This window comes from Microbacterium sp. SORGH_AS_0969, from assembly GCF_030818255.1.
GTDB lineage: Bacteria > Actinomycetota > Actinomycetes > Actinomycetales > Microbacteriaceae > Microbacterium.
Map to the genome: position 1 here is coordinate 861,912 of NZ_JAUTAG010000001.1, position 57,017 is coordinate 918,928.

General features: G+C 69.8%; 48 protein-coding genes and 4 pseudogenes (1 of these 52 only partly in view). 18 read left to right on the forward strand and 34 right to left on the reverse strand.

From position 1 onward, the window contains the following. A protein-coding gene (locus QE388_RS03935) for a hypothetical protein (RefSeq protein WP_307383091.1) crosses the window boundary here: on the reverse strand, positions 1–571 show its 5' portion. 56 nt of this gene lie to the left of the window's left edge; 571 of the gene's 627 nt are visible here — the first part of the coding sequence; it begins with the start codon at positions 569–571; the stop codon falls past the left edge of the window. Between the two features lie 197 nt (positions 572–768). Here QE388_RS03935 and QE388_RS03940 point away from each other — a divergent pair, with 197 nt between their 5' ends. After that, positions 769–2,904 carry an intein-containing Rv2578c family radical SAM protein gene (locus tag QE388_RS03940; protein ID WP_307383093.1) on the forward strand — a complete coding sequence of 712 codons (2,136 nt, stop codon included), beginning with the start codon at positions 769–771 and terminating at the stop codon, positions 2,902–2,904. A 68-nt stretch (positions 2,905–2,972) separates the two neighbouring features. Here QE388_RS03940 and QE388_RS03945 read toward each other — a convergent pair whose 3' ends face one another. After that, positions 2,973–5,108: a DEAD/DEAH box helicase gene (locus QE388_RS03945; RefSeq protein WP_307383095.1), complete on the reverse strand. Its 2,136-nt coding sequence runs from the start codon at positions 5,106–5,108 to the stop codon at positions 2,973–2,975. 439 nt (positions 5,109–5,547) lie between these two features. On the opposite strand from QE388_RS03945, the gene QE388_RS03950 reads away from it, so the two are divergent. The 3 genes and pseudogenes from QE388_RS03950 to QE388_RS03960 form a co-directional block, all read left to right on the forward strand. Continuing rightward, on the forward strand, positions 5,548–6,171 hold the full coding sequence (locus tag QE388_RS03950) for an antibiotic biosynthesis monooxygenase (protein ID WP_275796307.1): 624 nt from the start codon (positions 5,548–5,550) through the stop codon (positions 6,169–6,171). Then, entirely contained in the window at positions 6,168–7,073 is a 906-nt protein-coding gene (locus tag QE388_RS03955; protein WP_307383097.1) for an aldose 1-epimerase family protein, read from the forward strand. The genes QE388_RS03950 and QE388_RS03955 overlap by 4 nt, the downstream gene beginning before the upstream one ends. Positions 7,074–7,419: 346 nt before the next feature. Next, a pseudogene (locus QE388_RS03960) lies at positions 7,420–7,956 on the forward strand (DUF998 domain-containing protein); the annotation flags it as partial. 367 nt (positions 7,957–8,323) lie between these two features. Here the strand turns inward: QE388_RS03960 and QE388_RS03965 are convergent. The 3 genes from QE388_RS03965 to QE388_RS03975 all read right to left on the reverse strand — a co-directional run bounded on the left by QE388_RS03965 (position 8,324) and on the right by QE388_RS03975 (position 12,398). Then, on the reverse strand, positions 8,324–11,494 hold the full coding sequence (locus tag QE388_RS03965; protein WP_307383099.1) for an efflux RND transporter permease subunit: 3,171 nt from the start codon (positions 11,492–11,494) through the stop codon (positions 8,324–8,326). A gap of 81 nt (positions 11,495–11,575) precedes the next feature. After that, entirely contained in the window at positions 11,576–11,941 is a 366-nt protein-coding gene (gene crcB, locus QE388_RS03970) for a fluoride efflux transporter CrcB (protein ID WP_275796301.1), read from the reverse strand. Positions 11,942–12,032: 91 nt separating this feature from the next. Then, complete coding sequence (locus QE388_RS03975) at positions 12,033–12,398, reverse strand: CrcB family protein (protein ID WP_275796327.1); 366 nt, start codon at positions 12,396–12,398, stop codon at positions 12,033–12,035. A 265-nt stretch (positions 12,399–12,663) separates the two neighbouring features. Between QE388_RS03975 and QE388_RS03980 the strand changes: the two genes are divergently transcribed. Beyond that, a complete protein-coding gene (locus tag QE388_RS03980; protein WP_307383102.1) occupies positions 12,664–13,155 on the forward strand; it encodes a transporter substrate-binding domain-containing protein in 492 nt (163 codons plus the stop codon). Further along, positions 13,155–14,158 (forward strand): annotated as a pseudogene (locus QE388_RS03985) (cation diffusion facilitator family transporter). Before QE388_RS03980 ends, QE388_RS03985 begins: the two are co-directional and overlap by 1 nt. On the opposite strand, the gene QE388_RS03990 reads toward QE388_RS03985, so the two are convergent. After that, the gene (locus tag QE388_RS03990) at positions 14,133–15,098 is read right to left on the reverse strand and encodes a DNA topoisomerase IB (RefSeq protein ID WP_307383103.1); all 966 of its coding nucleotides are present in this window, start codon (positions 15,096–15,098) and stop codon (positions 14,133–14,135) included. The pseudogene QE388_RS03985 and the gene QE388_RS03990 overlap by 26 nt on opposite strands. A 4-nt stretch (positions 15,099–15,102) precedes the next feature. Continuing rightward, on the reverse strand, positions 15,103–15,372 hold the full coding sequence (locus tag QE388_RS03995; RefSeq protein WP_058597506.1) for a Rho termination factor N-terminal domain-containing protein: 270 nt from the start codon (positions 15,370–15,372) through the stop codon (positions 15,103–15,105). Positions 15,373–15,603: 231 nt separating this feature from the next. Between QE388_RS03995 and QE388_RS04000 the strand changes: the two genes are divergently transcribed. The 3 genes from QE388_RS04000 to QE388_RS04010 all read left to right on the forward strand — a co-directional run bounded on the left by QE388_RS04000 (position 15,604) and on the right by QE388_RS04010 (position 17,633). Further along, positions 15,604–15,768, forward strand: coding sequence for a hypothetical protein (locus tag QE388_RS04000; protein ID WP_013584263.1), 165 nt, complete (start codon positions 15,604–15,606; stop codon positions 15,766–15,768). Between the two features lie 414 nt (positions 15,769–16,182). After that, positions 16,183–17,028, forward strand: coding sequence for a DUF4097 family beta strand repeat-containing protein (locus QE388_RS04005; RefSeq protein WP_307383111.1), 846 nt, complete (start codon positions 16,183–16,185; stop codon positions 17,026–17,028). Continuing rightward, entirely contained in the window at positions 17,028–17,633 is a 606-nt protein-coding gene (locus QE388_RS04010) for a PadR family transcriptional regulator (protein ID WP_275796290.1), read from the forward strand. Before QE388_RS04005 ends, QE388_RS04010 begins: the two co-directional genes overlap by 1 nt. 4 nt (positions 17,634–17,637) lie before the next feature. Here the strand turns inward: QE388_RS04010 and QE388_RS04015 are convergent, their stop codons facing one another. Further along, positions 17,638–18,153: a universal stress protein gene (locus tag QE388_RS04015; protein WP_307383114.1), complete on the reverse strand. Its 516-nt coding sequence runs from the start codon at positions 18,151–18,153 to the stop codon at positions 17,638–17,640. Between the two features lie 163 nt (positions 18,154–18,316). On the opposite strand from QE388_RS04015, the gene QE388_RS04020 reads away from it, so the two are divergent. Beyond that, positions 18,317–18,499 (forward strand): DUF3073 domain-containing protein, encoded by a 183-nt coding sequence (locus tag QE388_RS04020; protein ID WP_013584267.1) that lies wholly within the window; start codon positions 18,317–18,319, stop codon positions 18,497–18,499. A gap of 36 nt (positions 18,500–18,535) precedes the next feature. Here QE388_RS04020 and QE388_RS04025 read toward each other — a convergent pair whose 3' ends face one another. The 4 genes from QE388_RS04025 to QE388_RS04040 all read right to left on the reverse strand — a co-directional run bounded on the left by QE388_RS04025 (position 18,536) and on the right by QE388_RS04040 (position 23,592). Continuing rightward, positions 18,536–19,753, reverse strand: a complete 1,218-nt coding sequence (locus QE388_RS04025; RefSeq protein ID WP_307383116.1) for a CynX/NimT family MFS transporter — start codon at positions 19,751–19,753, stop codon at positions 18,536–18,538. Next, the gene (gene purF / locus QE388_RS04030) at positions 19,750–21,225 is read right to left on the reverse strand and encodes an amidophosphoribosyltransferase (RefSeq protein WP_307383118.1); all 1,476 of its coding nucleotides are present in this window, start codon (positions 21,223–21,225) and stop codon (positions 19,750–19,752) included. Before purF ends, QE388_RS04025 begins: the two co-directional genes overlap by 4 nt. 6 nt (positions 21,226–21,231) lie before the next feature. Beyond that, positions 21,232–22,374: a phosphoribosylformylglycinamidine cyclo-ligase gene (purM, locus tag QE388_RS04035; RefSeq protein WP_307383119.1), complete on the reverse strand. Its 1,143-nt coding sequence runs from the start codon at positions 22,372–22,374 to the stop codon at positions 21,232–21,234. A 363-nt stretch (positions 22,375–22,737) separates the two neighbouring features. After that, positions 22,738–23,592 carry an endonuclease domain-containing protein gene (locus QE388_RS04040; RefSeq protein WP_307383122.1) on the reverse strand — a complete coding sequence of 285 codons (855 nt, stop codon included), beginning with the start codon at positions 23,590–23,592 and terminating at the stop codon, positions 22,738–22,740. Between the two features lie 334 nt (positions 23,593–23,926). Here QE388_RS04040 and QE388_RS04045 point away from each other — a divergent pair, with 334 nt between their 5' ends. Further along, positions 23,927–24,538 (forward strand): zinc-binding alcohol dehydrogenase, encoded by a 612-nt coding sequence (locus QE388_RS04045; RefSeq protein WP_307383125.1) that lies wholly within the window; start codon positions 23,927–23,929, stop codon positions 24,536–24,538. Between the two features lie 3 nt (positions 24,539–24,541). On the opposite strand, the gene QE388_RS04050 is transcribed toward QE388_RS04045, so the two are convergent. From QE388_RS04050 to QE388_RS04065, 4 genes are all read right to left on the reverse strand, one after another. Continuing rightward, positions 24,542–24,877, reverse strand: coding sequence for a potassium transporter Trk (locus QE388_RS04050; protein WP_307383127.1), 336 nt, complete (start codon positions 24,875–24,877; stop codon positions 24,542–24,544). 130 nt (positions 24,878–25,007) lie between these two features. Then, a complete protein-coding gene (locus tag QE388_RS04055; RefSeq protein WP_307383128.1) occupies positions 25,008–27,269 on the reverse strand; it encodes an ABC transporter permease in 2,262 nt (753 codons plus the stop codon). Then, positions 27,266–27,964, reverse strand: a complete 699-nt coding sequence (locus QE388_RS04060) for an ABC transporter ATP-binding protein (protein ID WP_307383131.1) — start codon at positions 27,962–27,964, stop codon at positions 27,266–27,268. The genes QE388_RS04055 and QE388_RS04060 overlap by 4 nt, the downstream gene beginning before the upstream one ends. 151 nt (positions 27,965–28,115) lie before the next feature. Further along, positions 28,116–28,472, reverse strand: coding sequence for a sterol carrier family protein (locus QE388_RS04065; protein WP_307383133.1), 357 nt, complete (start codon positions 28,470–28,472; stop codon positions 28,116–28,118). Positions 28,473–28,625: 153 nt separating this feature from the next. Between QE388_RS04065 and purD the strand changes: the two genes are divergently transcribed. Then, on the forward strand, positions 28,626–29,897 hold the full coding sequence (purD, locus tag QE388_RS04070) for a phosphoribosylamine--glycine ligase (protein ID WP_307383135.1): 1,272 nt from the start codon (positions 28,626–28,628) through the stop codon (positions 29,895–29,897). A 118-nt stretch (positions 29,898–30,015) separates the two neighbouring features. Here the strand turns inward: purD and QE388_RS04075 are convergent, their stop codons facing one another. The 10 genes and pseudogenes from QE388_RS04075 to QE388_RS04120 form a co-directional block, all read right to left on the reverse strand. Continuing rightward, entirely contained in the window at positions 30,016–30,618 is a 603-nt protein-coding gene (locus tag QE388_RS04075) for an SDR family NAD(P)-dependent oxidoreductase (protein ID WP_307383138.1), read from the reverse strand. A 40-nt stretch (positions 30,619–30,658) separates the two neighbouring features. Then, positions 30,659–30,781: pseudogene (locus QE388_RS04080) on the reverse strand (SDR family NAD(P)-dependent oxidoreductase); the annotation flags it as partial. Between the two features lie 188 nt (positions 30,782–30,969). Continuing rightward, positions 30,970–32,256, reverse strand: a complete 1,287-nt coding sequence (locus QE388_RS04085; protein WP_307383140.1) for a glycosyltransferase — start codon at positions 32,254–32,256, stop codon at positions 30,970–30,972. A gap of 33 nt (positions 32,257–32,289) precedes the next feature. Then, positions 32,290–32,919 (reverse strand): TetR/AcrR family transcriptional regulator, encoded by a 630-nt coding sequence (locus QE388_RS04090; protein WP_307383143.1) that lies wholly within the window; start codon positions 32,917–32,919, stop codon positions 32,290–32,292. Positions 32,920–32,929: 10 nt separating this feature from the next. After that, the gene (locus tag QE388_RS04095; RefSeq protein ID WP_307383146.1) at positions 32,930–33,568 is read right to left on the reverse strand and encodes a hypothetical protein; all 639 of its coding nucleotides are present in this window, start codon (positions 33,566–33,568) and stop codon (positions 32,930–32,932) included. Between the two features lie 92 nt (positions 33,569–33,660). After that, positions 33,661–34,221, reverse strand: coding sequence for a signal peptidase I (locus tag QE388_RS04100; protein ID WP_275801464.1), 561 nt, complete (start codon positions 34,219–34,221; stop codon positions 33,661–33,663). Continuing rightward, positions 34,218–36,959, reverse strand: a complete 2,742-nt coding sequence (locus QE388_RS04105) for a hypothetical protein (protein WP_307383149.1) — start codon at positions 36,957–36,959, stop codon at positions 34,218–34,220. Before QE388_RS04105 ends, QE388_RS04100 begins: the two co-directional genes overlap by 4 nt. 87 nt (positions 36,960–37,046) lie before the next feature. After that, positions 37,047–39,776: an RCC1 domain-containing protein gene (locus QE388_RS04110; protein ID WP_307383152.1), complete on the reverse strand. Its 2,730-nt coding sequence runs from the start codon at positions 39,774–39,776 to the stop codon at positions 37,047–37,049. Between the two features lie 118 nt (positions 39,777–39,894). Beyond that, complete coding sequence (locus QE388_RS04115) at positions 39,895–40,497, reverse strand: hypothetical protein (protein WP_307383155.1); 603 nt, start codon at positions 40,495–40,497, stop codon at positions 39,895–39,897. An 80-nt stretch (positions 40,498–40,577) separates the two neighbouring features. After that, entirely contained in the window at positions 40,578–41,198 is a 621-nt protein-coding gene (locus QE388_RS04120) for a hypothetical protein (protein WP_307383158.1), read from the reverse strand. Between the two features lie 204 nt (positions 41,199–41,402). Here QE388_RS04120 and QE388_RS04125 point away from each other — a divergent pair, with 204 nt between their 5' ends. Next, positions 41,403–42,050 carry a helix-turn-helix domain-containing protein gene (locus QE388_RS04125; protein ID WP_275801820.1) on the forward strand — a complete coding sequence of 216 codons (648 nt, stop codon included), beginning with the start codon at positions 41,403–41,405 and terminating at the stop codon, positions 42,048–42,050. A gap of 13 nt (positions 42,051–42,063) precedes the next feature. Here the strand turns inward: QE388_RS04125 and QE388_RS04130 are convergent, their stop codons facing one another. Together QE388_RS04130 and QE388_RS04135 are read right to left on the reverse strand one after the other, a co-directional pair. Next, complete coding sequence (locus QE388_RS04130; RefSeq protein ID WP_307383161.1) at positions 42,064–42,507, reverse strand: cell wall metabolism sensor histidine kinase WalK; 444 nt, start codon at positions 42,505–42,507, stop codon at positions 42,064–42,066. A 145-nt stretch (positions 42,508–42,652) separates the two neighbouring features. Next, positions 42,653–43,321: pseudogene (locus QE388_RS04135) on the reverse strand (PAS domain-containing protein); the annotation flags it as partial. Between QE388_RS04135 and QE388_RS04140 the strand changes: the two are divergent. Then, entirely contained in the window at positions 43,254–43,622 is a 369-nt protein-coding gene (locus QE388_RS04140) for a hypothetical protein (RefSeq protein ID WP_307383164.1), read from the forward strand. The pseudogene QE388_RS04135 and the gene QE388_RS04140 overlap by 68 nt on opposite strands. 278 nt (positions 43,623–43,900) lie before the next feature. Here QE388_RS04140 and QE388_RS04145 read toward each other — a convergent pair whose 3' ends face one another. From QE388_RS04145 to QE388_RS04155, 3 genes are all read right to left on the reverse strand, one after another. Beyond that, the gene (locus QE388_RS04145) at positions 43,901–45,460 is read right to left on the reverse strand and encodes a DHA2 family efflux MFS transporter permease subunit (protein WP_275799613.1); all 1,560 of its coding nucleotides are present in this window, start codon (positions 45,458–45,460) and stop codon (positions 43,901–43,903) included. Continuing rightward, positions 45,457–46,080, reverse strand: a complete 624-nt coding sequence (locus QE388_RS04150) for a PadR family transcriptional regulator (protein WP_307383168.1) — start codon at positions 46,078–46,080, stop codon at positions 45,457–45,459. The genes QE388_RS04145 and QE388_RS04150 overlap by 4 nt, the downstream gene beginning before the upstream one ends. 169 nt (positions 46,081–46,249) lie before the next feature. Continuing rightward, positions 46,250–47,971: a BCCT family transporter gene (locus QE388_RS04155; RefSeq protein ID WP_307383171.1), complete on the reverse strand. Its 1,722-nt coding sequence runs from the start codon at positions 47,969–47,971 to the stop codon at positions 46,250–46,252. A gap of 111 nt (positions 47,972–48,082) precedes the next feature. Here QE388_RS04155 and QE388_RS04160 point away from each other — a divergent pair, with 111 nt between their 5' ends. The 4 genes from QE388_RS04160 to QE388_RS04175 all read left to right on the forward strand — a co-directional run bounded on the left by QE388_RS04160 (position 48,083) and on the right by QE388_RS04175 (position 51,912). Continuing rightward, positions 48,083–49,015 (forward strand): phosphoribosylaminoimidazolesuccinocarboxamide synthase, encoded by a 933-nt coding sequence (locus QE388_RS04160; protein WP_307383173.1) that lies wholly within the window; start codon positions 48,083–48,085, stop codon positions 49,013–49,015. A 146-nt stretch (positions 49,016–49,161) separates the two neighbouring features. Beyond that, complete coding sequence (locus tag QE388_RS04165) at positions 49,162–50,499, forward strand: uracil-xanthine permease family protein (RefSeq protein WP_307383176.1); 1,338 nt, start codon at positions 49,162–49,164, stop codon at positions 50,497–50,499. A gap of 37 nt (positions 50,500–50,536) precedes the next feature. Beyond that, the gene (locus tag QE388_RS04170; protein WP_307383179.1) at positions 50,537–50,731 is read left to right on the forward strand and encodes a hypothetical protein; all 195 of its coding nucleotides are present in this window, start codon (positions 50,537–50,539) and stop codon (positions 50,729–50,731) included. 254 nt (positions 50,732–50,985) lie between these two features. Continuing rightward, positions 50,986–51,912, forward strand: a complete 927-nt coding sequence (locus QE388_RS04175; protein ID WP_307383180.1) for a PfkB family carbohydrate kinase — start codon at positions 50,986–50,988, stop codon at positions 51,910–51,912. Here the strand turns inward: QE388_RS04175 and QE388_RS04180 are convergent. The 3 genes from QE388_RS04180 to QE388_RS04190 form a co-directional block, all read right to left on the reverse strand. Continuing rightward, positions 51,857–52,894, reverse strand: coding sequence for a class C sortase (locus tag QE388_RS04180; protein ID WP_307383182.1), 1,038 nt, complete (start codon positions 52,892–52,894; stop codon positions 51,857–51,859). The genes QE388_RS04175 and QE388_RS04180 overlap by 56 nt on opposite strands. A 19-nt stretch (positions 52,895–52,913) precedes the next feature. Then, positions 52,914–54,320 carry a SpaH/EbpB family LPXTG-anchored major pilin gene (locus tag QE388_RS04185; RefSeq protein ID WP_307383185.1) on the reverse strand — a complete coding sequence of 469 codons (1,407 nt, stop codon included), beginning with the start codon at positions 54,318–54,320 and terminating at the stop codon, positions 52,914–52,916. Between the two features lie 79 nt (positions 54,321–54,399). Further along, positions 54,400–56,778 carry a SpaA isopeptide-forming pilin-related protein gene (locus QE388_RS04190; RefSeq protein WP_307383187.1) on the reverse strand — a complete coding sequence of 793 codons (2,379 nt, stop codon included), beginning with the start codon at positions 56,776–56,778 and terminating at the stop codon, positions 54,400–54,402. Positions 56,779–57,017: the final 239 nt, after the last annotated feature.

Below are 57,017 nucleotides of genomic sequence, written 5' to 3' on the forward strand. Positions count from 1 at the left end.
TGAAGAGCCCGGAGACCAGCAGCAGACCCGGGTGGGCGAGACCGATGACGACGCGGCGCGTCCGCGGCACCTCGGCGAGCATGCGGTCGGGGATGCGGTGCGACGACGGGACCGCCGCCCACCCGCGCAGGCGCGCGAGGTAGCTTACGCATCGCAAAACGAGCGCGGCCCACAGGATCACGATCACGGTGGGGACGATCGTCGCGAAGATGCCCGCCGCCTCGTCCCACGCGACGTCGGGATCGGGTCCCGCGTCGGCGGTCAGCTGGACGGCGACGGCGGCACCGACCACGACCGACCCCATCCACAGCACGACCGCGCTCATCAGCCCGACGAATCGAGACGCGAAGTGTCCGAGGATCGACTCCTCGTATTCGAGGTGGGTGCGCGGCGTCTGCGAGAGCACGAGGAGGGTGGCGAGCAGCGACGGCAGGACGAGGCTCGCCGAGATCACCAGGCGGAGACCGTGGGGGAGGTCGAAGATGTTGCACACGACGATCAGCACAGCCATCGCGCCGACCCAGATCCACCCGGCCGCGGTGGGGTGCTCGCTGACGAATTGCGGATGCAAGGGCTCGAGCCGCCGCCCCGACCGAGCGAGCAGTCGCTCACCCCTGACACCTGAGCTCACAGGCCCGCCCTTCCGCCGGTCCGCCGCATGGGCGTGCTCTCACTCTAACCCTGCGAACGGCGGACGGGTCGTCGCATATGTTCGATACGCGACGCTTTCACCTTGCGCATCATTCGAATCTGTGTTCGACTGCTTTTATGAGGTGGCAGGGGCAGCAACTGGGCGTCGACGATACCGCCGCGCTGCCCGGCATGGAGCGGATGGACGGACTCGTCCGCTCGGTGACCACGCCGGAGTTCGCGGGGATGACCTTTCACGAGGTGCTCTGCAAAAGCGCACTGAACCGCGTGCCCGGCGTCTCGGCGATGCCGTTCGACTGGACGGTGAACCCGTATCGGGGCTGCACGCACGCATGCGCTTACTGTCTGTCCCCCGAAACGCTGATCCTCCGCGCCGACGGCCGCCACGTCCCGCTGTCCGAGCTTCGCGTCGGCGACGAGATCATCGGAACAGAACAAGGACCGACGTACCGTCACTACGTCCGCACGACCGTTCTGGCGAAGTGGTCGACGCGCAAGCGCGCGCACCGGGTGACCCTCGCGGACGGTACCGAGATCGTCGCGAGCGGCGACCACCGGTTCCTCAGCAATCGCGGATGGAAGCATGTGACGGGGGCGATGAGCGGACGCGACCAGCGTCCGCATCTCACCGCGATGAACCGACTCCAGGGGTTCGGCACGGGAGCCCGTGCGGGCGCTCCGACCGAGGGCGCGGACTGGAGGCGCGGCTATCTCACGGGCATGGTCCGTGGCGACGGAATGCTGTTTCACAAGAGTTATGACGACGGCCGTCGAGTGCGCCACATCCATCGATTCCGGCTCGCACTGGTCGACCGCGAGGCGCTCGAACTCACTCGCGTCCTCCTCGACGAGATCGAGGTGCCCACGTCGGTGCGACCGTTCGTCGTCCCCCACGGTCGACGACCCATGACGGCACTGCACACCGCCCGACGCGAAGCCATCGCACGCCTCGAAAATTTCATCGCGATCCCGCAGGACCGTTCGACGGAGTGGCTGGCCGGGTTTCTCGGCGGGATCTTCGACGCCGAGGGCTCGCACTCCCGAGGCATCCTCCGCATCTCGAACGCCGATGCGGAGGTTCTCGACCTCATCGACGAGGGGATGCGCGCATTCGATTTCGACGCGGTGAGGGAGCCGCTTCGTCCCAATGGCGTCACGAGCATCCGACTGAGAGGCGGTCACGCAGCGCGCGATCGGTTCTTCGGCATCGCCCGGCCCGCCATCACCCGCAAGCTCGATCTGATCGGCGGGGCCGTCAAGACCAGTTCAAACCTCCGGATCACCTCGATCGACGACCTCGGGCACGAGATCGACATGATCGACATCACGACCGGGACGGGCGACTTCATCGCGAACGGCGTCGTCAGCCACAACTGCTTCGCCCGCAAGACGCACGAGTACCTCGACCTCGATTACGGCAGCGACTTCGACTCGCAGATCGTCGTGAAGGTCAATGTCGCCGACGTGCTGCGCACCGAGTTGCGCCGGGGATCGTGGACCCGCGAGCCGGTCATGCTCGGCACGAACACCGACCCGTACCAGCGCGCCGAGGGCCGCTATCGCCTCATGCCCGAGATCATCGGCGCCCTCACCGAGAACCGGACCCCGTTCTCGATCCTCACCAAGGGCACGTTACTGCGGCGCGATCTGCCGCTCCTGTCGGACGCCGCCCGACAGGTGAAGGTGTCTCTCGCGATGTCTATCGCCGTCTTCGACGACCACCTGCAGGGGTCGATCGAACCCGGAACCCCCAGCGCTGAGGCGCGACTCGAGACCGTGCGCGCGGCGACCGCGGCGGGCTTCCGCGTCACCGTGTTCCTGATGCCGATCCTGCCGCACCTCACCGACTCGATCGACGTGCTCGACGACGCACTGGCCCGCATCCGGGCGGCCGGTGCCGCGCGCGTGGTCTACGGAGCCCTGCACCTCCGCCCCGGCGCCAAGCAATGGTTCCTCCAGTGGCTCGAACGCGAGCATCCGCACCTCGTGTCGTCGTACCGAGGGCTCTACCCAGGGGTCTCGGTCTCGGCCCCCAAGGCCTACCGCACATGGCTCGGCAAGCGCATGCGCCCGCTCCTGCGGATGCACCGCCTCGACGGCTGGGACGAAGACGACCACCCCCGCGGGCGACCGCAACCAGGACTCGCCGCGCGCACGCCGACGACCAGCAGCCTCGGGCCGGTGCGCGGCACCGGGGGCTCGGCATCCGTGAGACCCCGTGTCGCCCCCGCGAGCGAGCCGACGCTGTTCTGAGCGCGCGGGACTCCGAACGCACGAGACCCCCGCCGCGGAGAGCGACGGGGGTCTCGGGAACGGCCGGATCAGGACGTGACGTCGGCCAGCTGGCGACCCGAGATCTCTTCGATCAGGTCGTCACCGAGTTGCGCCGGCTCGAAGGGGGCGTCGATCTCGGCGCGGTCGAGCAGCTCGGTCATCCGTCGCTGACGCTGACGCGTGATGAGGGTCACGACGGTGCCGCTGCGACCGGCGCGGCCGGTACGGCCTGAGCGGTGCAGGTACGTCTTGTACTCGTCGGGCGCGTCGGCCTGGATGACCAGATCGATGTCGTCGACGTGGATGCCGCGGGCGGCGACGTCGGTGGCGACGAGCACGTTCACGCGACCCGAGGTGAGCTTCTCGAGGTTGCGCGTGCGCTTCTGCTGGTTCAGGTCGCCGTGCAGGGCGACCGCGGCGATCCCGGCCTCGTCGAACTGCTCCGCGAGCATCTCGGCGTACGCGCGGGTGCGGGCGAAGACGAGTGTCTTGCCGTCGCGGTCGACGAGCGACCCGAGGATCTCGGCCTTGTCGCGGTGGTCGATCACGAGGACGCGGTGGTCGATCGTGCCCGAGTCCTGGTCCTCGCCGGCGACCTCGTACACAGCGGGCTCGACGAGGAACTCGTCGACGAGGGCTGCGACCTCGCGGTCGAGCGTGGCCGAGAAGAGGAGCTTCTGGCTGCCGTCGGCGGTCGCGCGGAGAATGCGCTGCACGGGCTCGAGGAAGCCGAGCTCGCACATGTGGTCGGCCTCGTCGAGGACGGCGATCTGCACGTCGGACAGGTCGAGCTTGCCCTGGTTGAGCAGGTCCTCGATGCGGCCCGGCGTGCCGATGACGATGTCGACACCCTTCTTCAGGGCGCCCACCTGACGAGCCTGCGGCACGCCGCCGTAGATCTGCGTGGTGAACAGGCCCACGCTGCGCGCGATGACCTGGACCGTGCGGTCGATCTGCAGCGCGAGCTCACGGGTCGGAGCGAGGATGAGCGCCTTCGGCGCGCGGCCGAACTCGCGGCGCTTGCTCGCCTGCGCGCGCAGGATGCTCTCGACGAGCGGGGCTCCGAAGGCGATGGTCTTGCCCGAGCCGGTGCGGCCGCGGGCGAGGACGTCACGGCCCTCCAGGATCGGCTTCACCGTGGCGGCCTGGATCGGGAAGGGGCTCGCCGCACCGAGACCGGCGAGCGCGCGGACGATGTTGTCGCCGAGTCCGAGGTCGGCGAAGCCGGCGTCGGTCACGGTCGCGGCGTCGACGGCCTCGGCCTGCAGACGCTCGTGGACGACGTCGACGCGCTGCTCGTGCTCGGCGGAGCGCTTCGGGGTGGCGCTCCAATCGCTGCGGCTCGGGCCGTCCGTGCGTCGGGGACGGTCGTCGAACGAACGCTGCGGGCGGTCACTGCGGTCGAACGAGCGCGAGGGGCGGTCGTCGAAGGAACGACGGGGACGCTCGTCACGATCGAACGAACGGGCGGGTCGATCGCTGCGGTCGAAGGAACGGGCCGAACGCTCACCGGCATCGCGACGGGGACGCTCGTCACGATCGAACGAACGCGCGGGACGGTCGTTCCGGTCGAACGAGCGCGCCGGGCGGTCGTCGAACGAGCGACGCGGACGCTCGTCGCGGTCGAAGGAGCGTGCGGGACGGTCGTTACGGTCGAACGAACGGGCCGGACGCTCACCGGCGTCACGACGAGGACGCTCGTCACGGTCGAAGGACCGGGCCGGGCGGTCGCTGCGGTCGAACGACCGGGCGGGACGCTCGCCGGCATCACGACGAGGACGGTCGTCACGGTCGAACGAACGCGCGGGACGGTCGAACGAGCGAGACGGGCGATCCCCGAAGTCACGACGCGGGCGGTCGTCGAACGAACGCGCCGGACGCTCGTCGCGGCGGCCGGCCGTGGCATCCCGATCCGAACGACCGAAGCGGTCGTCACGAGCAGAGTGACGGATGCTGCGGGCCTCGTCGCGACCGGCGCGGTCGGACGCGCTCCAACGGCGCTTGTCGGAAGCGGCCTCGGCCTCGGGGCGGTAGCCGCGGTGGTTCGGGCTCTTGCTGCCGGGCTTGGCGGGCGCGTCGGTGCCGGGGCGGCGCTTGCGGTCCTGGAACGAGGTCTTCGCGCCGTAGCGCGGCTCGAAGTTCTTGGCGGCGCGGCCGCCGGCGGGCTTCTTGCTCTTGGGCATGGGGGACTTCCTGGGTTCTGTTCGCGCGAAACAGCTGCACCGCTCGTGGCGGTGCGAAACCCGGAACGTCGTCGGCCGGGGGCCATTCACTGATGATGGTCGAGGCCGCGATCGCGTCCTGTCCATCGGCCCCTTGGACTCACAAACCCATCCGCGCATCACACGCGGTGTCCAGAGCCGACCCGCCTACGTTACAGGTCGCGCCTGGGAATGGCATCCATGTCCCCATTCGCGCGAACTCACCTCCGCGAACCCGTGACCGCCGCATCCATGTCCCACTTTGTGCTGGTTTGCCGCCCATGTCTCGCACAATGTGGGACACGCTCCTTGACGTCCCGCACACATGTCCCGAATTGTGCAGGTTCGACAGCCCGAAACCGCACAAATTGGGACATCCCATCGACCCCGGCCGAGCCCCCGTCTGCACGAAGATGGACGCATGGCAGACACCGACGCCCACCCCATCACGGTGGCGATCGAGCGGCGCATCGACCCGACGCGCACCGCCGAAGCGACCTCCTGGATGCAGGCCGGCACCGACCTCGCGACCGCTTTCCCGGGCTTCCTCGGCTCGGGGTGGGTGCGCGCGGGCGAAGACAGCGACCTCTGGTACATGCTGTACCGCTTCCGCGACATCACGACGCTCGAGGGGTGGGAGACCTCGACACAGCGCCAGTGGTGGCTCGACTCGGGGCGGCCGTTCGCTCGCGAGGAGCGCGTCGAGCGCCGCACCGGCATCGAGGGCTGGTTCGACGCTTCCTTCGGATCGGTCCTTCACCCGACGGATGCCACCACCTCCCCCGTGCAACAGCCGGTGCCGGCGGCTCCCCCGCGCTGGAAGCAAGCCGTGACGATCTGGGTGGGCTTCTTCCCCACCAACCTGCTCGCATCGTGGCTGCTGGGCTTCATCCCGGGGTTCGCCGAGATCCCCCTCGTCGTGCGCGTGCTGGCCACGACCCTCATGCTCACCCCCGTCATGACCTACGCGGTGCTCCCGTGGGTCACCCGACTGCTGCGGCCGTGGCTGCAGCGTCCGCCCCGTACGCGAAAGGCTTCGTCATGACCGCTGACCCGACCGGACACCGCTTCCGCCTCCGCGGAGCGCACTCCTCCGCCGAGATCACCCAGGTGGGCGCCGCCCTCCGGGCCCTGACCGTCGGCGGCGTCGACCTCGTGCCGCCCTATCCTGACGATCAGCCGACGCCCGCGGCATCCGGTGTCGTCCTCGTTCCGTGGCCGAACCGCATCCGTGACGGCAAGTACTCCTTCGAGGGCGCAGAGCTGCAGCTCGCGATCAGCGAGCCGAAGTTCGGCAACGCCAGCCACGGACTGCTGCGATTCGGCACGTACCAGCCGATCGAGCACACCGACGAGCGACTCGTCCTCGGTGCCGACGTGGTGCCGCAGACGGGCTACCCGTTCCACCTGCGAACGCGCGTGACGTACACGCTGCTGGACGACGGACTGCACGTCGCTCACCGCATCGAGAACGTCGGCGCCAAGACCGCCCCTGTCGCCCTCGGCGTGCATCCGTACCTGCAGATCAGCGGGGTCGAGACCGCCGACCTGGTCATCCGGTCGACCGGGACGACCACGCTCGTGCTGGACGAGCGCAACATCCCGATCGACGAGGTGCCCGTCGACGCCGACACCGACCTGCGTGATGGTCGGCGCCTCGGGGACGCCTCACTCGACAACGGGTACCGGGGTCTGGAGAGGGATGCCGACGGTCGGGCCGTGCACACACTCACCGCCCCCGACGGTCGCGTCCTGCAGTTGTGGCAGGACGCCGGATTCGGGTGGGCGCAGGTGTTCACGACCGATCGCTATCCCGGGCAGCCGCTCGCCGTGGCGATCGAGCCGATGACCGCACCCGCGAACGCCTTCGCCTCCGGAATTGACGTGCACGCATTGGCACCGAATGCCATTCTCACGCGGGAGTGGGGTATTCGTTTTAGCGCATAACAAATCAATATGTCCCCCTTTTGGGGGACATATTTTTCCCTTACGACCTGGGGTATTTCTTCGCAAGACATTTCCTCTGGAGGCGACAGAAAAGTTAGCATTCTGCTGACGGTCTCCGTCGACGCCGGGGACCGAAGGCATTCGATTCTCGGCTTTACCCGATTAGCCGACGGGGGCCGAGGGTCTCGCGGTGCTGGGGGGCTCTCGGTCCACGCCTCAGGGAAAGTGCCCGAAAATGAGCCTCGCGGTCCGATCAACCGTTTCCTCCCCCTCCTTGCGCATCACCCCCCGTGAGGTGCTCACGGCGTCGCGCTCTCTGGCGCGGCGCGCGAGCACCCTCTCGACGATGCACCTGGCGGCGGTGGTCCTGGTCGTGCTCGTGGGCGGCATCCTGGCCTCGATCGTCACCACGACCGATCCGCTGTGGTGGCAGCTGCACTTCAGCCAGCTCGGGACCTTCCACGATGTGTCGGGCACCTTCTTCAACACCACGCTCAAGGTCGGGGGTGCTCTCGTCGTCGTCTACGCCTTCCGAGTCCGCCGCGACCTTCGTCGGCTCGGTTCACGCGCGGGTCGCCGCGGAGCCGCGACGGTGGCGCTGATCTGCCTCTCGGTGATCGGTGTCAACCTCGCGCTCGTGGGCTGCGTTCCCCTGAACACGAACAAGGATCTGCACGACAAGGTCGCCGGCATGATGGTCCTCGGCTTCGCCGCCCTGCTCATCACCACGCCCGTGCTGCTGCACCGTCTGCACCGGCGCCTGGCGATCTCGACCGCCCTCGTGTTCGTGTTCCTGTTCGCCGGCGCCTGGCTGTTCGTCACCGCGACGATCAACCTCGCGCTGTTCGAGGTGATCGCGTTCGCGGCGATGTTCGGGTGGTCCGGCGTCTTCACGCACGCTCTCGCTCAGGCCGGCGCCGTTCCCCCCACGACGGGCGCCGACGTCGCCGCGCGTCGCTCGGCTTCCGCCGGCGCTCCGGTCGTCGCCGTCGGGCGGACCCTCACGCTGCGCTGGTCACGGAGCCCGCGTCCCGCTGCGCGGTTCCACGTCGTCGCACCCCATCCCACTGCGTCGCGCGATCTCGCCACCTGCCAGCCGTCCACGGGCCGCCTCGCGTCGGTCCGCACCGGTCGCACGGACAGCGCCGGCCACAGGTCCCTGAGCCCGTCGAAGGGACCGGACACCCGCACGGCGACTTCGACGCGCTCCGTCATCGCCGCGCACCCCACGGGTCGCGCCGTCGGCGCGCTCAGTGCCGGTCGCGCAGCTCGCGTCGGCTCAGCGGGTGTCCATCCTCTGCAACGACCTCCGGCGCGTCGTCCTCATGCGTCGCGCGCGCCGCACGCCGGGCGAGGCGTCGCTCCCGCGCTCCCTCGACGAGGTTGTACAGCGTGGGCAGCACCAGCAGCGTCAAGAACGTCGACGACACCAGCCCGCCGATCACCACGACGGCCAACGGCTGCGAGATGAACCCGCCGTGCCCGGTGATGCCCAGCGCCATCGGCACGAGGGCGAAGATCGCGGCGAGCGCGGTCATCAGAATCGGGCGCAGACGCCGTGAGCCGCCGACGATGGTGGCATCGTGAACGCTGAGACCCCGCGCGCGGTACTGGTTCACGAGGTCGATGAGCACGATCGCGTTGGTCACGACGATGCCGACGAGCATCAGGGCGCCGATCATGCCGGCCACGCCCAGCGGCACCCCGGTCACCAGCAGCAGGAGGATCGCTCCGGTCGCGGCGAACGGCACGGACACCAAGAGCTCGAGCGGCTGACGCAGTGACTTGAACGTCGCCACCATGACGACGTAGACGATGAGGATCGCGGCCAGCAGCGCGAGACCCAGCTGCCCGAAGGCATCCTGCTGATCGGTGACCGCGCCACCGACCTTCGCCGTCGCCCCCTCCGGGAGCTGCACGTCGGCGAGCGCCGCGTTCACGCTCGACGAAGAGCTGCCCAGGTCATCGGTCGTGGGGGTGACGGTCACCGTCGCGGTGCGCAGGCCCCGCGCGGTCGTGATCGACGGGGGCGTCTGGCTCTGCTCGACCGTCGCGATCTCATCGAGGCGTACGGTCCCGCCGGCGCTCGGGATCTCGAGGGCGCGCAGCGCGTCGACCGTCGCGGGCGGATTCTCCGCGGCGACGTACACCGTCACGCCGCGGCCGTTGATCTCGACGGTGCCGGCTTGGCGCGGCTGCATCGTGTTGGACACGAGCGCGCCGACCGTGCGCTCCGACAGCCCGCGTTCGGCCGCAGCCGCGCGGTCGACACGCACCGAGACGAACGGTAGCGACGCGGAGAGGCTGCTGGTGACCTGCCCGATGCCGTCCTTGCCCTGCAGGCCCGCGACGACGGCGTCGTTCGCCTCCTGGAGGGACTGGCCGTCGGCGGCGGTCACGTCGACGGTGATGTCGGTGGACCCCAGGCCGCCGCCCGAGGCGGCGACCTCGATCTCGCCGGCATCCGTGATCCCCTCGAGCTCGGTGCGCACCCGCTCGCGGAGGTCGACCTGGTCGACGCCCGCCTGCGAGGTGATCGAGTAGGTGATGCCCGATCCGCCGCCCGAGAACGCGTCCCGGAGGGCGGATCCACTCGAGCCGATCGAGGTCTGCACGGTCTCGACACCGGGGGTGTCGAGGAGCACGGCCTCGACCTTCTGCGCGGCGGCGTCTTCGGCATCCAGGCTCGGAGCGGACCCGATCTTCTGGGTCACGGTGAAGGTGTTCTGTCCCGAGTCCCCGAGGAAATCGGTCTTGAGCAGGGGCACAGCGGCGAGGGTGCCGCCGAGCACCAGCACGGCCACGGTGAGCGTGACCCAGGAGTGCTTCAGCGTCCACCGGAGGATGGGCACGTACCCCTTCTGCAGGCGCGAGGGCGGCGCGTCGGCGGCCTCGGGGTCGATCGGGTTGCCCTCGGCATCCCGGATGACCTTGCCCGGTTTGAGGAACCACGACGCCAGCACCGGCACGATCGTCAGCGACACCAGGAGCGATGCGGCCATCGCGATCGTGACGGTGAGCGAGAAGGGCCGGAAGAGCTCGCCGGTCACGTCGCCCACGAACGCGATCGGGAGGAACACCGCGACCGAGGTGATCGTGGATGCCGTGATCGCGGCCGCCACTTCGCGCACGGCGCGGACGATGGTCGGGATCTTCTCGGCGTCACCGACGTAGTGCCTCTTGATGTTCTCGATGACCACGATCGAGTCGTCGACGACGCGACCGATCGCGATGGTGAGAGCGCCGAGGGTCAGGATGTTCAGGGAGTAACCGAACGCCTGGAGCCCGACGAAGGTGATCAGCACGCTCGTCGGGATCGAGATCGCCGTGACGAGGGTGGAGCGCACCGACATCAGGAAGATCAGGATGACGACGACGGCGAAGACGAGGCCGAGCAGACCCTCCTGGGCCAGCGCCTCGATCGACTGCTCCACGAAGGGGGCCTGATCGAACACGACGGTGAAGGTGGCGCCGTCGCCGAGCGTGGATTCCAGGCCCGGAAGGGCGGCGAGCACCCCGCGCGACACGTCGACGGTGTTGGCGGCCGGGAGCTTCGTGACGGCGATCGTCAGGGCGGGCTTGCCGTCGACGCGCGACAGGGTCGTGGTGGGGTCGGCCCCGAGAGCGACACCGGCGACGTCGGCGATCGTCGTGGCGCCGGCGCGGAACTGCGCGGCATCGGAGGGGACGAGGGGAAGAGCAGCGATCTCGTCGACACTGGTGAGCTTCGCGCCCGTCTGGACCGTCAGCGTCTGGTCGCCCTCGGTGATCGATCCGCCCGGAAAGAGCACGCCGTTCGCGTCGAGAGCGTCGGTGATCGACTGCTGGGTGTAACCGCGCTCCGCGAGCTTGCCGGCGTCGGGGGTGATCGTGACCCGCTGACCCGTTCCGCCGACGATCTGCGCGCCGTTGACACCCTCCACGTCTTCGAGGTCGGGGATGATGCTCGTCTGCAGCGTGGACTGGACGGCCTCGGCGTCGCTGAAGCCGGTGACGGCGAGCTGGATGACCGGGAAGTCGTCGATGCTGGCCGACGCGACGGTGGTGTCGGCCGACTCGGGGAGCTGATCCTTGATGCGCGCGATCGCGGCGAGGATCTTCTGCTGAGCCGAGGCGAGATCGGTGCCGTAGGTGAAGGACGCCGAGACGATCGACGAGTTCGTCGTGCTGGTGGCCGTCGTGGACTCGAGCCCGTCCACGCCGCGGATCGCGTTCTCGATCGGTGTCGACACGTCGGCCTCGACCACCTCGGGCGAGGCGCCGGGATAGGTCGTGACGACGGCGAGCTGCGGGAACTGGATCGAAGGGATGAGCTCCTGCTTCAGGCTCGTCAGCGCGAGGCCGCCGAAAATCGCGGCGACGATCGTGACGAGGGCGATCAGGGCGCGGTTCTTCAGGCTCAGGACGGCCAGATACGACACGAAGGACCTCTCGGGATCGCGATTCGATACAGAGTTGTATCGACGCTCAGTATCCCACGCACCCCCGAGGGCGAGGCCGCGTCAGACCAGCGAACCGATGGCCAACCCGGCGAGGGCGGCGAGAACCGACCCCACGAACGAGGCGAGGGCGTAGACCGTCGCCGTCCGCGTCCGCCCCTCCTCGGCGAACAGCGCGGTCGCCACCGCGACAGCGCTGAAGGTCGTGTAGCCGCCGAGCAGCCCCGTCCCCACGATCCACCTCCACGCCTCGTCCGCGGGAAGGCGACTCAGGATGCCGAGCACCAGCGCCCCCGAGAGGTTGACCACGAGGATGCCCCACGGGAAGCTCTCGCCCGTCCGGCGGCGGATCGCCACGTCGAGCAGGTACCGCGCCGCCGCACCGATTCCGCCCGCGAGGGCGACGGCGGCGAAGACGAGCGGGGTCACGCCCGTCAATCTACGCGGCGATCAGGCCTCGAGCGCCTCGACCCGGCGACGCCGTTCGCGCCACCGTGGACGAGCGTGCCATGCGTCCCGCTCAGCGCGACCGAAGACGCCCGCGTCCGAGGACCACGCCGCCCCATGCCGCCGCCGTCCCCACGACCACCGTCGCCGCGCCCCACCACAGCTGCGTGAGGTCGGCGGACTCGACGGCGAGCGCGCTGTACGTCGTGAAGCCGCCGAGGACCCCGGTGCCGAGGAACAGTTGCGCTCGCTGCGCGCGCGACGACTCCGGCATCCGGGCTCGGAAACCGAACACGACGCCGATCGCGAACGCCCCGACGACGTTGACGAGGGGAACGAGAGCGGGCCCGAGGTCGTCCCCCAGGGCGAGGGTGAGCCCGGCGCGCGCGGCGGTGCCGATCGCGCCGCCGACCGCGACGAGGACGACATCGCGCCACATGCTCACCGCGCCACCCTACGCCGCTCTCCCGCACCGGCGCCGGAGCGCGCGCCCGCACGAACCCCCCGTCGAGTGTCCAGAACACGCCGTAACCGGTCATCGCGTTGCGGCGTGTCTTGGACACTCAACGCCCGGGAGCGCGGCGAGGGAGCGCGGCACGGGGGCAGGGCGCGAGGGCGGGAGACGGGGCGCGCGCAACCCCCCGCGACGCGCCGGCCCCGGACGGAGCAGAATCCTCCGGCGTCCCCACACGGAAGGCGGAGTCATGCCCAGATCGAGACCCGCGGCCGTCGTCGCCGCGGCCCTGAGCGTCCTCTTGCTCGCGGGTTGCGGCATCCGGATCCCGGCCGACCCGCAGGGCACCCTCGACCGCGTCGAGGGGGGAGTCCTGCACGCCGGCGTCTCCCCCAACGGCGACTTCGTACGCATCGACGGCGACCGTCCGAGCGGGAGCGAGGTCGACGCCCTCACCGACTTCGCCGCCTCGATGGATGCCGAGGTCGACTGGACCGTCGGCTCCGAGGAGGCGCTCGTCCGCGGCCTCGAGAACGGCGATCTCGACGTCGTCGCCGGCGGCGTGACCGACGAGACCCCGTGGACGGAGCGGGCCGGGATGACGCGTCCCTACGGCGAAGTCACCCTCGACGATGGGTCGACCGCGAAGTTCGTCATGCTCGTCCCGCTCGGCGAGAACGCTTTCGTCTCGCGGCTCGAGACCTTCTTGACCGACGAAGCCGCCACCGAGGGAGTCGGCTGATGATCGCGCGCTTCGGCCACACCGAGCTCCCCGAGCGACAGGCTCAGGTTTTGCGCCGCGCGATCCGTCTCGAGTGGGTCACACTCGCGTTCCTCGCGGTGACCGCCACCCTCGTCTTCCTCGTCCTCGGCAACTCGCAGGCGATGAAGGCGGCCTGGATCGAGGACCTGCTCTCGTTCATCCCCCCGATCGCGTTCCTGATCGCCGTGCGTCTGGCGCGGCGCAGACCCACCGTCCGCCACCCCTACGGCTTCCATCGTTCGGTTGCGATCGGCCACCTCGTCGCGGCGGTCGCCCTGACCGCGATGGGCCTGTTCCTCATCGTCGACTCCGGCATCGGCCTGCTCACCGCGGAGCACCCCACGATCGGCACCGTGAACCTCTTCGGCGTCACGATTTGGCTCGGCTGGCTGATGATCGCGGTGATGGCGGTCACGGGCATTCCGCCGGTCATCGTCGGTCGAATGAAGCTCGGTCTCGCCCGCGAGCTGCACGACAAGGTTCTCTACGCCGACGCCGACATGAACAAGGCCGACTGGATGACCTCGGTCGGCACGATCGTGGGCGTCCTCGGGATCGGCGTGGGCCTGTGGTGGATGGATGCCGCGGCGGCGATCTTCATCGCCGGGAGCATCGTCCACGACGGCGTCGGCAACCTGCGCGCCGCCGTCGTCGACCTGATGGACGCGCGCGCGACGACCTTCGACGACGCCCACCCGCACCCTCTCGTGGACCGGGTGGACCAGTACCTCGCGGGGCTCCCGTGGGTACGGGAGGCGGGAAGCCGCGTGCGAGACGAGGGGGGCACGTGTTCCACATCGAGGCGTTCGTCATCCCCCATCGCCGCAAGATCGCGCTCGCCGACATCGAGAACGCCCGAGAGGGCTGCGTCGCCCTGGACGGGAAGATTCAGGACGTCGTGGTGGCGCCCGTCCCGGCGCTCCCCGACATCGTCGACGCGATCACCGTCGACGCGGTCACTCCCCGAGGATCAACCGCCTGATCGCGGCATCCTTAGACCCGCCGAGTTCCATCGTGCGCCCCTTGCGGTACAGCGAGAAGACGCGCGGGTCGATGTAGCTCGACCGCGCCACCGCGGGCGTGTTGCCGAGCGCCTCGGCGGTCGCACGAACCGCCGCGACCTCGGCCTTCTTGCGTTCGTTCTTGCCACCCGTGGCCCCGACCTTCGCGAGCGCCTCGGCCGCGAGGATCGTGCCGCGCAGCGTCCGGAAGTCCTTCGCACTGAACGGTCCGCCCGTGAGGGAGCGCACGTAGGCGTTGACGTCCCCCGGGGTGAGCGGCACGCGTCGACGCCCCCGCTTGTAGCTGAGCAGCGCGGCGCGCGAGCGGCCGAGCGCGAGTTCTTCGACGAGGGATGCCAACTCCGCATCGCGGACACGAAGGTCGGCGCGCTTGCCGCTCTTGGCGGGGAACGAGAGCCGGATGAGGTCGCCCTCGACCGTGGCATCCCTGCGTTGGAGAGTTGTCAGGCCGCGGCTTCCGTTCGTGACGAAGTACCGCGCGTTCCCGACGCGCGGCGCGACCAGATCGAGCAAGCGGAACGACACGGCCAAGACCCGCTCGCGGTCGATGTCGCTCCGACGCAGGGACTGGGTCACCCGGGCGCGGGCCCGCGGGAGGGCCTCGGCGAGTTGAAGGGCACGGGCGAACTTCCCCTTGTCTTGCCGCTTCGACCAGTCGGCGTGATAGGTGTACTGGCGCCTCCCGGCCTCGTCGGTTCCCACGGCCTGGATGTGCGCGTTGGGCTGTGTCGCGATCCACACCTCCCGCCAGGCCGGCGGGATGACGAGGCTCCGCGCGCGTTCGGCTTCGCGCTCAGGCACCGGGGCACCCGTATGGTCCACGAAGCGATAGCCCGACCCCGAGCGCACGCGGCGGAACCCGGGGTCCTCGTAGGGCCGGACGCGGATGAGCCGCGGCATCGGGTCAGTGGTTGCGGAGCATGTCGATCAGCTCCGCCTTCTTCTTGCCCGAGTAGCCCGTGATCCCCAGCTCTTTCGCGCGCTTCTTCAGCTCGTCGACCGTCCGGTCCTCGTAGTTCTCGGCGTGTCCGCCCTTCTCGCCGACCTTGCCGCGACCCTGGGCCGCGGCCGCGTTCGAGATGCGCGCAGCCTTCTCTTTCGAGTCGCCCTGCTTGCGCAGTTCCTCGTAGAGTTCCGGGTCTTTCAGACTGTTGGATCCTCGCCCCTGGGGCATGATCGTCTCCTTCCGTCGGACCACCGACGCTACGACCACCGCTCCCCACGACTGATCGGGGTTGACACCGTCCCCGCGATCGCCCGAGCCCACCCTTCTCCGCGCGAGCCCGGCTAACAGCGTTTTCCCAGGCGCGTCAACCCCCTCCCGATCCAGCGCCCGAGTGACACGGTTGAAGAACCACTCGCCAGGGTGCCGCGTCGTGACGCGGTGAACAGCAAGGAGCCCCCCATGAACATCTTCCTCATCATCATCATCGTGGCCGCGATCGTCATCGCCATCGTGAGCGGGATGAGCCAGGCCGCGAGCTTCCTCCTGTGGGTCGCGATCATCGTCGGCCTCATCGCCCTCATCGTGCTGTTGTTCCGCCTGATCAGCGGACGCAAGCCCGTTTGACCCCCTGAGAGGTCGACGCGTTTCGGGTGCGCGTCACCTCCCCTCCGGCGGGTTCTCCCGCCCCGGATGCCACGTGCTCATCGAGCGCGTGGCATCCGTCTTTGGCGTGGGAACCCGGTCCCTTCGACAAGCTCAGGGACCTCTGCTGACGCGCGCAGGGGCCGCCGCACCCCAGGTGGCTGAGCCTGTCGAAGCCACCGGGACCCGACGGCCGCCCCTCTCGAAGCCGCCGAACCCTAGGTGGCTGAGCCTGTCGAAGCCACCGGAACCCCACGGCCACCCCTCTCGAAGCCACCGCACCCCAGGTGACTGAGCCTGTCGAAGCCACCGGAACCCTGCCACGAGGGTTGACGAAAACGCGATATATCTCGATACTGTTCTCAAACGCGATATATCGCGAGAGAGGAGCCCGCCATGGAGAAATGGATCGTCCACCCCGGCGAGACGCGCGTCATCGACCTGGAAGACGTACGCGAGCTGAAGATCGGCCTCGTCGGCGGCCAGATCGACGTGATCGCGCACGACGACCCGAGCGCTCGGATCGAGGTGCACGGCGTCACGGTTAAAGACCTCCGCATCGAGATGACCGACGGCCGCCTCGAGATCGACCACCCGCAGCTGCGCTGGGACAACTTCCTCGAGGTGTTCCGCAACTTCGGCGCCGGCGGCCCCAAGGCCGAGGTGAGCGTGGCCGTGCCGCGCTCGGTCGCCCTCACCCTCGGCGTCGTGAGCGCGAGCGCCCTCGTCTCGGGTCTGCGTACCGACGCCCGCCTCAACACGGTGTCCGGCGACATCATCGTCGACGGCCTGGTCGGCGACGTGAGCGCGAACGCGGTCTCGGGCGACGTGCAGGTGCGTGAGCTCGAGGGTGCGCTGAGCGCCAACAGCGTCTCCGGCGACGTCACCGTCACCGGCACCGTGACGAAGGCGTCGATCGACACGGTCTCGGGCGCGATGCTCGTCGACTCCACCGGCCCCGTGCAGTCGATCGCGCTCAACTCCGTCAATGGCGCGGCCACCATCCGCCTCGACCGCGGCCTGCCCGCCAACTACGTCTCCCGCTCGGTGAGCGGGCGCGTGCAGATCGACGGACTCGTCCGCTCGGGCTCGGGTCCCACCAACTACACGGGTTCGACCGGCACGCTCGCCGGATCCTTCGTCGACGTGCGCGCCAACACCGTGTCGGGAGAGATCACGGTGCTGCGCCGCGGCATCTCAGGGCTCCGCCCCGAGGAACTCGCCGGAGAGGAGGAATGGTGATGAGCCCGGTCTTCTCGCACGGCGGCCTGCGCCTGTACATCCTGAGCCTTCTCGACGAGGCCCCGCGCCACGGATACGACCTCATGCAGGCCCTGTCCGACCGCACGGGAGGCACCTACTCCCCCTCGGCCGGAACGATCTACCCCCGCCTCGCGAAGCTCGAGGACGAGGGCCTCGTCACGAAGACCGTCGACGGACGCAAGACCGTCTACGAGATCACGGATGCCGGACGCGCCGAGGTCGCGGCCCGCACGGGCGACCTCGAGGGCATCCAGGCCGACCTGGCCGACAGCGTGCGCCTCATCGCCGACGAAGTGCGCGGGAGCGTTCGGGATGCCATGCGGAGCCTCCGCGCCGATCTCGCCGCCGCATCGCGCGAGGAGCGCGAGCACGCCGAGACGACGCCTGCCGACGACGCTCGCTCCCGCACGCGCGAGCAGCTGCACCGCGCGGATGCCGCGATCACCGAGTTCCGTGGACGCGTCCGTTCGGAGTTGCGGTCGCACGTGGCCCGCGGCGGCGAGCTCTCGGCATCCGGAATCGACGAGATCGAGGCGGCGCTGCGTCACGCGTCCGAGGCGGTCGCCCGCGCGATGCGCAGCTGACGCCTCACTCCCAGGGCAGCTCCTCGTGGGCGCCGACCGGCTCTCCCAGCGGAACGACCAGCACCGGCCGGTGCTGCCGGTGAGAGAGCCGGGCGGCGACCGACCCGGTCAGGAACTCGCGGAGCGACTCGCCCAGTCCGCGCTTGCGGGTGCCGACGACGAGCAACGATGCACCCACCTCGTCGGCGAGCTGGATCAGCGACAGCGCGGGATCGCCGATCAGCTGCCGCACCGACCACGTCACGGGGTTCCCCGCCAGGGCGGTCGCCGCCTCCTTCTCGACCTCGGTGAGCGCGGCGTGCGCCACCTCGCCCGCGACGTCGAGCGTCGCCGAGTTGACGTACCCGTCCGGATCCTCGAAGGCGACGAACCGCGTGGTGTCGACGTGCGCCACGATCAGTTCGACGCCCGCCAGTACGGCGTACCGCGCGGCTTCGTGCACGACGCGGGGCGACTGCCCGGGTACGACCCCCGCGATGACGGCTCCGGATGCCACAGCCGACGGCTCGTGGTCGCTCATTCCGTTCTCCCCTCGTCGCCGGTGAACCTCCGTGCGGACCGCCGACGGTCGGGGTCGAGGGGCACCGTGATATCCTGGGTGTTACTCTTACCGGCTCGGTCCGGAACCGCAATACGCAGGGCCCTGAGCACGGCCTGCGATGTCGATCGTGAGGGGGTCTCGCATGGGGCGTGGCCGTCAGAAGGCGAAGCACACCAAGATCGCCCGTGAGCTGAAGTACGACACCTATTCGGTGAACTACGCAGCGCTCGAGCGCGAACTCGGCGCACCCGAACCGGGTGAAGACGCGTACGTCGACAAGTGGGCGGACGAGTACTCCGACGAGTACGAAGACGAGAAGGCGTAGGGCCTCAGCGCCCTGCACCGGCCGCATCCGCGGCTGTCACCAGGCGGTGCCGTAGCGGCGCTCCCAGGCTCCCTCGATCGTCTCTCCGCGTGAGACGACGATTCCCGCGGGGATCACGCACGCGATGACAACGCCGAGCACGATCAGACCGGCCGTCCATCCGCCGGTCACCTCGTGGGTGACGCCGATGGCGAGCGGCATGAGCGCGGCGATGCCGTAGCCGACGCTCTGGACGAACCCGCTCAGCGCGACCGCGGTGTCGTGCGACCGCGTGCGCAGGCCGAAGAGCACGAGCGCCATGGGGAACATCAGGGGCGGGATGCCGATCAGCACCACCCACAGCGTCGTCGCGGCCGCGGGGGCGAAGAGCAGCCCCGCCACCCCGGCGAGACCGCCGACCACGGCGACGACGTAGAACGGGGCGACACTCCGCGCCCGCACGACCAAGAGCGGAACGACGAGCGAGACCGGCAAGCCCATGAACGAAAACAGGGCGAGCAACCGGCCGGCCTCGGCGGCGTCCACCCCGGCGACGCCCATCACCAGCGGCGGCAACCACGCGAAGAGTCCGTAGGCGACGGACGAGTTCACCCCGAACGTCGCCGCCAGCGCCCACGTCTGCGGCACGCGGATCACACGCGACAGCACGGAGGTCTTCGGCTGCTCGATGATGTCGGCGCGCGCCGCCCGGGCGCGCAGGCTCATCGCGACCCACGGCACCACCGCGGCCACGGCGACACCCGCCCAGAGCGTGAACGAGCCGCGCCATCCGACGCTCTCGGCGAGCGGCACGGCGACCAGCGGCGGCATAAAGGTGGCGACCGCCATGGTGGTCGTGTAGATCGTCGTCATCAGGCCGATGCGAGTGGGGAAGTACTTCTTCACCACGGCGGGCAGCAGCACATTGGCGACGCCGACCGCCGCGAAGATCCCGGCGGTCGCGGCGAGCAAGGTGATCGCATCGACGGCGATCGCGCGCATCCCCAGCATGACCGCCGCGACGACCGCCGCGAGGAGCACGAGCCGTTCGAGACCGACGCGTCGCTCGATCGCGGGAGTCACGAAGCCTGAGATCGCGAAGGCGACGGGGGGCGCCATGCCGATGAGGCCGACGACGGCGGCCGGGAGGGGGAAATCGCGCTCGATGACGATCAGGAGCGGCGACAGCGAGGCGACGGCGATGCGCAACGTCAACGCGAGCAGGACGATCGCTGCCGCGGCGAGCGCGACGGTCCCCGCGCGGCGCGGAGTCAAGACTCCTGGCTGCCCTCGACCCAGGCCAGGTACTCCTCCGACACGGTGCCGGTGACGTAGCGACCGTCGAAGCAGCTCATGTCGAGGTCGACCAGGTCGGTGCCCTCCATGATCGCCGCCTTGAGGTCGTCGACCTCCTGGTAGACGAGGTAGTCGCAGCCCAGCTCCTCGGCGATCTCGGGGATCGTCCGGCCGTGGGCGACGAGCTCGTGCCGCGAGGGCATGTTGATGCCGTACACGTGCGGGTAGCGCACGGGAGGAGCGGCAGAGGCGAAGGTGACGCTCTTGGCTCCGGCATCCCGAGCCATCTGGATGATCTCGCGGCTCGTGGTGCCGCGCACGATCGAGTCGTCGACGAGCAGCACGTTCTTGCCCTGGAACTCGGTCGACATGGCGTTGAGCTTCTGGCGCACGCTCTTCTTGCGCACGGCCTGCCCGGGCATGATGAACGTCCGGCCGACGTAGCGGTTCTTGTAGAAGCCCTCGCGGTACTCGATGCCGAGCTTGCGGGCGACCTGCATCGCCGCCGGTCGCGCCGAGTCGGGGATGGGCATCACCACGTCGATGGACCCGGCGGGGGTGTACTTCGCGACGGTGTCGGCCAGGCGCTCGCCCATGCGCAAGCGCGTCTCGTACACCGAGACGCCGTTCATGACCGAGTCCGGACGCGCGAGGTAGACGTACTCGAACGAGCACGGCGCGAGCATCGTCTTCTCGGCGCACTGCTGGGCGTGGAGGGTGCCGTCGAGGCTGATGAAGACGGCCTCTCCGGGCTCGACGTCGCGGACGACCTCGAAGCCGGCATTCTCGAGCACGAGCGACTCGGATGCCACGATCCACTCGTCGCGCGGCTCACCCCCGGGTACCTCGGGCGCGGGGCGCTTGCCGAGGATGAGCGGACGGATGCCGAACGGGTCGCGGAACGCGAGCAGACCGTAGCCGGCGATGAGGGCGATCGAGGCGTAGGAGCCCTCGACGCGCTCGTGCACACGACCGACCGCGCGGAAGACCTGAGCGGGGTCGAGGTCGGGGCCGGTGATCTCGGACTGCAGCTCCGAGCCGAGGATGTTCACCAGCAGCTCGGTGTCGGAGCTGGTGTTCAGGTGCCGGCGGTCCTTGTGGAACAGCTCGCTCGTGAGCTCGCGGGTGTTGGTGAGGTTGCCGTTGTGCACCAGGACGATGCCGTAGGGGGCGTTGACGTAGAAGGGCTGCGCCTCTTCTTCGCTGGAGGCCGTGCCCTTCGTGGCGTAGCGCACGTGGCCGAGACCGATGTCGCCGAGGAGGGCGCGCATGTCGCGGGTGCGGAACGCCTCACGCACCTGGCCGCGGGCCTTGTGGATGTGGAAGACGCCGCTGGACTCGGCCGTGGCCATGCCCGTTGAGTCCTGTCCCCGGTGCTGGAGAAGGAGGAGCGCGTCGTAGATCTCCTGGTTGACCGGGCCCTGCCCGGCCATGCCGACGATGCCGCACATGGGGTGTTACTTCGCTCCGTTCGCCGGGTGACCGGCATCCGCGTACGAGCCGACCAGGCGCACGGCGCCCCCGTCGACGCCCTTCGCGCCCTGTTCGTACTCGCCCTCGGGGCGGTGGTCGTCGCGGACGACGCCGACCTGCCAGGTGGCGATGCCGTCGGCCGTGAGCGCCGCGATCGCGGCATCCGTGACCTCCGGAGAGACGACGGCGAGGAAGCCGATGCCGAGGTTCCACGTGCCCTCGGTCGCGGTCAGCTCGAGACCGCCGATGTCGGCGAGCACGCGGAACACGGGCGAGGGGCTCCACGTCGAACGGTCGACGTCGACCCACGTGTCCTGCGGCAGCACGCGCGCGAGGTTCGCGGCGATGCCGCCGCCCGTCACGTGACTGAGCGAATGGATGCCGGAGCCCACCGCCGCGTCGTCGAGCAGACGCAGCAGCGGCGAGGTGTACAGGCGCGTGGGCTCGAGGAGCGCCTCCCCCCAGGTCGCGCCGAGTTCGGCCGAGGCCGAGCCGTACGCGATGCCGGCACCGGTGATGATGTGGCGCACGAGCGAGTAGCCGTTGGAGTGCAGGCCGCTCGACGCGAGAGCGAGGACGACGTCGCCCGGGCGGACGCGGTCGGCGCCCAGGACGCGGTCGGCCTCGACGACGCCGGTCGCCGCTCCCGCGACGTCGTAGTCGTCGATGCCGAGCAGGCCGGGGTGCTCGGCGGTCTCGCCGCCGACGAGCGCGGTGCCCGTGGCCGCGCAGCCGCGCGCGATGCCCGCGACGATGTCGGCGATGCGCTGCGGCACGACCTTGCCGCACGCGATGTAGTCGGTCATGAAGAGCGGACGCGCGCCCACCACGACGATGTCGTCGACGACCATGCCGACGAGGTCTTCGCCGATCGTGTCGTGCTTGTCGATCGCCTGCGCGATCGCGACCTTCGTACCGACACCGTCGGTGCTGGTCGCGAGCAGCGGCTTGGCGTAGTCGCGGAGCGCCGAGGCGTCGAAGAGGCCGGCGAAGCCGCCCACGCCACCGAGCACTTCGGGCCCGTGGGTGCGGCGCACGGCCGACTTCATCAGTTCGACAGCGAGGTCTCCGGCGGCCGTGTCGACGCCGGCAGCGGAATAGGGGTTCTCGTGGGGAGCGGAGGCCACCGGAACAGACTACCCGGGGCTGCTGTGTGCGGGCGTCCGGGTGGGGCGCGGGCCGGTTGCGGGGCCGGACGCCGGAGCGGTTGCGTGCGACGGGAGGAGATGCAGCGACGGGAGGACACCCAGCGCCCCAGCATCCTCCCCTCCCAGAATCCCCTCCCCTCCCAGACACTGGTTGCCGTTGGGGAGATAACCGGGCAAGCCACCAGGCCAGGGGGATGGCCACTCCGGGACGGGCCGAGCACCCACCCCAGGAGGAGAATCAGCCACGGGAGGACCCCCGACGGCCAGGCATCCTCCCCTCCCAGAATCCCCTCCCTCCCAGGGACAGGGCCGAGCAAGCCACCAGGCCAGGGCACCTCCGCCTCAACGAGCGCGGTGCAGCCCCTGCGCGATCGCCTGGACGATCATCAGTTGGACCGAGGGCCAGTCGTCGACCATCTGGCGGTACCCGACGCGGATGACGTGGTAGCCGTTCAGCGCGAGAAGGGCGTCGTGTCGAACGTCGGCTTCGCGCTGCGCGCCGACATGGTGCCCACCGTCGACCTGCACGACGAGCCGCTCACCGATGAGCAGGTCCACACGACGGCCGAGGATCCACGCTTGCGGGCACAGCCTCTGGCGAAGCCATCTCAGGCGAACGAGGAGGAAGGTCTCCAGGCCGGAGTCCGCGAGCGGCGTCGCCTGTTCCGCGAGCTCGAGCGCGCGGCCCCTGAGGGGATAACGACGCATCTCGTCGAGCGTGACGAGCCCCTTGTTGAGCGCCGAATCCCAGATCGCGAGCGCCTGTTCCGGTGGGAGGCACCCGCTCACCACACCGAGCACATTGACCACACCGTCGACCAGATCCTCCGGATGCCGCTGGATGAGAGGGCGCGAGCGATGAACGCGAGTTCCGGCCGATACGGAGATCCGCCCGGAGTGGGCGGGTGCCGCGACGTGGACGTGGTTCTGATCGAACACCCACAACCCGTGCCGGGCTGCAGCGGTGGCGCACGCGAGTGTCACGCCGCCACGCGCGGCGGAAAGGAGGTGAGCATCGGCATCGGGAAGAGCGATCCATCGCCGACGCACCCGCAGCACAGCACCGCTGCGGACGGCCGCCGCGATCGTGTCGACGGACGTTCCCTCTCGCAGCAGGCGGGTCGTCGCGACGACCCCTTCCAGGGCACGCACCCGGGCCTGGAGGACTTCGATGCGGCGGGATAGTCGAGCGCTCATCCGGGAAGCGTGCCGGATTGCGAAGCGCGCCCGCGGGAACAGCATCCCGGCCTGTGGAGAAGTGGGGGTGGGGAGAAGCAGTGCTACGGGTGGGTGCCGGCCGTTCGGGAGGAGATTCGGCGGCGGGAGGACACCCTAGGGCCAGAGATCCTCCTGCCCCGGAATCACCTCCCCTCCCACAGGAGAAGGCCGAGACTCGGCAATGGGAGGAGATTCGGCCACGGGAGGAGCGGCTGAAGCTGCGGCGCCCTCCGCTCCCTGAAGTTCCTCCCGGGGGAGCGCGCCCGCCGCAAGGCCCATCCCCCACCGTCGAGACCGTCCCTACAATGACGCCATGACGGCAGGCCAGCCCGAGTGGGTGATCCGCGAGGACGCGGGGTCACCGGTGCTCGTCGCGCTCTACCTGCGTCAGGTGCTCGGCATCCGGTCTCCCGACGATCTGCCCTCCCTGCGGCGCGTGCCCGCCGCCGCGGAGACGACGAGGACGGATGCCGCTCAGTCGGAGCTCGAGAGACAGTGGCGGGCCTATTGGGCGTTGACGGTGGAGCCGCAGGCGCACCCCTCCCCCGTGCCGTTGGAGTTGGTCGAGGGTTTCGACGGGCTCGTCACGCTCCCTGTCGAGGGCGCGGAGGCCCTGCGCGATGCCGCGACGCCGTTCGCCGACGAGGCCACCGACTTCGCTCGGCAGGCGCACGGACGGTACGCACGCGAGACGTCGGCACGTCCGGGGGTGTCGTATCGCGCCTACGCCAGCGCGATCGCCGCGCACGAACGCATCGTCGGTCGTCGCGCGCACTCGTTCGAGCTGAACGTGCAGATCCTGCCGCTGGCTCAGCGCGGAGTGTGGTGGATCGGCTCCCTCACGGTCGCGGTGACCGACGGTCTGCGCGGAGACGTGGCGGCATTCGACTCCGCGATCCACCCGATCATCGCGGAGCTCGCCTGAAGGTCAGACCCCGTGCTGCTCGTGGTCGACGATGACCTGGCGGGTGCGTCCGCCGAGGACGCGCTCGAAGATCAACGCGACGATGGCCGCGACCGTCACACCGACGACCACGCAGATCAAGGCGGTGAAGCCGAACACCTGCAGCTGCGAGTACACGACCTGCGTGTACGGGCTGACATCGGTGCTGTCGATCGCGAACGTCAGGATGAGGGCGACCAGGATGCCGACGAACGCGCCCGCGGCCAGGAAGACGCCGTACTTGGGCGCGCGGCGAACGCTGGCCGTCTCGATCTCACCGCGAGAGAAGGACGGTCGTTCGGGGGCGGGCTGCTCGGCCATGAGTCCATTGTCCCACCCCCGCGCGGATGACGGGGCGCGGTGCCTACGCATCGAGCAGCGATCGCTCCGAGAGTCGAACCCTCCACACCGACACCCGTTACCCCGTGGAGCGGGGATCAGGTGATCAGGACTACTCAGCACCCTTCAACGCCCCCAGCACGTCGACCCGACGCAGACGGCGCGCCAGTAGGAACGATGCGCTCAGGCCGCACCCCACGACGATCACGACGCACCACCCGGTGGCGACCGGCGACGCGGCCGACGCGTACACGATGCGATCTGTGCGGAACACCGCCAGGTACGCCGACAGAAAAGCCATACCGGCGGGGATGCCGATGAGCGCGCCGGCGACGGTGATGGCGACGTTCTCGCGCAAGAGGAGGGCGCGGATCTCGCGCGGACGCACCCCCAGCACGGCGAGTGTCGCGTAGTCGCGGGTGCGTTCGGCGAAGGCCAGAGCGCCCAAGTTCACCAGCACGACCATGGTCAGCAGCAGCCCGAACCCTTTGATGAGCGCGAAAACATCGCCGAGGCCGTCGATCACCTGCTCAGCGTTCGCGCGCCGGTCGTCATGTGTCAGGACACTCGCGATTCCGGGCCGGCCCTCGAGCACCTCGGCGGCCTCAGCCCCGCGCGCCAGCAGCGCGTTCGGCGAGAAGACGCCGCCCGCGCGCTCCCACGCAGACCGCGAGAGAAAGAGCCCCTGAGGCTCTCCCGCGTCAGTGACCCCGCGCACGATGACGGCGACCCCCGTCGCGGAGCCAGGCGGAAGAACCGTGACCTCATCGCCGATCGCGATCCCGCGTGCATCGGCGAGCGCGGCGCTCACGAGCGCACCGTCGGCGGGCAGCGCGACGCCGGCATCACCGTCCGGCAGGCGGTAGAGGTCGCCGTCCGACAGGACGTTGACGGCTTCGCCCCCTGCGAGGCCGTCGCCTGGCATGACGAAGGACATCTGCCACTGAACGTCGGTGATTCCGGATGCCAGGGCCTCGCCCTGCTGTGACCATGCGCCCGGAGAGAGCCGCGCCTGCGCGTCGAAGAGGTACTGCGAATCGAAGGACCGGGCGACCTGATGGTGCAGGGAATCCGGCATCCCGAATCCCGCGATGAGAAGGGTGGTGCCCCCGACCGTCGCGGCAAGTGCAGTGAGCAGGCGCCCACGCGCTGTCGCGATCTCGCGCAGGCCCCACGCGTTCAGCGGTGACATTCGCCGAAGCCGAGGGAAGACGCGCCGAGTCGTCGCGGCCCCGCCGCGCATCGCCGCCGCGGGGTCCGTGCGCCGCGCCGCGCGAGTGGCGACGACCGACACGACCGACGCGCCCGCGACCAGCGCGACCGCGAGCGCCAGGGGCGCTGGGGTGTACGCCGGAATCCAGGCGACCAATCCGAAGCTCGACCGCTGCGACCGCAAGACGAACAGCGAGAGCACGGGAGCGAACGCGAAGCCGACGAGGGCGCCCGCGGCGACGACGATGGCGTACTGGGAGTAGTGCCGGCGCAGCTGCGTGTCGGTGACGCCGAGCGCTTTCAGCGTGGCGATGTCGCGCTGCTGCATGTCGACCAGTCGCCGCATCGAGGTGAACATCGCGAGCATCGCGACCGCCAGGAACAAACCGAGGAACAACAGCGACAGACTTCTGATCTGTCGAATGCGGTCGGTCAGCCCCACCACTCCCGGCTGAGAGGACCGGTCGTACATGGCCAGTCGGTCGGCCCCGAGCAGCCCGGGCGCCTCCGCCATGATCCGCTCGGGCGAGCCCGCCAGGGCAACGGACACGCGACTCGGCCCGAGCGCCTGCATCTGCTGCCGCGAGACATAGGCGTAGCCGTACCTCGACGGGTCAGGCGCGTACAGACCATCGACTCCGGTGTCCGACACCTTGTCGGCCGACCGCACCCACGCCGCGACGGTGAAGGAGTGATCCGTCGCCGCGATCCGTAGCCGCACGGTGTCCCCCACCCGAAGCGCGTGTGCCTCGGCGAATGCGGCGTCGAGAGCGATCTGGTCGTCCGTGAGATCGTCCAGGCGTCCTTCGACCGGTTCCGGGACGTCGATCCGTTCCGGCAGCGCGCTCACGACGAGGTCGCCTCGACCACCGACGACCGCCGCATCGAGCAGACCCGTGGTCTCAGCATCCGAGACCCCCGGAAGACCCCGCAACGCGTCGACCTGTTCGGGCGACGCTGACGAAGCGGTGATCCAGACGTCCGCGAGGTGGGCCTCGGCATCCATTCGCTCTTGCTCGACCTGCATCCCCCGCCACCCGCCCTCGAGCCCGCCGTACACGGCCAGGCACAGCGCGCTCATGACGAACACGGCGACGAACTGCGCCGCCCGGAGCCGCAGATCGCGTAGGAGCTTTCGGCGCAGCAGGGCCGCGACGCTCATGAGACGGGAGGGCGGGAGTCTGCCACGACCCGCCCATCGCGCATCTCGACGATGTGATCGGCGAGGTCGCGGATCGCGGGGTCGTGAGTGACCACCGCTACAATCGCGCGCCCCTCACGTGCGACGTCTGTCAGCAGGACCATCACCTCGACCCCCGATGCCGAGTCGAGGGCTCCCGTCGGCTCATCGCACAGCAGGACATCGGGCCTCTTCGCCAGCGCCCGCGCGATCGAGACCCGCTGCATCTGACCGCCCGACAGCTGCGGGGGAAAATGGCCAGCACGATCACCCAGCCCGACGCGCTCGAGCAGTTCGATCGACGTCGGCACGTCGGCGCGGTGACGAGAGGGGAGGCGACGCGCCAACTCGACGTTTTCGAGCGCCGTGAGCTGCGGGAGCAGGTTGTAGAACTGGAACACGAACCCGACGCGGTCGCGACGGAACTCCGTGAGCTCTCGCGGGCCCGCGCCCGTGAAGATGGTGCCGTTCAGTTCGGCTTGGCCCGAGTCGGGTGTGTCCATCGCACCGAGCACGTTCAGCAGCGTGCTCTTGCCCGACCCCGATGGTCCGACGATCGCCGCGAGCCCGCCGCTACGCAGGTGTACGGACACGTCGTCGAGAGCCAGGACCCTCGTCGCTCCCGTGCCGTACTCACGCGACAGCGCCGTGGCGCGCAGTCCTGTTCCGGATGCCATCCGCTCCGTCCCCTCGTCCGGGCACCATCCACTCCGTGGGCGCCCTCCTCGACCATGGCCGACGACCGCGCCGCGATGCTGCGGTCGGGCCGGCGTCCTCGCCGGGTGAACGATGCGGGGATATTGGGCGATCGTGCGGTGGGTGCCGGCGCTACGGCCGCAACGGCAGCAGCGCACTCAGGTCGGCGCGGACCCCCGAGGCCACGATCCGGCCGGCGGCGACGGCATCCGTCCAGTGCTCCCGGCCCGTGGCGACGGCGATCCAGGTGGCGGCGTCGGTCTCGACGACGTTGGGCGGAGTGCCGCGGGTGTGGCGAGGGCCCTCGATCACCTGCACGGCCCCGAACGGCGGCACCCGCATCTCGACGGAGTTGCCCGGGGCCTTCTCGGCGAGCAGCTGCAGGAGGTAGCGCACGGCGGTCGCCGTCGCAGGACGCGGGGCGTCACCGGCGGCCACCGCCGCGAGGGCGGCCCGACCGTAGCCGGTCTCGATACGACGTGGGGGCATGGCATCCACGGTACTCGCGGGGCACGCGCGCGGCTCGAGCGCCCGCGCTGGGCCGCACGACCGCGAGCGCCCGTACCGGCCGCGCAGACTGAACCGCACCGGCCATGCCGTGCGCGCGCCACGCACGCAGAGCCCGCTCGGTAGGCTGACCGGGTGAGAATCCTGGTCCTCGGTTCGGGCGCGCGCGAGCACGCCATCATCCTCGCCCTGCGCTCCGAAGAGGCATCGCACGCGATCTTCGCCGCCCCCGGCAACGCGGGCATCGCGCGTGACGCCCACCTCGTCGCGCTCGCCGCGAACGACCCCGCCGAGGTGCTCACGTTCGCGAAGGACGAGGCGATCGACCTCGTCGTCGTCGGGCCCGAGGCGCCGCTGGTCGCCGGAGTCGCCGACGCCCTGCGCGAGCACGGCATCCCGGTCTTCGGTCCGGGCAAGGCGGCCGCGCAGCTCGAGGGATCCAAGACGTTCGCGAAGCGGATCATGGATGCCGCGGGCGTCCCCACCGGACGCGCGGTGCGCGCCGCCGACCTCCCCACCGTCGAAGCAGCTCTGGACGAGTACGGCGCGCCCTACGTCGTCAAGGCCGACGGGCTCGCCGCGGGCAAGGGCGTCATTGTCACGTCCGACCGCGAGGCCGCGATCGCGCACGCCACGACCTACCTCGTCACCGGCGCGGTGCTGGTCGAGGAGTTCCTCTCCGGCCCCGAGGTGTCGCTGTTCTTCCTCAGCGACGGCGACCACGTGCTCCCGTTGAGCCCCGCGCAGGACTTCAAGCGCCTGCGCGACGGCGACGAGGGCCCCAACACCGGCGGCATGGGGGCGTACTCGCCCCTGCCGTGGCTCGACGAACGCTTCGGCAGCGAGACGGAGTTCGTCGACCAGGTCACGCGCGAGATCGCGGAGCCCGTGATCCGGGAGATGGATGCCGAGGGCACCCCGTTCATCGGACTCCTCTACGCCGGCCTCATCCTGACCGAGAACGGCATCAAGGTCATCGAGTTCAACGCCCGGTTCGGCGACCCCGAGACCCAGGTCGTGCTGCCGCGCTTGATCGACCCACTGTCGGAGCTGCTGCTCGCCGCGGCCTCGGGAACGCTCGAGGACCGCCCGCGCCCCGCCTTCGCCGAAGCCGCCGCCGTGACGGTCGTGCTCGCGAGCGAGGGATACCCCGAGGCGCCGGTCACGGGTCGCCCCTTGACCGGCATCGACGACGCCGACGAGGTCGACGGTGTCCACCTCGCGCACGCCGCGACGGCGGCATCCGACCACGGGTTCACGGCGACCGGGGGGCGCGTGCTCAGCGTCGTCGCTCTGGGCTCGACGTTCCGCGAAGCCCGCGCCGCCGCCTACGCGGGACTCGAGCGCATCGGCCTCGAGGGTGGCCAGTACCGCACCGACATCGCCGCGAAGGTCGCCGAGGACTGACGTCGGCGCGGGTGGCGCGGCATCCGCCCCACCCGTTCACGGCGTGTCCCGCCATGTGCCGGAGATCGCTCCGAATTCCGCACAGAACGGGACACACCGCGGGGTGCCCGCGCCACGCTCAGTCGAGAACGGTCACCGTCGGTCCGGCATCCACGAGGATCGCCTCGCCGCTCGCCCTGCGCGGCTGCGCGGTCACGAGATCGACCGCGGCCCGCGCAACGTCGTCGACCGGGGTGAGACGCCCGCTCGGCGCGAAGCCGGCCGCGAAGCCCGCCTTGTCGTCGGGCGCACCGCCGGTGAGGCGATCGACCATCGGGGTGTCGATCACCCAGGGGCACAGCGTGAACACGTCGATCCCGGCCTCGGCGAGCAGCGGCGCGGCGCTGCGCCCCGCCGCGACCACGCCCGCCTTCGCCGCGGCGTAGGGCACGGCGATCGGCACCGGCAGCACCGTTCCGACGAACGACGCCGTGTTGACGATGACCCCGCCGCGCCGCATGTGCGTCGAGGCGTGATGCAGCCCCGACAGCACACTCGTGAGGTTCGCGTCGACGACCTCGCGCAGGGCCTCGGGCGTCCAGTTCTCCATCGGTCCGATCGGACCCTCGGTGCCCGCGTTCGAGAACCAGAAGTCGAGCGGGCCCTCGGATGCCGCGACCCGAGCGAGCTCGGCCACGTCGGCGTCGCGCGTGATGTCGGCGGGCGACGAAGAGCGCCTCACCGCCCGCGTCCGAGATCGCCTGCACGACCGCCGCGCCGCGCTCGGCGTCGCGGCCCGAGAGGACGACGCGTGCGCCCGCTGCGGCGAGACGGTGGGCGATGGCGGCGCCGATTCCGCTGGTGCCGCCGGTGACGACGGCGGTGCGTCCGGAGAGGTGGGTCATGATCTGTCTCTTTCTGTGGGACGGGGTGGGGGGTGGTTTGTGGAGTGGTGGACGAACCCGGCCGTGGCGCAGCGGACCGTCCGGCGGAGTTCACGCCCGACAGGCCGACTCAGGATGCCGCGAGCCCGGCGAGTCAGCCCGGACTCCGCGCGACGGCGCGTGCGAGAGGGGCCGCGATCGACCCGGGTTCAGCCGCGCGCGGCGAGCATCTGCTCGACGTCGTCGACGAGCCCCGCCGCCCCCGGCGCCACCGCGATCGCCTCGCCGACCGCCCGGGCGCGAGCCGCATAGCTCGGATCCGCGAGGATCCGCTGAACGGCCGAGCGGATGGCATCCGGGGTCGGCCGACCCGTGCGCAGGTTCACGCCCACTCCGGCGTGCTGGACGCGCGCCGAGGTCTCGACCTTGTCTTCGGAATCGCCGGCGATCACGATCGGCACGCCATGGCGCATCGCGTGGTGCAGGCCCCCGTATCCGCCGTTGGTCACGAGCACGCTGGTGCGGGCGAGCAGCTCGTCGTACGGCAGGTAGCTCGCGGCGAACGCGTTCGCGGGAAGAGGGGGGAGGGTCTCGAGGTCGCGTCCGCCGGTGGTCACGGCGACCTGGACGGGCAGATCCGACAGGGCCGCGAGGGTCGGTTCGATGACCTCGCTGTAGTCGGTGTTGGCGACGGTGCCCTGCGTGACGTGCACGAGCGGAAGGTCCGGGTCGAGGTCGTCGAACCATGCCGGGGCGGGTGTCGGCCGGCTCGACGCGGTGGGCATCGGACCGTAGAACCGCAGGTTCGCGGGCGCATCGCTGCGCGGATACTCGAACTCTTCGACCGTGAACTGCGCGAGCAGGTCGCTGCGCGAGAGCACGTCCATGAAGAACGCGCCGTTCAGGGGCGGGGCCCCGACGCCGGCGAGGAAGAGGTCGAGCGAACGGTGCACCGGACGCAGCACGGCCTTCGCCGTCACGCCGAGGACCCGATTGCGCAGACGGTTCAGCACCGGCTGACGCAGGGGCGTGATGCCGAGACCGTAAGGCGGAGTATCGCGACTCGAGAATCCCGCGGCGGTGATTCCGCACATGACGGTGAGGAGACGCTCGGAGCGCGGTCGCCCGAAGAGGGTCTGCACCCCCAGGAAGAGCATGTCGTGCAGCACGACATCGACCGGCTCTTCCGCGAGGACGTGCTCCAGGGTGGCCGCCGCGGGGCCGGCGGGATCGAGGAACGCCCGCTCGACACCGCGGTTGATCGTCGCGAGTCCCCGCTCGCGCACGTCGCCGCCCGTTCCGATGTCGTCGAGCGTGTCGGCCTCGGGCGGAAGGGGGAGGAATCGGATGCCGGCCGCCTCGACCATCGATCGGTATCGGGCACCGGTGAGCAGGCGTACGTCCCACCCGCGACGCTGCAGTTCAGTGGCGACGACGAGGAGCGGGCCGACGTGACCGACGGCGGGCATGCTGCAGATGAGGGCAGAGGAGGTCATTTCCTGTACTTTCCGGACGTCCCCGCCGCGCGTTCACGCGAGATTGTCGGCGAGGTGGATGAGTTGCGCCGTGAGCCACGACCGATACGTGGCGAGGTCCCATCCGCGGGCGACGATGAAGTGCGTCCAGGGATCGGGTCCCGTGATGAGCCCGAGCACGTCGGCGGCGATGGCGACCTGGTCGACGCGGATGCGTCCGCGCTGGAGGAACCAGCCGGCCCCGATCGTCATGTCGCGGTGACGGCGCATCTCGAGGTCGAGGTAGGCGACGCGCACCTCGGCGTCGCCGTCGGCCGCGGCGAGCATGGCCCGCACGATCGCCGCGGAGCGCTGGTTCGCCTCGATGAGGAAGTCGACGTAGCGAGCGATCGCGGTGTCGGTGTCGGGCTCGCTCATGATCTCGACGAGCGCGGGACGCTCGGTGAGCGAGTGCCGCCCCTCGTCGCCCGCGAAGGTCCGTTCGAAGGCGGCGATCAGCAGAGCATGCTTGGGGCCGTTCAGGTGCACCGTCGGGATCGACACCCCCGCCTCGGCGGCGATCGCCTTGATGGTGGTGGCGACGTAGCCGTCGCGGACGAAGAGTCGACCCGCCGTGTCGACGATGTTCGCGCGTGTGGCGGCGGCCTCGGCCTGTCGCTTGGGGGACTGATAGCTGCGGGGCACGTCCCACACGCTACTTCGCTGCGGCGGCGCCGGCCCGGGCGATGAGGAGTCCCGCGATGATCTGCGCGCCCGTGGACACGAAGTACATCGCGTTCGTCAGCCACTCGAAGGAGCTCGCGTTGATCACGGCACCGAGCGCGAAGCCGATGATCGCGAGCGCGAGGATCGCCCACCGCGCGGGGCCGGTGAGCACCCGTGCACGCGCGACGATGATGCCTCCGACGAGCAGCAGCACGCCCTGGACCGCGCTCATGGCGAACAGGAACGCCATCGCTCCGTCGGTGGGCTCGGCCGTCGGCAGGAGGTAGGCCGCGAGCAGGTACATGCTCTGGTTCGCGAGGAAGAAGGCACCGAAGCCCAGCAGGGCGATCTTGCCCACGAGCGACGAGCCGACCGCCCCCTGACCGTCGCCGCGGCCGAGAGCGAGCGGGAACATCGCCGCGACGTGGGCGAGGGTGCTCGCGAGGAACAGCACCCAGAACGCGGCGGCGGGCCCCGGTTCGGAGGATACGTCGGTTCCGATCTCGAGGGCGGTGGCAGCGGTCAGCAGCACACCTCCGGTGAGGATCAGGATGCCGGCAGCTCGGAGCCATGAGGGGCTCGAGGAAGCAGGGGAAGAAGAGCGAACACTGAGGGTGGGAGCGGTCATTGGATGACTCCTTCGATGAGGCGAGGCGAGAAACGCGAGCGGGGTGAGAGTCATCCCGATCCGTTAATTAAATATATCTGCGTATAAGTCAATTACGGAAGCGTTTTGGCCCGAACCTCTCGACGAGTTGTCGGCTGCGCATCGTGGTCGAGGTCCACCGGAGCGACCGGGCCGCGGCCGCGTCGCACCGGGAGCGGCAGGAAGATCAAGCCGATGAGCAGCACGACGAGCGACAACCGCATCGGCAGCGTGTCGACGGCGAGAAGCACCGTCGCCGGCGGGCCCTCGAGGTGATGGCGAACGACGCCGCGCACGTCGGAGACGGCGACAGGTATCGGGTCGGCTTCGGCGTTCGCGTCTCCGCGGAGCGTCAACGAGTCGCCCTCGACGGCGACGATGCGGTGCGTGTAGCGCCCCGATCCCGGCGGCTCGACCGTGACGATCGCGCCCGGCACGAGCTCGTCGGGCTCAGCGCGGCCGACGAAGAGCACGTCACCGAGGTGGAAGGTCGGCACCATGGAGTCGCCGTCGACGCGGACGATCTCCTGCTGCGTGACCGCGCCGTAGGCGAACGGACCGCCGAGAGCGGCGAGCAGGACCGCGACGATGATCCAGCGGACCGGAGAGAGAGCGGCGCGCAGAGTACGGTTCATCGTGCGATCGCCGCGGCCGCGGCAGGCGAGGCCCACCCGAGATAACGGTACGAGACGGTGTACGTCACGGTGCCGGGCAGCGTACAGTTTCGCCCGACAGGGGTCGACGGAGCCGCACAGAAGGAGAAACTCTGCGGCGGAAGTGGGCTCAGCTGCCCCGGGCTCAGCTTGAGCATGCCGAACCCGTCGAAACCCGCTGCCCAGGACGTTCCGTCGGAAGCGACGGCAATCGACTGCAGCTGCGCCGCGCTCACCTGCACGATGCCCGGCGCGGAGGTGGAGGAGGCCCAAGACGTCTGCATAGGCTTTGGCGTGGAGTACGCGGTCCTGATGTCACCGAGACCCAGCTGCCCGACCCCGTTGCCTCCCCAACCCCACACGTCGCCACTCGACGTCACCGCGAGCGACGAGAGGGGCCCCGCGCTCACTTGAGCGATCGACACACCGTCGCCCCACGATCTCGTCACCGGTTGCGGGCGGACGGCCGAGTGCTCTGCACCGTCGCCGTCGCCGAGGAGCCCGTTGTTACCGATCCCCCACGCATAGACCACACCTTCGCGCGTGAGCGCGAGAGAGTGCCCCTGTCCCGCGCTCACCTGTCGGATGAACGGGATAGAACCGCCGCTCGGCCAGGACACGGGCCTGGGCACGCGTGCAACGTGGGCGCTTGCGTCGCCATCTCCCAACCCGCCCCCGGCGCCGTCCCCCCACGCCCACACCGCCCCGTCTTTCGTCAACGCCAGGGAGCGATTGCCGCCCGCGCTCACCTGCCCGACAGGGACACCTTGCAGTCCGCTCCGCGCGGGAACGGGAACCGCCGAGTTCTGCGCTTCGCCGTTGCCCAGCTGCCCCTCCGTACCCCGCCCCCACGCCCAGACGTCCCCGTCGGTAGTGACAGCCAGGGAATGTTCTGTACCCGCGCTGATCTGCGAGATCCGCGCAGTGGTGCCCCAGGTCTTGGTGACGGGAACGGGCACGACCGAGTCCTGCGCGGTGTCGTTGCCCAGTCGACCGTCGGCTCCAGCCCCCCATGCCCACACCGATCCGTCCGATGCCAGCGCCAGGGAATGCGAGAATCCCGCGCTGACCTGCGTGATGCGCACCGCGGGCCCCCATGAGGGAGTGACGGGAACCGGCGTCTGTGCTCTGCTGCGGGAGCCGTTGCCCAGTCGGCCGTTGTCGCCTGACCCCCATGCCCAGACGGATCCGTCCGATGCCAGGGCGAGGCTGTGGGAGTAGCTCGAGCTGACCTGGGTGAATGTACGCTTGCCGATGAGAACCGGCACGATCTGGTCGGCGACGCTACCGTCACCTGTACGGACTGTCTGATTCCACCCCCACAACCCTCCTGACGACGTCACCAACAGCGACGGGGCCCGTCCGGCACTCACGTACGCGACCGCAGTATCCCCGCTGACCGCAACGAGCGCCGGCACTGATGCTCCCCGCCAGCTGTCGTCGCCGATTCGTCCGCTTGCGCCACCCCAGACCCAGACCTTTCCCGACGAGTCCAGCGCCAGCGAATGCTTGTACCCCGCACTCACCTGCGTCACGGTGTTCGCGCCGAGGGGCACTGAAACAGGGACGTTCGATCTCTTCGTGTTCGTCACCAACTGCCCGAAGATGCCGTCGCCCCACGCCCAGACCCGCCCCGACGAGTCCACCGCCAGCGAGTGCGCCGCACCCGCGCTCACCTGCGTGATGGTGACGCCCGCGCCCAACGCCACTCGAACCGGCACCAGCGCGTCGTCGGCACCGCCGTTTCCCAAGCGCCCGAGACCGCCGGATCCCCACGCCCACGCCTGGCCCGACGAATCCACCGCCAGCGAATGCGCCGCACCCGCGCTCACCTGCGTGATCGTGATACCGGAGGCCAACTTCACGGGAACCGGCACAAACGCATCCTCGGCACCGCCGTTTCCCAGCCGACCGTTGCCTCCGGTCCCCCAGGCCCATACCTTTCCCTGCGAGTCCAGCGCCAAGGAGTAGTCGCTGCCCGCGCTCACCTGCGTGATCGTCACACCAGCCGGCCACCGGACCGACACCGGCACAGGCACGAGCGAGGAATCCGAACCGCCATTGCCCAGCCTCCCGTCAGCACCGGATCCCCACGCCCACACCGAACCAGCCGAATCGACAGCCAACGAGTGCCATTCCCCCGCGCTCACCTGCGTGATCGTCACACCAGCCGGCCACCGGACCGACACCGGCACAGGCACGAGCGAGGAATCCGAACCGCCATTGCCCAGCCTCCCGTCAGCACCGGATCCCCACGCCCACACCGAACCAGCCGAATCGACAGCCAACGAATGCGATCCCCCCGCGCTCACCATCCCGAACGGCTGCCCGCCCGGGTCGGTGAACGACGTCCCCGACGTCGTGCCCAACGTCTGCGCGGGACGCCCCTCGACCTGCCGCTGCACCGTGTACGTCACACCGTCGGTCACCTTGGCATCCGTCGCCCAGGACTGTGTCGTCGCTGCCGGCCACGACACCGTGTTCCCGGCCCCCGCGGCGGCGACGGTCGGCGAGAGCGCTCCGAGCGTCGCCGCCGACGCCGAGCCGGACACCGAGCGGGAGTCGGTGAACCAGGCCCCTGAACCGCCTACGACGGGAACCAGTAAGAGAGCCACGACTGCCAGAGCGGCGGCGCGACCGAGCGGGGCGGCGAGGTCCGAGCGGCGCGCGGACGAAGGGGCGACGCCGCGACGGAGCGAGCGAGAGAGCGAGAAACGCATGCGGGTTCTTTCAGAGGGAAGGGCGGGCCGCCTGAGCAACCGAGAGGTCACCCGCGGCGGAAAGGGAAGACACGAGCACCGCGCCGCTCATCGCGTGATCGCCGCCGTCGCGACCGGCGAGGACCAGCCGCGGTAATCGTAGGAAACGGAATACGTCGTCGTGCCGGGGAGCGTGCACGAGCGTCCGACCAGGGTGGACGGGGGTGGGCAATTCGCGGCCGCGAAAGCGGATGGCACCGCCACGGGTGTGGCCTGGTCCGCAACGCCTCCGTCGCCCAACTGTCCGGATCCTCCCGCACCCCATGCCCAGGCAGACCCGTCGGATGCCAAGGCCAAGGAATGCGATCCTCCGGCGCTCACCTGGGTGATCGACCGACCCGCGTCGTTCGACCATGCGGGGTTCACTGCCTGGGGAGTCAGCGCCGTTTCCATCTTTCCCGTGCCGAGCCTGCCGTTCGAGCCGTCGCCCCACGCCCAGACGGATCCGTCGGACGCCAGCACCATCGAGTGGACCCGACCCGCAGCCACCTGCGTTGCCCAGACTCGAGGAGAAGCCCTGAACCACGGGGCAGCGACATCGACGCGACCGCGGCCGTATCCCGGAGCCGACCCGTCGCCCAAAGCGACCGGATCCGATCCGCGGGAGGGGCGTCCACCCCACGCCCACACGTCTTTGCCGATCGACAGTTCCAGCACATGCGTCGTGCCTGCGCTGATAGCCTGCGCACCTCTCGGGGCGATCAGCTGCGGCTTGGCCGCGCGCTCCATGCCCTGCATCTGATCCGACCGCGCTACTCCCCATCCCCACAAGTCCCCCACCGAGGACACGACCAATGCGAAGCCCGGGCCGGCGCTAACATCCGACGCCCGATAGCCCGACAGCACCCAGTTCGACGGAAAATCCACCTTCGTCGGCACCGTCTCCGTCGTCGATTCATCGGAAATCGTTCCCCATTGCCACACGGAGCCGTCGGCCGCGATAGCGAGGCACTGACCACCGCCCACCGCGACCTTGGTGATCTTGAGACCGTTTCCGCCCGTCGAGGGAACCCGGACCGGAGTGGCGCTATCCCCTCGGACATCAGGACCCAACTGCCCATCGGAACCGCTGCCCCATGCCCACACCGAGCCGTCGGATGCCAGGGCCAACGACGTCGTGTCCCCTGCGGCGACCTGTGTGATCTTGCGGGTGGGATCGTCTGCCCTCCACGATGCGCGAACCGGCACGGGTAACGAGGACGAGCGGAAGCTCGGATCGCCGTCACCCAAACGCCCGTGGGCTCCATCACCCCAGGCCCATACCGAGCCATCGGACGCCAGCGCCAGAGAATGCGAGACACCCGCGCTGACCTGCGTGAGAGTGCGTGCACCGACCGGCCCAGGGACGGACTGGTCAGTGGTGGACCCGTTCCCGAGCAACCCGTTCCACCCGGGACCCCACGCCCAGACTGACCCGTCCGACGCCACGGCAACCGAGTGGGAAGCGCCCGCGCTCGCCTGGGTGATCCGCTTGCCCCGATCCCACAGGGCATCGACCCGCCGGGGCCCTGAGACATGGTCGCTTTCGTCCCCGTCCCCGAGCACCCCGTTCTCGCCGCTTCCCCACGCCCACACCGACCCGTCCGACGCCACCGCCAATGAGTGCATCGGGGCGGCGCTCACCTGCGTCGCACGCATCCCGGCATCCCACATCGCGTCGAGCCGTACCGGCCCTGAGACATGTTCCGACACGACCCCATCGCCCAAGCGCCCGAAGCGACCTGATCCCCATGCCCACACCGATCCATCCAGCGCGACGGCCGCCGAATGCCAGATGCCCGCGCTGACCTGCGCCACACGCACGCCGGCGTCCCAGAGCGAATCCACACGCAGTGGTTCTGAAGAGTGCCCGCTCGCAACCCCATCGCCCAGAACCCCCCACGCACCGGAACCCCAGGACCAGACGGAGCCATCAGACGCCACAGCCAACGCGTGCAACTCGCCCGCACTCACCTGCACCGCACGCACACCTGCGCCCCACAGTGCGTCGACCCGCACCGGCGCCGAGAAATGCCTGCTGGCATCCCTGTCCCCCAGCACCGCCCCCTCGCCGTCTCCCCACGCCCAGACCGATCCGTCAGATGCCACCGCCAAAGCGAACTGCTCTCCCGCGCTCACCTGCGTCACGCGGACGCCCGCGTCCCACAAGGCGTCCACCCGCTCCGGCGCGGAGACGTGCGCGCTCGCGTCCCCGTCACCCAGCACTCCCCCGCCACCGGAGCCCCACGCCCAGACCGCCCCATCCGATGCCACCGCGAATGCAGAGGAGGACCCCGCGCTCACCTGCGTCACCTGCACACCCGCGTCCCACAACGCCTCCACCCGCACCGGGGTCAGCGCGGGACGACCTGTCCCCTGTCCGTTCCCCAGCTGCCCGGAGGAATCGTCACCCCAGGCCCACACGGACCCGTCCGGAGCGACCCCGAATGAAGCCGTCCCACCCGCACTGATCGTCCCGAACGGCTGCCCGCCCGGGTCCGTGAACGACGTGTCCGACGTGGCCCCCAGCTGCTCGGCGGGACGCCCCTCAACCTGACGCTGCACCGAGTACGTCACACCGCTGGTCACCCCGGCATCCGTCGCCCAAGCCTGATCCGTCGCCGCCCGCCACGACACCGTGTTCCCGGCATCCGCCGCGACGACGGTCGGTGACAACGCTCCGAGCGTCGCCGCCGAGGCCGAGCCCGACACCGACTGCGAGTCCGTGAACCAAGCCCCCGACCCGCCGACCACCGGGACCATCAGGAGCGCCATGACCGCGAGGGCCACGACGCGCACGGAAGCACGACGAGACGCCGGACGGCGAGATGAACGGCGGAGGAAGCGCATGAAGCCCTTTCGGGGAAGGCGAACGGCGGTGAGGCGGCGTCGATGGACGCGCCTCACCGCCGGAGGATCAGCTGGTCGGGAACTGCGTGTCGTCGTCGAAGGTCGAGTCGGGCGCGTCGGCCTGGATGGCCTTGACGACGACGTCGAAGGCGACCGAGGCACCCTGGAGGTCGTTGGCCGTCGTGGACGGCAGCGAGACTCGGTAGTCGAGCGTCGTCGAGGTGCCCGCGTCGAGCGCCGACGCGCTCTTCTGCAACACCGCCGCGGCGGTGGCGATCGACGTGGGGGCCGACCAGTTGCCGGCACCGCCCTGGCGGAACTCGATCTGCACAGCGTCGAGGAAGCCCGCCTTCGTCGGCGTACCGGGATCGAGGTCGGCAGCCCAGAGGAACTTCGCGGTGCCGGAGTTCGAGATCGTGATGCTGCCTTCTTTGCCCCCGGTCGAGTCCGCGGATGGCAGCAGATTCGACACCTCGATCTTCGTAGCTCCCCCCGACGTCAGTGAGTCGAGGACGACCGTCGCCGCGGTGAGCTCGTTGCCGGTCATCTTCTGCTGGTCGGTGAACCAGGCGCCCGAGGCGAGGGTGCCCCCGACGCCGGCGAGGACGAGGGCGCCGGCTGCGAGAGCCATCTTGCGCTTGGTGCCGCGCGTTGCCGTGTTGGTCGTCATGCGTGTTTCTCTTTCTGGAGAGGTGGATGGTGCAGAGAAATGGCCGCGCGCGGCCGAGCGACTCGAGGATCGAGCCACGATCAGGGGGAGGGGATCTGCTGCGCGATGGCGCGCACGTCGAAGGACACGTGCGCGCCCTGGACGCTGTTGTCGACCGTCTCAGGGAAGCCCGCGCTCACCGCCACATCGACCGACGTGCCCGCCGCGAGCGTGAACACCCTCGTGGGTGCGGTCTCGTCGAGGCCCTGTGACGTGGACCCCAAAGCGGAGTCGAAGCCGACCTGAACCTGGTCGGCGACGCCCGCGGCATCGGAGGTGACCACCGTGCCGAAGAACACCGCTGCCGGCGCGGCGGACGTGTTGGAGAGACGGAACGTCGAGGTCGTCGCCGCCTGACCCGCCACGACACTCACCCCCGCGTCGGGGTGGTCGACGTGCGTCACGTCGAGGAAGTCGCAGGCCTGCGACGACGACGCGTGCGCGCTCGTGGCAACCGGAGGCAGGGCGACGAGTCCGAGCGCCAGCAGGACGAGCACCGTCGCACCGGCGGCGAGGGCCCGGCGCCGCCAGAGCGCGACGGCGACGCCCGCGATGAGGAGCACGGCTCCGAGCACCGCGAAGGGGAGCCACTCCATGCCGGTCAGCGCCAGCGATCCCGAGGGAAGTGCGGCGCCCGGATTCTCGATCGGGCAGGGATTCATGGCATCTTCGCATTTCAATATATCGACGTATAAGCGATTTGAAAGGTAGCGCCGTACGGCAGCCGATGCAAGTGCGAGAGGCTTCGGGAGCATTGTTCTCGGCGACACACGCCTTTCGAATCGGACGTTATCGACGCTTTCGATCCGCCGCCTCTTGATTGCGGACAGGCCGTAATGAGATTCAGGATCCGGCAGAATTCCCCCGTGACGAATCGCGCAGACGCCGCCGCCCGAACCCGACGCCGCATCCTGCAGGCGGCGGCCGAGCTCTTCAGTGAAAACGGCTACGGTCAGACGACTCTGCAAGCCATCGCGGACCGCGCCGGCGTCTCGGTCGAGAGCGTCGGCTTGGCCGGCCCGAAACGGCGCCTCGTCTTCGCCGCGTTCACCATGGCTTTCGCCGGGCACGGCGAAGCATTCCCGGTCAGCGGCGAACCCGCCTACGTCGATCTGATGCAGCGGATGCCACTCCCCCAGGCGATCGACGAGTACCTCACCCTTCTGACCGCCGCGATCGCCCGGACGCACCGGCTCTGGAACGCTCTTCGCGCGGCCGCGGATGCCGACCCCCGAGCGGCGGTCATGCTCGAGCAACTCCGCGCAGAACGCCGGCGCGAGTTCGAGCGATCTGCGCGCACGCTCGCAGAGCTCGCGGGCCTGCCACACGAATCGATTCCCCTGCTCGTGCGCGAGTTCTTCGCCATCGCCTCACACGAGGTCTACGACCTGCTCTCCCTGGAGTTCGACATGAGCCCCGCGGGGTTCACCGACCGGCTGCGCCGTCAGCTGGGCCAACTCATCGCCGAAGCCGGCGCAGCCTCCGCGGGTACGCCACGCACGACGTCTGGGTGAGGGCGCCCGTGACTCAGCGCGCGCCGGGACCGACGACGGGGAGCTCCAGCGTCACCGTCGTCCGCTCGCCCGGATCGCTCTCGATGTGCACGCGCCCCGCGTGCGCGTTGACGATCGCGCGCACCCTCGTGAGCCCCAGGCCATACCCCTGGACGGCGCGCGAGCGCGCGTGAGCGGTGCGGTAGAAGCGATCGAAGACCCGGCGCTGCTCGGCGTGGGAAAGCCCGACACCCTCGTTCGACACCGCCACCCGAACGCGATCCTCGTGCGCCCGACAGGTCACCGACACGGGCGATTCCGGTTCGCCGAACTTCACCGCGTTCGTCAGGATCTCGGCGACCGCCTCCTCCAGCCGCTCGCGATCCGCGCGCACCTGCACGCGCTCGGCGCGCGCGATTTGCACGGGCGTCGATCGAGCGTCGGCGAGCTTCGCAATGCGCCGAGCCGCGGCATCCACGATCTCCCGGATGTCGACCTCGGCGAAACGATGGTCTCGGTCGCATCCGGTCGCCGCGACGAGGTCGGTGACCCGATCGAGCAGGTCGGCGGGCGCGACGGTTCACCACGTCGATGTACTGCCGCAGCTTCGGATCCTCGTGTCCGACGGCATCGTCGATGAGGGCGAGGAAGCCCGTCACGCCGGTGAGGGGTGTGCGCAGCTCGTGCGAGACCGTTCGGAGGAACTGCTCGCGCACCTCGATCGCATCGGCGAGCTCGGTGACGTCGTGCGCGACGACGACGGTCCCCTGGACGGACCCGTCCGGCCGGCGGAGCTGGTTCGACGAGGCGAGCACGGCCATTTGCGCCTCGGGCGGCCCGAGCCACGCGAGGTGCCCGCGGATCACCTCGCCCCGCAGGGCGCGTGGGATGAACTGCTCCTCGGGCGGGATCCGCGTTGAGCGGTCACCGGCGAGCACGTTGCCTCCCGCGTACGGAAGCTCGTCGAGCCGGAACCCCGCAGCGCGGGCCATCTCGTAGGCCGCGGCGTTCGCCACCCGGAGGCGTCCCTCCTCGTCATAGAAGGCCACGCCCGCGGCGACCGTGTCGAGGATCCCGATCACGAGGGACTCGGCGTCTCGCGCACCCGCGAGGGCTTCCACCTGAGCTCGATTCGCCAGGGAGAGCTGATGGCCTCGACGCCCCAGCCGACGCGCCGCCAGAAAAGACATGATGGCCAGCGCGAGTATCACGAGGGGAAGGCTCGTGACATTCGCCCATTCCGCGAACGTCTGCGGCGAGGCACCGGCGTACACGAATCGGAACACGAGCATCCCGATCGAGCCGACCACCACGAGGGCGAGCCCGGCCCACCCGAACGAGTACGCCGCCCACACCATGGGGAAGATCGCCAGCAGAATGACCCACGGCAGCACGCGAGTCACTTCAGCGCGGATGAGTGTCACCGCGACGACATCGAGGGCGGCGACCGCGATCATGGCCACGGGGGCGAACCGCTCCCACGCGACGAGCATCGCGAGCGCCGTCGCCGAGACACCGACGGCGAACCCGACGATCGAGATGGGCATCACCAGGATCGACGGATCGACCACGAGGACAACGATCGCCACGTAGACGAGCCCGAAGAAGAACGGGAGCTGCGTCTGCGCGGCCAGGGCGCGACGCCCCTCCGGCGTGCGCGTCGCCTGGAAGATGGGCACGGGCCACCCACCGCCTCTCACCTAGCGGGTCATGGGGACGGCGGCCACGGCCTGTCAAATGCGGGGCGAGTCGCGGCAGCCAGCAAACGAAAGGTAGGTTATCCGACCATCCGCTGTCTGCAAGCCCACCGAGACCCAGAACGACAAGCGCCGCCGCCCCGGAAGGAGCGGCGGCGCCTGAGGATCGGGGTGCTATTCGCCGGCGGCGGCCGGAGCAGCCTGCGCCTGCGCGGCCGTAGCGGCATCGCGCGGAGCGCCGTGCGGGCGGATCATCGTCGGCCGACGCATGAACAGCACGGCGACGAGGCCCACCCCGATCACGACGATCGGCAGGATGAGCGACTGCCCCATCGCCTGCGAGAAGCCGCCGACCACCTGGGGCGGCAACGCTCCCCCGCCGAACGAGGCCGAGGCATCCGCTGCCCCCGGCAGGTTCGCCTCGAGGCGCGCCTGCATGAAGGCGGCGATGGATGCCGAGCCGATGACCGATCCGACGGTCCGGGTCGTGTTGTAGATGCCGGCGCCGGCGCCCGCCTGGCGCGGCGGCAGGTTGCGCGTCGCGGTGGTCGCGAGCGGACCCCACATTCCGGCGTTCCCGACCCCCATCAGCGCGGACGGGATGAGGAAAGCCCAGATCGGGGCATCGTTCAGAATGAGCGCGACGTAGATGCCGAGCGATCCGCCGACGAGCAGGAGCCCCGGCACGAGCAGGAAACGGGGGTCGGTGCGGTCGAGGAGCTTGCCGGCGAACGGGGCGAGCACGCCCGAGAGGATCGCGAGCGGCACGAGCAGCAGGGCCGACTCGGTCGGGGTGAGGCCGCGCGCGAGCTGCAGGTAGAACATCTGCGGCAGCGCCATGCTCGTGACCGTGAAGCCCACCGCGGCGATGGCGAGGTTCGCGACCGAGAAGTTGCGGTCGCGGAAGAGGTCGAGCGGCACGAGGGGCTCCCCCTTGCTGCGCGCCTGCGTCCAGACGAACAGCGCCATGACGACGACACCCGCGGCGACCATCCCCCAGATCCACGCCGCCCACGAGTAATGCTCCCCCTCCTGCAGACCGAAGACGATGAGGAACAGACCGATCGCGCTGAGCACGACGCCGAGGATGTCGAACTTGTGCGCCGTCCGCGGAAGCTGCGGGACGAGGATCATCGCGGCGACGAAACCGATGATGCCGACGGGGATGTTGATGAAGAAGATCCACTCCCATCCGAGGCCGTCGACGAGCAGACCGCCCGCGAGCGGCCCGACGAGGGTCGCGACCCCGGCGGTGGCGCCCCACAGCCCCATGGCGGCACCGCGGTTCTGCGGCGGGAAGGTACGCGTGATCACGGCCATCGTCTGCGGCGTCATGAGCGCGGCCCCCAGGCCCTGAACCGCACGAGCGACGATCAGCACCTCGAGCGAGGGAGCGAGACCGCACGCCAGCGAGGCGAGCGTGAAGATCGCGAGGCCCGTCAGGTAGATGTTCTTCGGACCGAAGCGGTCGCCGAGGCGCCCGGTGATGAGCAGCGGCACGGCGTAGGTCAGCAGGTAGGCGCTGGTGACCCACACGACGTTGTCGAGGTTGTTGGTGTCCGGGTCGAGAGCCGCCTTGATCGCGGGGTTCGCGACCGAGACGATCGTGGTGTCGACGAGGATCATGAAGAAGCCGATGACGAGCGCCCAGAGGGCGGGCCAGGGGCTGCGTTCGTGGGTCTTGTGCGACCCGGTTCGGGTAGATGCCGTCGAGGCGGCGCGGGCGTCGGTCATGCGAATGTCTCCCTCGAGACGCGGTGCTTGTTCTTGATGTGTTCGGGGATCTCGGCGACGCCCCACGGCAGGGTGCGATCGACGAGACGCGCGCGCAGGGAGTCCTGCCACGCGAGTTCGGCGTCGAGAAGAGCAGCCTGGCGCTGCAGCTCGACCAGGAATTGCTCGGGAGTGTCGCGATCGGCGGCGGACTCGAGACCGGCGCGATGCTCTGCGATGGAGGCGTCGAGCATTGTGCGGCGCCGGTCGAGCAGGGCGACGACCTCGTCGCGCTCAAGGTTGTGCGCTTCGGAGAGGGCGACGCGGAAGTCGCTCTGACGGTCGATCTGGGGCAGCTCGGCGCGGACCCAGTCCTCGACGGCCTGGCGACCGGCATCCAGAAGCGTGTACGTGGTGCGCTCGGGACGGTTCCCGTCGCGGTCGACGCCGACCTCGGCGAGCAGACCGTCCCGTTCGAGGCGGGCGACCGTGTGGTAGATCGTGCCCTTCTGCAGGGGGACGAGCCGGTCGTCGCGGCGCTCCTTCAGCAGTCGGACGAGCTCGTAGGTGTGCATGTCGGCCTCGCGCAGAGTGGCGAGGATCATGACGGCGATCGGGGTGAGGCGGCTGGCGTCCGGCATCCGTCCTCCTCATGGTCCGTGCTGACTAGTCCACGTGGACTATACGCCCTTTCGCGCGGTCGCGCGAGCCCGCGCGAAGAGCGTTGAGTGTCCAAAACACGCCGCAATGTCCGGGCAGGTTGCGGCGTGTCTTGGACACTCAACGGGAAACGACGGCCGGGAGGGACGCCTACGCGTCGGCGGAGGACTCGGCCTCGACGGGAGGGGCCTTCCGCGGGCGATGCTGCGCCCACCGCACCGGGATGCCGAAGATGCCGCGCTGATTGGGCTCCTCGACCTCGAGGCCGTAGTGCTCGCCGATCGCGTCGCGCAGTTGCGCGCGTTCGGCCTTGTCGTACGCCCGCATCTCACGCCGGAACGCCGTCACCGTCGCCCAGCAGATCGCGAGCAGCACGATGCTGAAGGGCAGGGCGATGCTGATCGCCGCGGTCTGTAGCGCCTGGAGCCCGCCCGCGATGAGCAGGGCGAACGCGATGACGGCGGTGGCGAGGGCGAAGAAGACGCGCACCCAGTTCTTGGGCTCTTCTTCGCCGCCGGTCGCGATCATGCTCATCACGAGCGCGCCGGAGTCGGCGGAGGTCACGAAGAACACGGCGATGAGGATGAGGAAGCCGACGATCAGCACGACGGATCCCGGGATGCCCTCGAGCATCTGGAACAGCGCCGTCGAGACATCGACCGACCCGTCCGCACCGACGTACGAGGCCGTGCCGGTCAGCTCGCCGTAGATCGCGGTCCCGCCGAGCACGGTGAACCACAGGATGCCGACGAGCGTGGGCACCAGGATCACCCCGACGACGAACTCGCGCACGGTGCGACCGCGCGAGATGCGCGCGATGAAGATGCCGACGAAGGGGGCCCACGAGATCCACCAGCCCCAGTAGAAGGCCGTCCAGGCCCCCTGCCAGGCCACGCCCTCGTCGCCGGCGTAGGCGCTGACCGTGAAGGACAGGCCGACGAAGCTCTGGATGTAGTTGCCGATCGACTGCACGACGTCGCGCAACAGGAACTCGGTCGGCCCGACGAAGAGCAGGAAGAGCATCAGGACCCCGGCGAGGACGAGGTTGATGTTCGAGAGCCACTTCATGCCCTTGCCGACACCGGAGAGCACCGAGAACAGCACCAGTCCGGTGATGATGCCGATGATGATCGCCTGACTGACGATGTTGGGGGACACGACACCGAGGAAGTCGAGGCCGGCGCTGATCTGGAGGACACCGAGACCGAGGGAGGTCGCGACCCCGAAGAGCGTGCCGACGAGGGCCGCGACATCGACGGCGTTGCCCCAGCCGCCCTGCACGAGGCGGGCGCCGAGGATCGGCTCGAGCGCCCAGCGGATGGTGCGCGGACGCTTGCGACGGTGGAAGGCGTAGGCGAGCGCGAGTCCCAGCACGACGTAGATCGACCACGCGTGCACGCCCCAGTGCAGGAAGGTCTGCGACATGGCCTGCTGCGCGAGCTCGGCGGGGGTGCCCGTGACGCCGGGGCGGGGCGACACGAAGTGGCTGAGCGGCTCGCTCACGCCGTAGAACACCAGGCCGATGCCCATGCCCGCGGCGAACAGCAGCGAGAACCACGACATCGTCGAGAACTCGGGCTCGTCGTCGTCCTGACCGAGCTTGATGTTGCCGAAGCGGCTGAAGCCCATCGCCAGAGCGAAGACGACGAAGAACGCCGCGATCAGCACGTAGTACCAGTTGAAGGTCGAGACGATCGCCGTCTGCACGGTGTTGAACGTGGCCTCGGCCGCGGCGGGGAAGAACAGCGCGAACGCGATGAACGCCAGGGCGATGGCCGCGGCGGGCCAGAACACCCATCCGCGGATGGTCTTGTGGCGACTACCGAGATGGGGATCGATGTTCACCGCGGTATCGGGGGCTGCCTCGGTCATTCCATCAACGGTAGTCAGCGGCATCCCGCGGACCGGGGGGCAGGCGCCGCGAAGCGCGGTGTGGCACAATCCGCGCCGGTGCGGGGCGTCGACACCCGCAATAATGAGCGGGTGACCTCCGCTCCCCCCGCCGATCTCGCCGGCTGGCGCCACGTCTACTCCGGTAAGGTGCGCGACCTCTACGTTCCCGCCGACACCGCCGACGACGCCGCGCCCGCCCACCTCCTCGTCGTCGCGAGCGACCGCGTGAGCGCGTTCGACCACGTCCTCTCCCCCGGTATCCCCGACAAGGGTGTGCTGCTGACGACGCTGAGCCTGTGGTGGTTCGACCAGCTCGCCGGAAGCGACGGGGGGCGCGGCATCCCGAATCACCTCACCGCCGATCACGCGCTCGTGGGCGACGACGCGGTGGAGCTGATCCCGGATGCCGTGCGCGGGCGCGCCATGCTCGTCCGCTCGCTCGACATGCAGCCGATCGAGTGCGTCGTTCGCGGGTACCTCACCGGCTCGGGCTGGGCGGAGTACCAGGCGTCGCGCACGGTCTGCGGCATCCCTCTTCCCGAGGGCCTGAACGACGGCGACCGCCTGCCGGAGCCGCTCTACACCCCGGCGTTCAAGGCGCCGATGGGCGAGCATGACGAGAACATCACGTTCGAGCGGTCGGTCGAGATCGTCGGAGCCGAGACGGCCGCGGCGCTGCGCGACCTGTCGCTCGAGATCTACCGCCGCGCGTCGGCCATCGCCGAGGCGCGCGGGCTGATCCTCGCCGACACGAAGTTCGAGTTCGGCTTCGACGCCCAGGGCGTGCTGACCCTGGCCGACGAGGTGCTGACGTCGGACTCGTCTCGATACTGGGATGCCGAGTCCTGGCGCACCGGCACCACCCCCGCCGAGCGGATGGCGAGTTTCGACAAGCAGATCGTCCGCGACTGGCTCGCGGCGAACTGGGACAAGCAGGGCGAGCCGCCCGCGCTCCCCGACGCGATCGTCGAGCGCACGCGCGAGCGGTACGCCGAGCTGCTGCGTCTGCTGACGGCATCCTGACCCGCCCGCGGAGGCTTCGACAGGCTCAGCCACCGCTCGGTCTCGCTCAGCCACCGCTCCGCTCGCCGAACCCCGGCACTGGCCCCCACCACCGGTCCCTGAGCTTGTCGAAGGGACGCACCGCCCACATCCCCCGTAGGAGACACATGTTCCGCTGGAAGCTGCACGGCAACGGGCGCACCGTCGAGCCCGGCGCGGTCGTCGCCCCGGGCGAGCGCCTGAACTGGGGCGCCACCGTCGCGATCGGACTTCAGCACGTCATCGCGATGTTCGGTGCGACGTTCCTCGTGCCGGTGCTGACGCAGTTCCCGGTCTCGACGACGCTGCTGTTCTCGGGCGTCGGAACGCTGCTGTTCCTGCTGATCACGCGCAACCGCCTCCCCAGCTATCTCGGGTCGTCGTTCGCGTTCATCGCCCCGATCACCGCCGCGACGACCACCGCCGGCACCGGCTCCGCCCTCGCCGGGATCGTCGCCGTCGGCGTGCTGCTCGCCGCGATCGGCTTCATCGTGCAGTTCGCCGGCCTCGGGTGGGTCGACAAGGTCATGCCACCGGTCGTCGCGGGAGCGATCGTGGCGCTCATCGGCTTCAACCTCGCACCGGTGGCGTGGGGCAGCTTCCAGAAGCAGCCGCTCACCGGCACGATCACGCTGGTCGCCGTCATCCTCTTCAGCGTGCTCTTCCGCGGCTTCCTCGGCCGCGTGTCAATCTTCCTCGGCGTGATCGTCGGCTACGTCGCGACCGTGCTGATCCAGGTGACCACCGGCGAGAAGCTCATCGACTTCGACGCCGTGAGCGCCGCTCCGTGGGTCGGCGTGCCCGAGTTCCACTTCCCCGACTTCGCCTCGCCCGGCACGTGGTCGGTCATCGCGATGTTCCTGCCCGTCGTCCTGGTGCTCGTCGCCGAGAACGTCGGACACGTCCGCGGAGTCGCGGCGATGACGGATGCCACGGCCAACCGCTCCACCGGACGCGCCCTCATCGCCGACGGCGTCGCCACGACCCTTGCGGGCTCGTTCGGCGGCTCCGGCACCACGACCTACGGCGAGAACATCGGCGTCATGGCCGCCACCCGCGTGTACTCGACCGCGGTGTACTGGGTCGCCGGTCTCGCCGCGATCCTGCTGAGCCTCTCGCCGAAGGTCGGCGCCGTGTTCAACACCATCCCGCCCGGCGTCCTCGGTGGTGTCACGACGGCGCTCTACGGCCTCATCGGGATCATCGGCATCAAGATCTGGGTCGACAACCGCGTCGACTTCTCCCGTCCGGTCAACCAGTACACCGGAGCGGTGGCCCTCGTGCTCGCGATCGCGGGCTTCACGATGGACATCGGCCAGTTCCAGCTCGGCGCGATCGTGCTCGGCTCGATCGCGGCCCTCGTGATCTACCACCTCGGCAACGCGATCGCCCGGGCCCGCAAGACCGGCGCCGACGACGGCGGTCCGATCCCCGCCGTCGGCCCGCTCGGCGGCGACCCGACCTGACCCGCGCCGCCTGTCCGCCCCATCCCCCGGAGCATCCGTGACCACCACCACTCGCCCCACCGCCCGCACCGGCATGATCCTCGTCGCCATCGGCACCGTGGGCCTCGCCGCCATGCTGTGGTGGGATGCCAACGGCGCCCCCACCGTGGCCCACTTCCTCACCGCGTCGTTCGGGTACCTGATCGGCCAGGGCATCGTGACGTTCTACGCCGCGCGCCGCCGCCCGCGCTGACGGCCGGGGCCGCGGCATCCGGACCGTCCCGCGGAGTCCGGCCCACGGCATCCGGGCCATCCCGCGGAGTCCGGGCCGCGGCATCCGATCCGTCACGCGGAGTCCGACCGCGACACGCCGCCTCCACCCACCGCCCACCGGCGCGTCGCGCCGGAACTCCACCTGACGGCACAGCGCCGACCCGGCCGCGTTCGCGCCGGCCCGCTCTATGCACCATGATGACGGCGAGGCAATCGCCCACCGGAAGGACCAGGATGTCGACCACCGAAGCCCACACCCATGACGTCGCCGTGCTCGGCGAGGCCCTCGTCGACATCGTGACCACCGCGGCGGGAGCGTCCGAGCGGCCCGGAGGCAGCCCCGCCAACGTGTCCGTCGCTCTCGGCCGACTCGGCCGCGACGCCACGCTCGTGGCACGCGTCGCCGACGACGAGCGCGGGGCCGCGTTGACCGCGTGGCTCTCGGCATCCGGAGTCGACCTGGTCACGGCCGGATCGCCGGAGCGCACCGCCACCGCCCGCGCCACCATCGGCGAGAACGGCAACGCGACCTACGACTTCGACATCGACTGGGTACTGCCCTCCCCCGTCGAGATCCCCGCCGCGCGGATCTTCCACACCGGATCCGTCGCCGCGACACTCGCACCGGGTGCCGACGAGGTCCGCGCCGCCGCCGAGCGCGCCCGCGCCACGGCACTGGTGAGCTACGACCCCAACATTCGTCCCGCCCTCACGGGCGGCCACGACGACGCCGCCGCCCGCGTCGAGGCGCTCGTCGCCCTGGCCGACGTCGTCAAGGCGAGCGCCGAAGACGCCGAGTGGCTCTATCCGGGCGTTGCCGCCGTCGATGTCGCGCGGCGATGGGTCGAGCTGGGCGCCGGGCTCGCCGTGATCACCGACGGAGAGGCGGGATCCCTCGCGGTCACCGCCCACACCACCGTCGAGATCGCCGCCGTTTCCGTCAGCGTCGTCGACACCGTCGGAGCGGGCGACACGTTCATGGGGACGCTGCTCGACGGCATCCTGGACATCCCCGGAGACGTCGACGAACTGCGCGCGAGCATTCGCGCCGTGGACCACGACGCCCTCGTCGCGCTGTTGAGCCGTGCGGCACGCGCCGCCGCCATCACCGTCGGCCGCGAGGGAATGGACCCCCCGACGCGCGACGACCTGGCCGGCTGATCGGGCGGGTCTTCGGCGGGCGGCCGGCGGCATAGACCAGCACGCAGAGCGCACCGAAGGATGCCGGGATGATGACGGCCCACCAGGGGAAACCGGGGATGTCCGGGGCCTTGCCTGCGGCGTCGATGTCGGCCTGCGGCGTCGGGGTCACCCGCTCCCCCGTCACCAGGATGCGATGGGTGTTGATGCCCAGAGGCGTGCAGGTGACGAGCGTCACCAGGTCTTCCCCGGCCTGCGGGAAGAGGCTCTCGGTCTCCTCCGGCAGCACGACCCGCGTGTCGCGCACGCGATAGGTGAGCACCTCTCCGAAGACCTCGATGGTGAACGTGTCGCCGACGACGACCTTGTCGAGATCATCGAAGAGCGTGGCTCCGGCGAGCCCCCGGTGCGCGGTGAGCACCGAGTGCTGGTCGGCACCGCCGACCGGCAGCGACGTGCCCTCGAGATGACCGACGCCCTTGCTCAAGGTCGCGTCGCTGGTGCCGTGATAGATCGGTAGGTCCACATCGATCGACGGGATGCGCAGCCGAGCCATCACCCCGTCGGCGCTGGCGTGAAGCAGGTCGTCGTAGACGAACCCCGGTGCGTTCGCGCCAGAGCCCGTCGGCACGCGCGACCCCGCCTCGAGCAACGCCCCGCCCACGAGCGCGGAGTTGTAAGAGTGCGCTTCGGACAGTGCCTCGCTGCGCGTCGACCGAGTCGTCGCGCCGAGGTCGGTCTCGACGCTCACGATGAGTCGCGACTGGTTGTACTGCGTCCACCAGCTCGCCACCGTCGGGTACATGAGCAGCAGAACGCCCAGGAAGGCGACGAGGGCGAACACCACCGTTCCCCACGGCAGGTGCCATCGGCGACGACGGGCCTGGCGGCGGGATGCCGGGGGGCCGGGGTCCTCGCCGGGGGGACGCCAGGACCGACGTCGGCGCGGGTGCAGCGCGACGTCGGCCCCAGCTACGGGAGAGGTGGCGTTGGGGGAGCCCACCCCTCCCGGCTTCATGCGGTCAGGACCGCTTCGCCCGCGCGCGGCGAGCGATGATCGTTCCCACACCCGCGACGACGAGACCGCCGCCGACGATGGTGAACAGGGCGCTTCCCGCGCCACCGGTCAGCGGGAGGTTCGGCCCCTGCTGCTGGGTGTTGTCGATGGTGACCGTCGTCGGCGTGTCTGCTCCGGTGGCGTTCACGGTGACCTGGGTCCACGGGTCGGCGGGGAGGACGTATCCGGCGGGTGCCTGCGTCTCCTTCACCCAGTAGGTGCGCGACGTCACCGAGTCGTTGCCCACCCACAGGCCGGCGATCGAGATCTTGCCGGTCGCGTCGGTGGTGAACGGACCGGTGACGAGCGCGCCGTTCTTGGCGTCGTACACCTCGAAGATCGCACCCGAGAGCGCGTTGGAGGTCGCGGCATCCGTCTTCTGGATCACGAGGGGGCCCCAGTTGGTCTGCGGCGTGTTGGTCTCGCGGTCGGATCCGTTGGTGTTGACCACGGCGGTGTTGGTGATCTGGCCGTTGGCTCCGAGGCTGGTGACCTTCGTCGAGATCTTCGCCTGAACGGCCGTCTTGCCCGCGAGCTTGGACAGACCCGTCGAGGTGAAGGTGATCTTGACGTTGCCGGACACCGTGTAGTCGGTGTTCTCCACGAGCGTCGTTCCATCCACGGAAACGGTGGCACCCGTGTAGGACAGGCGGGCGTCGAGGTTGTCGGTGATCGAGAAGCTGCGGTAGGTGTCACCCGCGGCGAGCGCCGGGAGGGGAGCATCCACCGTCCACACGACCGTCGAACCGAGCACCGGGGCATCCGGGGCCGAGACCGACTTGGTCGGGGTGGTGTCGTTCAGCTTGTTCTTCGGGTAGACGTGCACGTCGTAGAGCCAGGTCCCCTGGTTCGGGTACGGCACCGACACGAGGAAGGGCTGCACGGGCGAGACGATCGGGTTGGGGCCGGGGTTGGTCTCGGTGACGTAGTACAGACCGTAGGGGAGGTTCGCCACAACCGCCTCACCGTTCGCTCCCGTGGTCGCCGTGGTCGAGCTCGAGAACGAGAAGGGGGCCGACGTGATGTTGGCGGGCGTGGCCGTCGCGGCCTGGTCCCAGCCGGCGGCGGTGGTCAGGTCGATCGCCGTGCCGTTGTAGGCGACGCGCTGCACCGAGAACTGCACGCCCGAGAGCGCTTGACCGAGCTGCTGGACGGCGGCCGGATCCGTGATCTCGGTACCGTTGCCCGCGGCACCGGGGTCACCCGCGTGCTTGTGGATGGTCAGCGTTCCGGTGGTACCGGTGATGTTCGACGGGCTCGCAGGGTCTGCTGCTTGTGCGGCCCCGGCGGCTCCCACCGAGCCGAGCGCGGCGAGGGCCGCGATTCCGATACCGGCGGCCAGCTTTCGCAGCCGTAGTGATCTGGTGGACATGTGATTCTCGCTTTCTTTCCGTGGCCGCCGAGGTCGACGACAGCCGAGTAGAGAGGGGATGTGCGGGGAGGACGAACGGTCAGCGCGAAGACCGCAGCCGGCGCCTCAGGATCAGGGAGATGGCGATGACGGTCGCGCCCGTGAGGGTTCCGAGACCCGCGATCAGGAACGCATCCGCTCCGACGCCGCCCGTCAGCGGCAGACGTGCCCCCGGCTGCTGCTCGTTCGTCTGCGGGCCGAGGTTCTGCGTCGTGCCGGCGTTGGCCGCTGTCACCGTGAAGGCCAGTGATCCCGCCGCGATGTATCCCGCGGGGGCCCGCGTCTCGGTGGCGGTGTACGACCCCCAGGCGAGCGCGTCGAGGCGGAACGCCCCGGGAGCGGGATCCTTGTCCAACCCGGTGCACGGGCTGCTGACGCAGTCGACGACCACGTTGTTCGGGGCAGCGAATGAGGGGCCCGAGACCGTCCATTCCGACCCGGACAGCAGGTCGCCGGTGGCCTTCGACGTCTTGGTCCAGGCGACGCTTCCGGGCTTGCTCGCGTTCGTGATGGTGCACACCACGTCGGCGTCGGCGGCGACGGAGACCGAGGCACCGGTCACGGTGCCACCGGTGCAGCTCCACGTGCCTGTCTGGTAGCCGGTGGGCGCGCCCGACTCGGACAGCGCGTACGCGCCCGGGGCCACGATGGCGGACGTGATCGAGCTCTCACCGGTCTTGCCCGTGATGGTCTGCGAGCCCGTTGCGGTCAGCGTCCAGTCGGCCGGGGTCGAGCTGCCGCCGTACGTGTTGTCGACCTGCTTCTTCAGCGTCAACAGACCCGAGACCGGCTTGTTGGTGAGCGTGCAGTCCACCGCATCGCCGGGCGCGATGTTCGACACGGGGGTTCCAGACGGAGTCGCCACGGGTACGCTCTGCGTGCTGCCGTCGGCTCGAGCGATCGTGCAGACACCGCTCACGAACCGCCAACCGCTCTGCTGCTGCTCCGAGACCGTCACCTGGGCGCGGGACGAAGCACCGGTGAATCCCAGTTGCCACGACACGTTTCCGGATGCCGGGGTGACCTGGGTGGTCGCAGACGGAGAGGCGGTGCCGGCGCCGGTCGTGAACGTCGTCACCGCACCGAGAGTCCACCCGCTCCCGGGAACCGGGTTCTGCCCGCGGATGTCCTGGATCACCTTGCGGACGGTGACGCTCGCGGTCAACGGCCGGTTGGTGAACGTGCACTCGACGCTCGCGCCCGGGCGGTTGGGGATGGTCACCGTCGAGCCGGACCCCACCGCCACCGCAGCGCCGGTCTCGTCGAGGCACGCCAGAGTGCTCGCATAGCTGGCGAGCGAACTGCCGGATCCCGTCGCCATCTGCTCCGACAGCGTGTACGTGGCGCCCTGCAGAACGGCGAGGGGCCCGACACGGGCGGCCTGCACGCCCGTCGCCGAACCCGACGTCGTGGCGGTTCCGGAGACGACCGAGCCGCTCGTGACCGAGAGGGTGAATTGGTCCGAGCTCGCAACGCGCGCGGCGACATCCTTGCGGAGCGTCAGGTTGGCGGGGGAGTTGCAGCTGGCGAGGTCCGTGCTGTCGCTCAGTCCCGTCGTGGCGACGGAGATCAGCGTGCCCGTGGAGGTGTCGTACTCGCGCGCGGTGGTCGCGTTGCCGAGGAACATGCTGCCGCTGGTGTTGAAGGCGATCCCGTTGATTCCGGAGAAGCCGGAGGTGGTGAAGCTGAATGACTTCGACGCGGGGATCGCTCCGCCGGTGGCCGCCGCGAGGGCGGCCGCGGTCACGGAGAAAACCGTCGTGTTCGACTGGCCGCGGACGATGTACAGGTTGCCGTTCGCGTCGAACGCCATGTCGCCGTTGAACGCCGAACCGTCGGCGCCCGCCGAGGCGTCTACCGAGCCGATGAGCGTGAAGGCTCCGGTCGAGGGAACGTATCGGGTGAGCTGGAACTGGCCCCCAGAGGTGAAGCCCCCGAGGTAGTAGTTGCCGGTCTTCAGGTCGATGGCCCCCGCGACGAACGAGGTGATCGAGTTGTTGGTGTAGGTGTCGGTGGTCCTGACCCAGTTCGTCCCGGTGAAGTAGTACATGGTCGCCGTCCGCGCCGAATTGGTGCGCTCATAGGCCAGGGCCGTCGTGCCGTTCGCACCGATACCGAGGCCGTTGAATGACGAGACGTTCGGCGCAGCCGCGCCGACGGTGGACACCGTCCCGCTCGTGATCCGCCTCATCTGACCGCCCGCGGACACCGAGTAGAACGTCTGCGGCGCGCAGGTCAACGATGCCGCGACGCCGGAGGGGACCGAGGCCGCAACCGCCCGCGGAGAGAGCGCCTGCGTGACGGCGGTCGTGACCGCGGGGCGCAGCTCGGATGCGTTCGCCGACGTGCCCGAGCAGAGCAGCCCGAGGGACACCGCGACGACCACCGCGAGACGGACGACCTTCTCGGTCCTATGCATGGCTTTCTCCCCCTTGTCGAATAGCGCCGATTCCGACGGCGATATTCGCGATCCCACGATCAGCCTCGTTTCGGGTAGAGGCCGCGGGCAACCACATCCGTCCTCATATCGCACGAAGTCCGACGGATGCCGTGTCCGAAGCTATTCGCCTCTCAGAGAAGTGCGAAACTTCTCACACCCTCCCTAATCCCCCGCTTTCATACGGCGGCTTCATACTCGCGTTCATACCCGCGCTCGAC

What these genes read in the sequence shown, in the direction of transcription:
- QE388_RS04005 (WP_307383111.1), top strand. Translation starts at nt 16,183, where the DNA reads ATGGAGAAATGGATCGTCCACCCCGGCGAGACGCGCGTCATCGACCTG.
- QE388_RS04065 (WP_307383133.1), bottom strand. Translation starts at nt 28,472, where the DNA reads ATGCCCCCACGTCGTATCGAGACCGGCTACGGTCGGGCCGCCCTCGCG.
- QE388_RS04000 (WP_013584263.1), top strand. Translation starts at nt 15,604, where the DNA reads ATGAACATCTTCCTCATCATCATCATCGTGGCCGCGATCGTCATCGCC.
- QE388_RS04190 (WP_307383187.1), bottom strand. Translation starts at nt 56,778, where the DNA reads ATGCATAGGACCGAGAAGGTCGTCCGTCTCGCGGTGGTCGTCGCGGTG.
- QE388_RS04100 (WP_275801464.1), bottom strand. Translation starts at nt 34,221, where the DNA reads ATGAACCGTACTCTGCGCGCCGCTCTCTCTCCGGTCCGCTGGATCATC.
- QE388_RS04105 (WP_307383149.1), bottom strand. Translation starts at nt 36,959, where the DNA reads ATGCGTTTCTCGCTCTCTCGCTCGCTCCGTCGCGGCGTCGCCCCTTCG.
- QE388_RS04120 (WP_307383158.1), bottom strand. Translation starts at nt 41,198, where the DNA reads ATGAATCCCTGCCCGATCGAGAATCCGGGCGCCGCACTTCCCTCGGGA.
- QE388_RS04115 (WP_307383155.1), bottom strand. Translation starts at nt 40,497, where the DNA reads ATGACGACCAACACGGCAACGCGCGGCACCAAGCGCAAGATGGCTCTC.
- QE388_RS04155 (WP_307383171.1), bottom strand. Translation starts at nt 47,971, where the DNA reads ATGACCGAGGCAGCCCCCGATACCGCGGTGAACATCGATCCCCATCTC.
- QE388_RS04050 (WP_307383127.1), bottom strand. Translation starts at nt 24,877, where the DNA reads ATGGCCGAGCAGCCCGCCCCCGAACGACCGTCCTTCTCTCGCGGTGAG.
- QE388_RS04165 (WP_307383176.1), top strand. Translation starts at nt 49,162, where the DNA reads ATGTTCCGCTGGAAGCTGCACGGCAACGGGCGCACCGTCGAGCCCGGC.
- QE388_RS04040 (WP_307383122.1), bottom strand. Translation starts at nt 23,592, where the DNA reads ATGAGCGCTCGACTATCCCGCCGCATCGAAGTCCTCCAGGCCCGGGTG.
- QE388_RS03980 (WP_307383102.1), top strand. Translation starts at nt 12,664, where the DNA reads ATGCCCAGATCGAGACCCGCGGCCGTCGTCGCCGCGGCCCTGAGCGTC.
- QE388_RS04185 (WP_307383185.1), bottom strand. Translation starts at nt 54,320, where the DNA reads ATGTCCACCAGATCACTACGGCTGCGAAAGCTGGCCGCCGGTATCGGA.
- QE388_RS03945 (WP_307383095.1), bottom strand. Translation starts at nt 5,108, where the DNA reads ATGCCCAAGAGCAAGAAGCCCGCCGGCGGCCGCGCCGCCAAGAACTTC.
- QE388_RS04095 (WP_307383146.1), bottom strand. Translation starts at nt 33,568, where the DNA reads ATGACCGCTCCCACCCTCAGTGTTCGCTCTTCTTCCCCTGCTTCCTCG.
- QE388_RS03990 (WP_307383103.1), bottom strand. Translation starts at nt 15,098, where the DNA reads ATGCCGCGGCTCATCCGCGTCCGGCCCTACGAGGACCCCGGGTTCCGC.
- QE388_RS04060 (WP_307383131.1), bottom strand. Translation starts at nt 27,964, where the DNA reads ATGGCATCCGGAACAGGACTGCGCGCCACGGCGCTGTCGCGTGAGTAC.
- QE388_RS04020 (WP_013584267.1), top strand. Translation starts at nt 18,317, where the DNA reads ATGGGGCGTGGCCGTCAGAAGGCGAAGCACACCAAGATCGCCCGTGAG.
- purF (WP_307383118.1), bottom strand. Translation starts at nt 21,225, where the DNA reads ATGTGCGGCATCGTCGGCATGGCCGGGCAGGGCCCGGTCAACCAGGAG.
- QE388_RS04145 (WP_275799613.1), bottom strand. Translation starts at nt 45,460, where the DNA reads ATGACCGACGCCCGCGCCGCCTCGACGGCATCTACCCGAACCGGGTCG.
- QE388_RS04175 (WP_307383180.1), top strand. Translation starts at nt 50,986, where the DNA reads ATGTCGACCACCGAAGCCCACACCCATGACGTCGCCGTGCTCGGCGAG.
- QE388_RS04085 (WP_307383140.1), bottom strand. Translation starts at nt 32,256, where the DNA reads ATGACCTCCTCTGCCCTCATCTGCAGCATGCCCGCCGTCGGTCACGTC.
- QE388_RS04010 (WP_275796290.1), top strand. Translation starts at nt 17,028, where the DNA reads ATGAGCCCGGTCTTCTCGCACGGCGGCCTGCGCCTGTACATCCTGAGC.
- QE388_RS03995 (WP_058597506.1), bottom strand. Translation starts at nt 15,372, where the DNA reads ATGCCCCAGGGGCGAGGATCCAACAGTCTGAAAGACCCGGAACTCTAC.
- QE388_RS04150 (WP_307383168.1), bottom strand. Translation starts at nt 46,080, where the DNA reads ATGCCGGACGCCAGCCGCCTCACCCCGATCGCCGTCATGATCCTCGCC.
- QE388_RS04015 (WP_307383114.1), bottom strand. Translation starts at nt 18,153, where the DNA reads ATGAGCGACCACGAGCCGTCGGCTGTGGCATCCGGAGCCGTCATCGCG.
- QE388_RS03975 (WP_275796327.1), bottom strand. Translation starts at nt 12,398, where the DNA reads ATGTGGCGCGATGTCGTCCTCGTCGCGGTCGGCGGCGCGATCGGCACC.
- QE388_RS04055 (WP_307383128.1), bottom strand. Translation starts at nt 27,269, where the DNA reads ATGAGCGTCGCGGCCCTGCTGCGCCGAAAGCTCCTACGCGATCTGCGG.
- QE388_RS04045 (WP_307383125.1), top strand. Translation starts at nt 23,927, where the DNA reads ATGACGGCAGGCCAGCCCGAGTGGGTGATCCGCGAGGACGCGGGGTCA.
- QE388_RS03950 (WP_275796307.1), top strand. Translation starts at nt 5,548, where the DNA reads ATGGCAGACACCGACGCCCACCCCATCACGGTGGCGATCGAGCGGCGC.
- QE388_RS03955 (WP_307383097.1), top strand. Translation starts at nt 6,168, where the DNA reads ATGACCGCTGACCCGACCGGACACCGCTTCCGCCTCCGCGGAGCGCAC.
- QE388_RS03940 (WP_307383093.1), top strand. Translation starts at nt 769, where the DNA reads ATGAGGTGGCAGGGGCAGCAACTGGGCGTCGACGATACCGCCGCGCTG.